Genomic DNA, 56,502 nt, shown 5'->3' on the forward strand with positions numbered 1-56,502 from the left:
CGAGGCGGCGATCACGCCGAAGACCAAATGGGTGTTCCTGAATTCGCCCTCGAACCCGACGGGTGCGGCCTATTCCTACGACGACCTGAAGCCGCTGTGCGACGTGCTGATGAAGCATCCGCACGTCTGGATCATGACCGACGACATGTACGAACACATCGTCTACGACGATTTCAAGTTCGTGACCCCGGCGGAGATCGAGCCCGGGCTCTATGCGCGCACGCTGACCGTGAACGGCGTTTCCAAGGCCTATTCGATGACCGGCTGGCGTATCGGCTATGCCGCGGGTGACGTCGCCCTGATCAAGGCCATGGCCAAGATCCAGAGCCAGTCGACCTCGAACCCCTGTTCGATCAGCCAAGCCGCCGCGGTCGAGGCGCTCACCGGCACGCAGGACTTCATCGCGCCCCGAGCCGAGCGCTTCAAGGAACGCCGCGACCTCGTGGTCGCCATGCTGAACCAGGCCAAGGGGCTGAACTGCCCGCGGCCGGAAGGGGCCTTCTATGTCTATCCGTCCTGTGCGGGCGTGATCGGCAAGAAGACGCCGGACGGCAAGGTGATCGAGACCGACGGCGACTTCGTGACCTACCTCCTGGAGAGCGAAGGGGTCGCAGTGGTGCAGGGGGCGGCCTTCGGCCTGTCGCCCTATTTCCGCATTTCCTACGCCACCTCGGACGAGGCCCTGAAAGAAGCCTGCACCCGCATCCAGCGGGCCTGCGCTGCGCTCTCCTGACGATCGGCAAGGTATTTTAGAATATTTCTAAAATACCTTGCCCAGGCCTTTGTCCCTGCCTACATTGTGGAAATCGAAGGAGGTAAGTGACCATGGCGAAATCGAGCAAGGCCAAAGCGGCCGGGCAGAACGAAGCGGGCATCGACATCGGCCTGAACGAGGCTGCGCGCAAGAAGGCGGCCGGCATTATGACCGCGGTGCTGGCCGACACTTTCGCGACCTACCTGAAGACCCACAATTACCACTGGAACGTGACCGGGCCGTTCTTCCAGAGCCTGCACAGCCTGTTCGACGGCCAGTACAACGAGCTGCATGACGCGATCGACGGCATCGCCGAGCGCATCCGTGCCCTGGGCGAGAAGGCGCCCGGCTCGCTGGCCGCCTTCGCCAAGCTGACCTCGGTCTCGGAGCCGATCGCCGGCGCCACGGCGGACGAGATGGTGCGCGACCTTGCCGCCGCCAACGAGGCCCTGGTGCGCAGCCTGCGCAAGGCCGAGGCGGAACTGGGCGAACTCGGCGACGTGGCCTCGGCCGACCTCCTGGTCGGCCGCATCGAGGCGTCCGAGAAGCACGCCTGGATGCTGCGTTCCTCGATCGGCTGAATGTCGATTTCTCACCCGCCGGCGTAACCCGCCGGCGGGATCGGGCGAACTACTCCTCAGTCAGTCCCTGCCGTCGAGGAGAGCCATGTCGATCCGCATCCGCAAACCGTGGGACATGCTCCGCGAGTCCGAGGCGACGCCGGAACATCTGTTCTTCAACCGCCGCGGCCTGATCAAGGCGGCGGCCGCCGGGGCGGCCTTCGTGCTGGCGGGCTGCGACGGCGAGGACAGTGCGGCCGACACGGGCCGCAAGCCGACCGCGCAGAGCGGGGCGACCGAAGCCCCCCCCGATCCCTCCGCCGGCCGCTATCCGGCCAAGCGGAACGACGGCTTCGCCATCGACCGGCCGCTGACCGACGAGCAATGGGCCTCGACCTACAACAATTTCTACGAATTCGGCACCCACAAGCAGATCTGGGCGACCGCCGACCGGCTGAAGACCCGGCCCTGGACGGTGACGATCGACGGCATGGTGGCCAAGCCCGCGACCTATGCGATCGACGATCTCTTCGCCAAGATGGACTTCGAGGAACGGCTCTATCGCCACCGCTGCGTCGAAGCCTGGTCGATGGCCGTGCCCTGGACCGGCTTCCCGCTGAGCCGCCTGCTCGCCCTGGTCGAGCCCTTGTCCTCCGCCAAATACGTGCGGATGGAAACCTTCAACGATCCTGAGATGGCACCGGGCCAGCGCCAGAGCCTCTATCCCTGGCCCTATGTCGAGGGCCTGACGATCGAGGAGGCGGCGAACGATCTCGCCTTCATGGTGACCGGCGTCTATGGCAAGCCGGCGGCACCCCAGTTCGGCGCGCCGCTGCGCTTGGCGCTGCCCTGGAAATACGGCTTCAAGTCGATCAAGTCGATCGTCCGCATCACCCTGACCGACCAGCGGCCGGTGACCTTCTGGCAGGACCTGGGGCCCGACGAATACGGCTTCTGGGCCAATGTGAACCCGCAGGTCCCGCACCCCCGCTGGTCCCAGGCCTTCGAGCGGGTGCTGGGCAGTGACGAGCGCCGCCCGACCCTGCTCTTCAACGGTTACGGCGAGATGGTCGCCGGACTTTACAAGGGGCTCGAGCGCGAACCCCTCTACATGTGACGGTTCAGCTCCAGAGGCTGGCGATCTTCTGCAGCGCGCGCGGCGTGAGCGAGAGCTGGTCGTAGCCCGACTGGGTTTCGATCAAGCCCCGCTGGCGTGCGGTGCGGAGCAGCACGTCCATCTCGAGTTCGCTGAGGCCGAGTTCGATACGCGCGGTGTCGCGCTGCAGGAAGCCGTAGCGGTCCCGGTTGGCGGGCCGGTTCAGCGCCAGCAGCAGGTCGACGAGCTGGCGTTCGCGGTAGGTCGGGGCGACGGCGGCACCTTCGCGGTAGATGCCGGGGCGGTGGTGGGCGGCATAGCTCATCGTGCGTGCACCCTCTCGTTGACGGCGACGGGACCCGCCTTGGCACTGGTCTTCAGGTGATCCGCCACCTCGGCGGCAAAGCTGAGGCCGGCCTTCAGCTCCCGCGCGATTTCATTCACCAAGGCCAATTCTTCGTGGCGCAGCTGATGCTCCAGGAACTCCTCATTCACCCGCATCATGGTTTCCAGGACACTGGCCTGGACCTCACGCTGCATGATGTCGATGCGTCTCAGAGTCAATGCGACTGCGGACTGCGGGTCTCCATCCATGGTCGGCGATCCCTCGAAACAAAGCGACTGTAACGACAGATTGCCCCAAAAAACCGCCCGTTATCGACGGCAACAGAAACCAAAACGGTTGCAGATTCCGAGCCGATTTGGGCTGAATGAGTGAAGACCGCCGGAAAGGCGGTAAGCGCCCTGGCGCCGCCTCAGTAAATAAAACCGTTTTGGAGATAATGCCGGTCCGGGGGGAGCCGGCCGCTGCCGGTCAGAGCAAATGCCACAGCGACCAAGCGGCGAGACCGATGGTCGCCCAGGGCAGGGACAGGCGAAGCAGGTGGCGGATCCGGTGGCCCCAGGGGGCCGGATTGTCGTTGGCGGGGCGGTCCAGCCGGATCCAGCCGGCCGCCGTGCCAGGAGGGACCAGGCCGGCCCCGGGCGAGCGGCCACGGGCGCCGTCGCGCCGTGGCCTGCCGCCGGGGGCCGGGAACTCCATGATCCGGCTCAGCCGCGATTTTCGACCGGCACGAACGGGCGCCGGGGCGAACCGGTGTAGAGCTGACGCGGACGGCCGATCTTCTGATGGGGATCGGCGATCATTTCCGACCACTGGGCGATCCAGCCCACGGTGCGCGCCAGGGCGAACAGCGGGGTGAACATGGTGGTGGGGAAGCCCATCGCCTTCAGGATGATGCCCGAATAGAAGTCGACGTTCGGGTAGAGCTTCTTCTCGATGAAGTAGGGGTCGTGCAGCGCGATCTTCTCGAGTTCCATGGCGACCTGGAACAGCGGATCGTCATGCACGCCGAGCTCGTCGAGCACGGCGCGGGCGGTCGCCTGCATCACCTTGGCGCGCGGGTCGTAATTCTTGTAGACCCGGTGGCCGAAGCCCATCAGGCGGAACGGATCGTTCTTGTCCTTGGCCTTGGCGATGTATTCGGGGATGCGGTCGGGCGTGCCGATCTGCTGCAGCATGTTCAGCGCCGCTTCGTTGGCGCCGCCATGGGCGGGGCCCCACAGGCAGGCGATGCCGGCGGCGATACAGGCGAAGGGATTGGCGCCCGACGAACCGGCCAGGCGGACGGTCGAGGTCGAGGCGTTCTGTTCGTGGTCGGCGTGCAGGATGAAGATCTTGTCCAGCGCCGAGGCGAGCGTGGGCGAGACCTTGTAGGGTTCGCAGGGAACGCCGAAGGTCATGTAGAGGAAGTTCTCGCAGTAACTGAGATCGTTACGCGGATACATGAACGGCTGGCCGATCGAATATTTGTAGGCCATCGCCGTGATGGTCGGCAGCTTGGCGATCAGGCGGTGGCTGGCGATCAGGCGCTGGCGCGGGTCGTTGATGTCGGTCGAGTCGTGATAGAAGGCCGAGAGCGCGCCGACGACGCCGCAGATCACCGCCATCGGGTGGGCGTCACGGCGGAAGCCGCGATAGAACATCGCGAGCTGCTCGTGCACCATGGTGTGATAGGTCAGCGCCTTGACGAACTTGTCCTTCTGGGCGCCCGTCGGCAGTTCGCCGTTCAGCAGCAGGTAGCAGACTTCGGGAAAATCGCTCTGATCCGCGAGCTCGTCGATCGAATAACCACGATAGAGCAGGACGCCTTCGTCGCCGTCGATATAGGTGATCTTCGATTCGCAGCTTGCCGTCGAAGTGAAGCCGGGATCAAAGGTGAAATAGCCGGTTTCCGCATAGAGCTTGCGGATGTCGATCACCTTCGGCCCTACAGACCCTTCCAAGACGGGATACGATGTTTTCTTGCCACCATCCTCGAGAACGACAGAGGTCCGTTCGGCCATCTCGCTTTACTCCGTTAAGGGTCGTTTGTGACGAATTCGACGCGACGCCTGGCCTGAGGGGAGGGGGCCCTGCGCGTTTCGGATGAAGCTCGCCCTATTATACTGCTAAGCATTTCGGCACGAATAGGGCCCTCGTGGCCGAACTGCACCTTTTCAAGGCTATCCTTTAGTGGTGACCTCCGGCATGGCGAAGGGCGTCGGCGATGCGTGCCAACGTCTCGTCGCGGCCCAGGATTTCCGCCACTTCGAAGATCGGCGGCGAGACTGTCGAGCCGGTGACGGCGGCGCGGAGCGGCTGCGCGATGTCGCCGAGCTTGGCCCCCGTCGCCTCCGCCAGGGCGCGCGCGGCACCCTCGATTTGCGCGGCCGAAAAGCTGTCGATCGCGGCCAGTTCGTCGGCCAGGGCGCTCAGCCGGTCGTGGCCGGGGGTGCCCTTGGCGATCAGCTTTTCAGCCTTGGCGTCGAACGGCAGGGGCCGCGGCGTGACCAGGAAGCGGGCCGACTCCGTGAGCTGGACCAGGGTTTTGGCCCGGGCCTTCAGGCCCTCCATGGCGCGGGTGACGAGGCTGGTTTCGGCTTCGGTCAGGGCATGACCCGCGGTCTCGGCCAGTTTGGGCGCGATCAGGCCGGCCAGGCGGGCATCGTCGGCCTGGCGGAGGTAGTGGCCGTTCAGATTGTCGAGCTTGGCGTAGTCGAAGCGGGCGGGCGAGCGGCCGACGTTTTCGAGCCCGAACCATTCGATCGCCTGCTCGGTCGAGATGATTTCCTCGTCACCGTGGCCCCAGCCGAGACGGAGCAGATAATTGCGCATCGCCTCCGGCAGGTAGCCGAGGTCGCGGTAGGCGTCGACGCCCAGCGCCCCGTGGCGCTTCGACAGTTTGGCACCGTCCGGCCCGTGGATCAGCGGGATATGGGCGAAGGCCGGCACGTCCCAGCCGAGCGCCAGATAGAGCTGGGTCTGGCGCGCCGTATTGGTCAGATGGTCGTCGCCGCGGATGACATGGGTGATGCCCATGTCGTGATCGTCGACCACGACCGAGAGCATATAGGTCGGCGTGCCGTCGGAGCGGAGCAGGATCATGTCGTCCAGCTCCGTATTGGGGAAGCGCACGTCGCCCTGGACCAGGTCCTGCACCAGGGTCTCGCCCTCGCGCGGCGCCTTCAGGCGCACGGCCGGGGCGACGCCGGCCGGCGCCTCCGCCGGATCGCGGTCGCGCCAATAGCCGTTGTAGCGGGGCGGCAGGCCCTGGGCCCGCGCCTCTTCGCGCATCCGGGTCAGCTCGTCCGGCGTGCAGTAGCAGTAATAGGCCTTGCCCTCGGCGACCAGGCGGCGCGCCTCGGCGGCATGGCGTTCGGCCCGGGCGAATTGGAAGACCACCTCGCCGTCCCAGTCGAGCCCGAGCCATTGCAGGCCCTCGAAGATCTTCTGGATGGCATCTTCGGTCGACCGCTGGCGGTCGGTGTCTTCGATGCGAAGGCGGAAGATGCCGCCGAAATGGCGGGCGAAAAGCCAGTTGAACAGGGCCGTCCGCGCGCCGCCGATATGCAGGTAACCGGTGGGCGAGGGGGCGAAGCGGGTGACGATGGCGGACATGAGCAGCGCGGGCAGTTTGTGACGGCCCCCTGTTTAGCATGGCGAATTGGCTGATCACACCCCTGTCTCGGCTTGCTACCATTCGGCGATGGTCGCAACCGGATCGCCCTGAACCTTGGCCGTATCGAGCGTCGCCCGGCTGCTGCTCGCGGAGCGCGAGCGGTGGTTCCTCTGGCTGCCTTTCCTGGTGGGGGCGGGCGACGCCGCCTATCTGGCCCTGGCCTGGGAACCAAGCCTGGCCGCGGCACTGGCGCCGGCGGTGCTCCTGCTCTGCCTCCTGGTGGCGACACGGGCCGGGGGGGCCCTGGGCATCGGCCTGATCGCGGCCCTCGCCCTGACCGGCGGTTTCGCGGCGGCCAAGCTGCGCGCGGTGGCCGTCGGAACGCCGGTGATCGCCGAACGCAACGGGCCGGTCGAGCTGCAGGGCACGGTGGTGGAGCGCGAAGCGCGGCCCGACCAGCGGCCCCGAGCGGTGCTGGAAGATCTCGCCATCGGCGGCCTCGCGGGGCCGCCGCCGCGGCGGATCCGTCTCTCCTTCGATCCGTCGGTGGCGCTCGAGGCGATCGCGCCCGGCGCGCGGATCTCGGTCTCCGCCGTGCTCCTGCCGCCGCCGGGGCCGGCCCTGCCCGGGGCGCCGGACCACGGCAGGGCGATGTGGTTCGACGGCATCGGTGCGGTCGGCTATGCCGATGCGGCCCCTGTCCGCCTGGAGGGCGGGGCGCCGGACAGTCTCGCTGCCTGGCGACAGCGGGTAGCGGACGGTCTGGTCGCCGCCATGCCGGCCCCGGAAGGGGCGATCGCCGCGGCCTTGACCGTGGGGCTCCGCGGGGCGGTGCCGGCCGCGGTCGAGGACCGCTGGCGGGCGGCCGGGATTTCCCACATCCTCTCGATCTCGGGCCTGCACATCGGGCTCGCCGCCGGGATCGTGATTTTCTCCCTGCGTTTCCTGCTGGCCGCCGTGCCGGGCATCTCGCTCCGCCATCCGGTGAAGAAATGGGCGGCGGCGGTGGCCCTGCTCTCGGCCGCCGCCTATACGGTGGTGGCCGGCCTGGACGTGCCGGCCCAGCGTTCCTTCATCATGACGGCGATCGTCCTGCTCGCCGTCCTGGTGGACCGGCTGGCGGTCACGCTCCGCCTGGTCGCCATCGCCGCCCTGGCGATCCTGCTGATCGAGCCGGAGAGCATTCTGTCGCCCGGTTTCGGCATGTCCTTCGCTTCAGTCGCGGTGCTGGTCGCCGGCTATGAGCGCGTGCGGCCGCGTCTCGCCGGTTGGCGCGCCGGGGGCGGCTGGCTGCGCCGGGTCTTGCTGGCGCTCGGCGGCATCTTCGCATCGAGCCTGCTCGCCACGCTGGCGACGGCGCCTTTCGCCATTGCCCACTTCGGGCGGCTGTCGCTTTACGGGCTGGCGGCCAACCTGGTGGCGGTGCCGATCACCGGCTTCGTCATCATGCCGGCCGCGGTCGCCGCGGCTGTGCTGGCCCCCCTCGGCGCCGAAGGGCCGGCGCTCGCCGCGCTCGGCCTCGGCATCGGCTGGGTCGATGACCTGGCGGCGGCGATCGCGGCTTGGCCGGGGGCGGCGCTGGCGGTGCCGGCGATGGGGCAGGGGGCGCTCGCCCTCTTTGTGCTGGCCGGTGCCTCGCTTCTGCTGTGGCGCCATTGGCTCCGGCTGACGGCACTGCCCTTCGCCCTGGCAGCGATACTCGCCTGGTGGTACCGGGCGGAGGCACCGCCGCTCTTCCTCGTCCATGAGGACGGTAAGGCGGTGGCGGCGCCCGTGGGGGAGCGGCTGGTCGTGCTGCCGCCGGGCACGCCCCGTTTCATGGTCGAGCAATGGGGCGAATTCCTGGGCCTGCCGGAGACCGAGGCCTTGGACCGCCGTCAGGCCTGCCGCGCGAAGGCCTGCCGCCTCACGCTGGCGGATGGCCGGGAACTGGTGGTCGCCGGGGGCAGTGCGGTGCCGCCCTGCGCCGATTTCGTCGTGCTGCCCGCCGCCGCGCGGCCGCCCGATTTCGCCTGTTCCGGCTTGGTGCTCGACCGGCCACGGCTCGCCGGGGCGGGCACGCTGTCGGTCGGGGTCGACGGCAGCGTCACCTCGACCACGGCAGGGCGCGGACAGAGGCCCTGGACAGCCGCTTATGAGTGAAGGCAAAGGCCTTTCACCGCCTTGTCGACCGCCTTGCGCGGCCCGCGCAGGGCGAGGCCCACCAAGTCCGGCGCCAGGGCGTCCTCGGCCGCGAAGATCATCATGGGCTGGCCCAGCGTCCGGCCGTAAATCCGCCCCGCGGCATCGACATAGGGCAGGCCGAGTGTTTCCGGCGCCGCGGCGGCGATCCCAGTGGCCAGGAAGGCGGCGATATTGAGCTTCTGCCAGGCCAGCAGGTCGTCGCGCAGCACGAGGGCCACCTTGGTGTCGAACACGGGGGCGGCGTCGGGATCGGTCGGCAGGGTCTCGGTCATGGCATCCTCCTGCCCCGATCTTGGCCGTCCGGTTTCTCTCAGTCTGGAACGCCCGTGCAGAGACGGCGGTAGGTGGCTGGCGTGGCGCCATAGGCGCGGCGGAACCAGCGGCCCAGGTCGCTTTGATCGGCAAAGCCGACCTCGGCCGCCACGCCGGCCGGCGCCGGTCCCTCGGCCAGTTCCGGGCTGTCGCCGTCATGCGCCTCGCCCGGCTCGATCAGGATGGCGCGGCCGGGCGTGTTGCTGGTCCGCGGCGCGCCGCGGCAGCGGAATTTCTGCACGCCCTGCTCGGTCACGCCGATCAGGACTTCGTCATGGGAATGGAGATCGAAGGCATGGCCGGGGAAGAAGCCCCGCACCCATTCGATGCCGCCCGCCGGATCGCGCCGGCAGTCGAGCCAGGATGTCCCCGCCGCGGCCGAATTCAGTGATAGCGGCGCAGGATGCCGACCAGCTTGCCCTGCACCTTCACCCGGTCGGGCCCGAAGATGCGCGTCTCATAGGCGGCATTGGCGGGTTCGAGGGCGACCGTGTTGCCCTTGCGGCGCAGGCGCTTCAGCGTCGCTTCCGCATCGTCGACCAGGGCCACCACGATGGTGCCGTTCTCCGCCGTATCGGCCCGGCGGATGATGGCGATGTCGCCGTCCAGGATGCCGGCCTCGATCATGGAATCGCCCTGCACCTCGAGGCAGTAGTGCTCCCCCTTGCCGAGCAGGCTGGCCGGCACGGCAAGGCTGCGCGAATTGTCCGACAGCGCCTCGATCGGGGTACCGGCGGCGATCCGCCCATGCAGCGGCAAGGTGACCGAACCCGCCGCCTCGTCCGTCCTGGCGGCGGGCAGGGGGGTGGTGAAAGTGCCGGTGATGACCTTGCCTTCGGAGGTGGCGATGCGCGGGCTTCGCGTCGTCTTGATCGGGTCGGGCAGGCGCAGCACCTCGAGGGCGCGGGCGCGGTGGGCCAGGCGGCGGATGAAGCCCCGTTCCTCGAGCGCCGTAATCAGGCGGTGGATGCCCGACTTGGATTTCAGGTTGAGGGCGTCCTTCATCTCGTCGAAGGAAGGCGAGACCCCCTTTTCCCGCAGGCGGGCGTCGATGAAGACGAGCAACTCATATTGCTTCTTGGTCAGCACGCCGCGCCCTCCGCAGAATCAGCCGGGGAACATAAAAAGAACACCGGAAACTGTTCTATTTTGGTTCCTGTGCGGCGTCAAGCCGCTCACGCGCCGAGCTTCTTGAACTTTTCGCAGGCGCCGACCAGGGCGGCGCGGATCCCCGGCTCGAAGGCATTGTGGCCGGCGTCCGGAATGATCTGATAGGCGGCCTCGGGCCAGGCGCCGTGCAGGTCGTCGGCCGAACGGATCGGGCAGACCATGTCATAGCGCCCCTGCACGATGACCGCCGGAATATGGCGGATCCGGCCGACATCCTCGATCAGCTGGTTCGGGCGGAGAAAACTGTCGTTCACGAAATAATGGGCCTCGATCCGGGCGAGGCCCAGCGCCGTCACCTCGTCGGCGAAGCCCAGCACGGTTTCCGGGCTCGGCAGCAGGGTGGAGCACGAGCCTTCGTAGGTGCTCCAACTCTGTGCCGCCGGCATATGCACGGCGGGATCGGGATCGATCAGGCGGCGGTGGTAATTGTGCAGGAGGTCGCCGCGTTCGGCTTCCGGCAGGAATTCGGCGAAGCGCCGCCAATTCTCCGGGAAGATCTCCCGCATGCCATAGAGGAACCACTGAATCTCGCTCGGCCGGCACAGGAAGATGCCGCGCAGCACGAGGGCCAGCACTCGCTCGGGATGGGTTTCGGCATAGGCGAGCCCGAGGGTCGAGCCCCAGCTTCCGCCGAACACCATCCAGCGGTCGATGCGCAGGTGCTCGCGCAGGCGCTCCATGTCGGCGACCAGGTTCTGGGTCGTATTGCCGTCGGTCGCACCGAGCGGGCGGGAGCGGCCGGCGCCGCGCTGGTCGAAGACGACGATGCAGTAGACTTCGGGATCGAAGAAGCGGCGATGCACCGGCTTTGCGCCGGCGCCGGGCCCGCCATGCACGAAGACCACCGGCAGCCCGCGGACATTGCCCGACACTTCCCAATAGAGGCTATGGCCGTCGCCCGTGTCGAGTTGGCCGGACAGGACGGGTTCGATTTCCGGATAGAGCTCGGTGCGCATGGTCGGATGGTCCTTCAGAACCAGTCGAGGGGGATCGCCGGCACCAGGGCGCCCGCGGCCAGCGCCGGGGCGCCGGGCGGGCGGACGATCAGCACGTCGGCCTCGGCGAGGATGCGGAGCTGGGACGAATCCTGCTGGGGGGCGGGTGTCGCCACCGGCACGCCGTCGGTCCCAGGGGCCAGGCGGGCGCGCAGATAATCTTCGCGCCGGTCGTTGGCCGCGACATCGGCGCCCAGCCGGACGTCGATCGGGGCGAGTGGCCGCGGCTCCAGGCCCGAAAGCCGGTCGAGCGCCGGCCCCAGGAAGAGCAGGGCGCAGACCAGCGCCGAAACCGGATTGCCGGGCAGGCCCAGCAGCGGCACGCCGCAGTGCCGCCCGAACATCAGCGGTTTGCCCGGGCGCATGGCGATCTTCCAGAAATCCAGGCCGCCGCCGCCATCCGCCAGCACGCGCGCGATCAGGTCGCGGTCGCTGACCGAGGCGCCGCCGAGCGTGACCAGCAGGTCTTCCTCGATGCCGCAGGCGGCCTTTTCGGCGATCTCGTCCGGGTTGTCGCGCGCGATGCCGAGATCGACCGGAATACCCCCGGCGCGCTCGATGAAGGCGAGCAGGGCGGGCCGCGCCGCATCGACGATCTGGGCCGGGCCGCGTTCGCTGCCGGGGGCGGTCAGTTCGTCACCCGTCGCCAGCACGGCGATCCGCGGCTTGCGGCGGACTTCGACCATGGCGACGTCCGCGGCGGCGAGCAGGGCGACATCGCGGACGGAGAGGCGGCGCGGTGCTTCCATGACGATCTCGTCGCGCCGGAAATCCAGACCGGCCAGCCGGATGTAGCGGCCCGGGGCGGCGCTTTCGAGTACCGTCACCCGGTCGTGGTCGTGGCTGGTGTTTTCCTGGATCGCGATGGCGTCGGCACCGTCCGGCACCGGCGCCCCGGTGAAGATGCGGACTGCCTGACCGCGGCCGAGAAGGCCGGAGAAGCCTTTGCCGGGCACGGATTCGCCCACGATGTCGAGGGCGACGGGCACGATCGAGAGATCGGCCGCGCGCACGGCCCAGCCGTCCATGGCGGAAAGGTCGAGCGGCGGCTGGGTGCGCCGGGCCGCCACCGGCGCCGCGAGAACCCGGCCGAGCGCTTCGGCGAGCGGCACCACTTCGGTGCCGACGGGCTCCAGGGCGGCCACGATCCGGGCACGCGCGTCCTCGACCGGGATCATCGCGCGACCCAGTCGCCCGATTTGCCGCCGGATTTGGCGAGCAGGCATATTTCGCCGATGACGATGCCCTTGTCCGCCGCCTTGGCCATGTCGTAGACGGTCAGCGCCGCGACCGAGACGGCGGTCAGTGCCTCCATCTCGACCCCGGTGCGGGCGCTGGTACGCGCCGTCGCGGTGATTGTGATGGTACCGGCCGAATGGTCGAGGGCGAAGTCGATGCCGACGAAATCGAGCGGCAGGCTGTGGCACAGCGGGATCAACTGGTCGGTCCGCTTGGCCGCCATGATGCCGGCCAGGCGGGCGGCGGTCAGCACGTCGCCCTTGGGCATGGTGCCGGCCGCGATCTCACCCAATATGTCGGGCCGTAGGCGGACGATGCCGCGGGCGACGGCGGTGCGTGCCGTCTCGTTCTTGGCCGAAACGTCCACCATGGTGGCGCGGCCCTGCTCGTCGAGATGGGAGAGCGCGCTCACGCCGCCGCCTCGAGGCCGAGCAGGCGGCGCGTCGCCGCCGTCACGTCGGCCTGGCGCATCAGGGATTCGCCGACCAGGAAGCTGCGCACCCCGACCGCGGCGAGACGCATCAGGTCGGCGTGGCTCTCGAGCCCGCTCTCACCGACGCAGATGCGACCCGCCGGCACGCGCGGTGCCAACGTTTCCGCCGTGGCGAGGTCGACCTTCAGGGTCTTCAGGTTGCGGTTGTTGATGCCGATCAGGGGCGAGGGCAGGGCGAGTGCCCGCTCCAGCTCGGCGCCGTCGTGCACCTCGATCAGGGCGTCCATGCCGAAGTCCTGCGCCGCCTGCACGAGGTCGAGGGCGAGGGCATCGTCGACCGCCGCCATGATCACCAGGATACAGTCGGCGCCCCAGGCGCGCGCTTCCGCCACCTGATAGGTGTCGACCATGAAATCCTTGCGCAGCGCGGGCAACGAACAGGCCGCCCGGGCCGCGGTCAGATAGAGGGGATCGCCCTGGAACGATGGCCCGTCGGTCAGCACCGAAAGGCAGGTGGCGCCGCCCGCCTCATAGGCGCGGGCAAGGGCCGGCGGATCGAAATCCGCCCGGATCAGGCCCTTGGACGGGCTCGCCTTCTTGACCTCGGCGATCAGGGCGAAGCCGCCCCGGGCGTGGCGGTCGGCGAGCGCCCGGGCGAAGCCGCGCGGCGCCGAAGCCGTGCGTGCCGCCGCCTCGACCGTGGCCGGGGGGCGGGCAGCCTTGGCGGCCGCCACCTCGTCGCGCTTGTAGGCGCAGATCCGGGCCAGCGTGTCGCTCATGGCTTGTTCGAAACCTTGACCAGGGCGTCGAGCGCCTTGCGCGCCCTTCCGTCGTCGATGCAGGCCTGCGCCAGGGCGACACCTTCCTTCAACGTCTCGGTCTTGCCGGCGACGATCAGGGCGGCGGCGGCATTCAGGCAGACGACGTCGCGATAGGCGTTCTTCACGCCGTCGAACAGCGCCCGCATGGCAAAGGTATTGGCTTGCGGATCGCCGCCCTTCAGTTCCGCCGCATCGACCACGGGCAGGCCCGCGTCCTCGGGCGAAATGTCGAATTCACGGATGGTGCCGTCGGGCAGCAGTTCGGCGACATGGGTCGGCCCGGTGGTGGTGATCTCGTCGAGACCGTCGGAACCATGAACGACCCAGGCCTTCTCGGTGCCGACCGCCTTCAGCACTTCGGCGATCGGGCGCACCCAGGCCTTGGAGAAGACGCCGAGCAACTGGCGCTTCACGCCGGCCGGGTTGGACAGCGGGCCGAGCAGGTTGAACAGGGTCCGGGTGCCCATCTCGGTGCGCACCTGGCCGACGAAGCGCATGGCGCTGTGGTGGTTCGGCGCGAACATGAAGCCGATGCCGGTCTTCTCGATACAGCGCGAAATGGTCGCCGGGTCGAGGTCCAGCTTGACGCCCAGCGCCGCCAGCACCTCGGCCGAGCCGGAGCGCGACGACAGCGCCCGGTTGCCGTGCTTGGCGACATGGACGCCGAGGCCGGCGAGCACGAAGCCCGTGGCACTCGAAATATTCCAGGTGCCGGCACCATCGCCGCCCGTGCCGCAGACGTCGATGGCATCGGCCGGGGCTTCGACCTTGCGCATCTTGGCGCGCATGATGTCGACGCCGGCGGCCAGTTCCTCGACCGTCTCGCCGCGGATCCGGAGCGCCATCAGGAAGGCGCCGATCTGAGCGTTCGACGCATCGCCCGACATCATCAGGTCGAAGGCGTGGCGGGCCGAGGTGCGCGACAGCGGTTCGCCCGTGGCGACCTCGGCCAGGATCGTCTTGAAGGCGTTGGTGGTCGGCGCCCGGGTCTTTCGCTGGTTGCCGGGCAGGGCCCCGGCGAGCGAGAGGAAATTCTCCAGCAGCACCATGCCGTGTTCGCTGGCGATGCTCTCGGGGTGGAACTGCACGCCGTGCACCGGATGAACCCGGTGGGCGATGCCCATGGCGAGGCCGTCCTCGGTCTCGGCCGTGACGTCCAGGTCTTCCGGCAGGTTCTCGCGCGAGACGATCAGGCTGTGGTAGCGGGTCGCCTTGAAGGGCGTCGGCAGGCTGTGGAAGACCGATTTGTCGCGGTGATGGATCGGGCTCACCTTGCCATGCAGCGGGATGGGCGCGCGGATCACGCGGCCGCCGTAAGCCTGGCCGATCGCCTGATGGCCGAGGCAGACGCCGAGGATCGGGATCTTGTGGCCGAGCCGGCGCACGGTTTCGAGGCAGATGCCGGCCTGATCGGGCGTGCAGGGGCCGGGCGAGAGCACGATCGCGTCGGGCTTCTGGGCCTCCAGCTCGTCGACCGTGATCGCGTCGTTGCGCCAGACTTCGACCTTGGCCCCCAGTTCCCCCAGGAAGTGGTAGAGGTTGTAGGTGAAGCTGTCGTAATTGTCGATCAGCGCGATCATCGTCCTGGTCCAAAGCTCCTCTGCCACGGCAACCGTCGCCGCGGCGAAACGCGATCCAACCCCCTGGCGCCGTCCCCGTCAAGGGGCGCAGGTCCCGCCGGCATTGCCGCAGGGGGGCAAACGTGGCGCTATTGCAGAAAGGACTGGTGATTCGAGGTCATGGCCAGCAGCGACAGCCCCAGCAGGCGCCCGGGTACCCGCCGCCGCACCACCAAGGCCCGCCCCCGGCGCGGCCGTCGTGGGGGTATGATCGGCAGGCCCGGCGTTCGGCGCGGTATTGTGGCCGCCTGGGCCACGGTGGTCGCGGTCGCGGTCGGCTTCCTCCTCATGCGCGCGGTCGACGACGGGCCGTGGCGGCATCCCGCTGTTGAACAGCGCGCGGTCGCCGCCGCCGAGCCGGCGCCCGCCGCGGCCCCGGCGCCGCGCACCACGGTGAAGCCGGTCGACAGCCCCCGCGAAGTCGCCATGGTGGCGCCGCCGCCGCCCGTGACCGCGGGCGAGGCGCCCTATGACATGCGTCCGGCCTGGCAGCGCTTCGCCGTGCCGCCGCTCCCCGGCCTCGGCAAGAAACCGGTGATCGCCATCGTGATCGACGATGTCGGCCTGGCGAAGCACGAGATGGAAGACCTGCTCGAGCTCGACGCCCCGGTCACCATCTCGATCATGGGCTATGCCGACGGGACCGAGGAATTCGCCAAGCGCGCCCGGGCCAAGGGCGACGAGTTGCTGGTCCATATCCCGATGGAACCGCAGGGCAATGCCGATCCCGGACCGAAGGCGCTGACCGTCGGCCTGTCACCCACCGAAATCCTGAACCGCCTGCGCTGGCAGCTCGACCGCCACGAAGGCTTCGTCGGCATCAACAACCACATGGGCAGCCGTTTCACCTCGGATGCCGCCGGCATGAAGATCGTGGCCGACGAGTTGAAGGCGCGCGGCCTGCTGTTCCTGGATTCCCGCACGGCGGCGACCAGCATCGGCGAAGACGTGGCCAAGGCGGCCGGCATTCCGACTGCCTCGCGCGACGTCTTCCTGGACAACGAGATCGGCGCCAATGCGATCGACGCCCAATTGGCCCTGGCCGAGCGGCACGCCCGCGACAAGGGGTCGGCCATCGCGATCGGCCATCCCCATGCCATGACGATCGAGGCCCTGGCCCGCTTCATTCCCCAGGCCAAGGCCCGGGGTATCGCCTTCGTGCCGGTCTCGGTGGTGATCGCCAGGCGCGACGGCCTGACGATCGACTACGAACCGCGGTATGACGCGGTCAGTGCCGCTGGTTCCGGGAAGCGAAGCGGATCGCTTCCTCCGCCGCGCGGATGACGGCGCGGGCCTTGTTGCAGCTCTCCTGATATTCGGCTTCCGGGTCGCTGTCGAGCACGACGCCGCCGCCAGCCTGGACGACCAGGGTACCGTCCTTCACCACCGCGGTGCGGAGCGCGATGCAAGTGTCCATCGAGCCGTTGGCGGAGAAATAGCCGACCCCGCCGGCATAGAGGTTGCGTCGTTCCGGCTCCAGCTCGTCGATGATCTCCATCGCCCGGACCTTGGGTGCCCCGGAGACGGTGCCGGCCGGGAAGCCGGCCAGCAGGGCGTCGACCGCGTCGAACTTCTCGCCCACTTCGCCTTCGACGTTGGAGACGATGTGCATGACGTGGCTGTAGCGCTCGATCACGTTGCGCTGGGTCACCTTCACCGTGCCGATCTTGGCAACCCGGCCGACGTCGTTGCGGCCGAGGTCGAGCAGCATCAGGTGTTCCGCCAATTCCTTGGGATCGGACAGCAGGTCCTTCTCCAGCGCCTGGTCGGCTTCCTCGTTGATGCCGCGGGGCCGCGTGCCGGCGATCGGGCGGATCGTCACCTTGCCGTCGCGGAGGCGAACCAGGATCTCAGGGCTGGAGCCGACGACCGAGAAGCCGTCCAGGTCCAGGTAGAACATGAAGGGCGACGGATTGAGCCGGCGCAGCGAGCGGTAGAGCGCGAAGGGCGGCAGTGCGAAGGGCAGGCGGAAGCGCTGGCTCGGCACCACCTGGAAGATGTCGCCCGCGGCGATATAGTCCTTCGCCTTGGCCACCATCGCGTGATAGTCGCCGCGCGACATGTTCGACTGCGGCTGGGTGATGGCGCCGACGGGCGAATTGTCGCCCCGCGTCACCGGCAGGTCGCGTTCGAAATCGGCCACCGTGTCGGCGATCCGCTCGGCCGCGCGGGCATAGGCGGCGCGGGCGTCCACCCCGGGCTCGACCCAGGCGGGCGAAACCACGGTGACCACGTCCTTCACGGAATCGAAGATCGCCATGATCGACGGCCGAACGAACAGCGAATCCGGAATGTCGAGCTGGTCCGGCTTCTGGTTCGGCAGTCTTTCGACCAGGCGCACCATCTCGTAGCCGAAATAGCCATAGAGGCCGGAGGCCATGGGCGGCAGCTCGGGGGGCAGGTCGATCCGGCTCTCGGCGATCAGCGCACGCAGCGACGCGAGGGCACCGGCGGAACAGGGGCTGAAGCGGTGGCGGTCGGCCCGGGCGATCCGGTTGATCTCGGCCTTGTCGCCGCGGGTGCGCCAGATCAGGTCGGGCTTCAGGCCGATGATCGAATAGCGCGCACGGGCGGCCCCGCCCTCGACCGATTCGAACAGGAAGCGATAGGGCTCCCCGTCGGTCAGTTTCAGCATGGCCGAGACGGGTGTCTCCAGGTCGGCCGCCAGGGCGGTCCAGACGACCTGCGCCTTGCCCTCGTTATAGGCGGCGGCGAAAGTCTCGAAGTCGGGCTGGATGGTCATGGCGCGGATCGTGAGGTCAGAGCGGCAAACACGGTTTCGTTGATATGCAGGCCGAAGCGTTCCCGCAGATCGGACTCGAAGATGGCGGCGAGGTCGCCGGCATAATCGCCCCGCATCTTCTCGGCCACCGCCTTGACGCCGGCCGCGTCGGCGGCCGGATCGGCGATTTCGATCGACTTGACGGCGGCCACCACCATGTCGTCGCCGTCGGCCGCGGGGGCGGCAGTGGCCTTGCCCTTGTCCAGGCCGAACAGGGCCTTGACCAGGGCGGGCGGCAGGGCGGCGAAGATCGGATCGTTGCTGCGCGTGCCGGGGCCGACGGTGCCGGGCACGGCGCCGATCGACTTGGCCGCGTCCTCGATCGCCTTGCCGCCGTTCACCGCGGCGACCAGGTCGTCGGCCAGCTTCTTCTGCCGGGTCTTGCGTTCCTGGGTCTGCCAGCCGGCGATCACCTTGTCTTTCACGGCATCGAGCGGGCGCAGCGCCGAGGGCGTCACGCTGTCGACCCGGCCGACGACATAGCCGCCGCCTTCGGTATCCAGCATCTCGCCGTCGCGGCCGCTCTCGGCCTGGAACAGGGAGGAGAGCAGGGTCTCCGCCTTGGGCAGGCCTTCGACCGGCTTGCCGTCCGGATCGAGTCCGCTGCTGTCGATCGCGGCGATCTTCAGGACCGGCAGGCTCAGGCGCTGACCGGCTTCGTCCAGCGTGGCGCCACCGGCCAGTTCGTCCTGCAGCGATTTGCCGATCTCGGCGACCTTGCCGGTCGCCTCTTCGAGGGCGAGGGTGTCGCGCAACTGGTCGTGCACCTCGGCGAGCGGCTTGGTCGAACCGGGCACGATCTTCAGGACCTTGAAGACATGGAAGCCGAGCGGCGATTCGACCGGCCCGCCGACCGAGTCTTCCGCTGCCGCGAAGACGGCATCGGCGAGTTCCGGCGGCAAGCCGCCCTTGGTCACCAGGCCGAGCTTGGTATCGGCCTCCGCGACCCCGGCCGTCTCCTTGGCGACGGCGGCGAAATCGGCACCGGCCTTCAGCTTGGCCAGGGCGGCGTCGCCATCTTCCTTGCTCTTCAGCACCATCTGCTGGATGTCGCGCTGTTCCTCGGCGACATAATCCGCCTTGTGCTCCTCATAGGCGGCGGCGATGTCGTCTTCGCTCGGCGTCACGGTCTTGGCCACCGCGGCCGGATCGACCACGAGCAGGGTGACGGCGCGATATTCGGGCGCGGTGAAGGCCTGGGGATTGGCCTTGTAATAGTCGTCGATGGCGGCCTGCTCAGGCGCCGGTAGCTTGCCGACGGCGGCAGGCGCCACGGTGAAATAGTCGATCACCCGGCGCTCGTTCTGATGGCGATAGAGCGTGGCGGCGACCACCTCCGGCGTGCGTGCACCGCTCGCGGCCGGGCCATAGAGCTGGGCGCGCAGCAACTCGCGCCGGATCTGGTCGGTCAGCATCGCCTCGCTCATGCCGGCCTGACGCAGCACCTGGGCGAAGCGGGCAGCATCGAATTTGCCGGTGAAATCCTGGAAGGCGGGCAGGGCGGCGATCTCGCGGGCGACCAGGTCGTCCGGCACGCGCATCCCGAAGGTGCGTGCCGCCTCGGTCACCGTGGCATCGGAAATGAGTTCGCTCAGGACGGCGCCTTGGACGTTGAAGGTGAGCGCCTGCTCGCGGGTGAAGGCACCGCCGAGCTGGGTCTGCAGGCGGCGCAATTCGCGATCGAAGGCGATCTGGAAACTGCGGGTCGCCACGTCGGTTCCGCCGACCGAGGCCACGGTGTCGTCCTTGCTGTTCCGGAACAGGCTGTTGCCCTGCCAGATGCCGATGCCGAAGCTGACCATCAGGATGCCGAGGAAGAGGCGGACGACCCAGGTCGAGGCGCCCTTGCGAAGGGTCTGAAGCATGGTGAAGCGAAATCCTTGAGGCCGCCCGTCGGCAACGCAGGCGGCGCATGATAGGGGGAGGCCCCGGCTGCCGCAAGTTCCGGCGGCTGGCCGCCTGCGGCATGGCGCCTTCGGACCGCCAACGGCCTTTTCCAAAGCACTGCACTTTGCTAGACGACCTCCGACACGAAACGATCACACAATAAAAGGAACGTCCGCCATGGCTCGCCGTCCTCTCGTCGCCGGCAACTGGAAGATGAACGGGCTGCTCGCCGCGCTGGGCGAGTTGGACGGCATCGCCGCCAAGGCGGCCGAAGCGGCCGGGGTCGATGTCGCGATCTGCCCGCCGGCGACGCTGGTCGGGGCGGCCGCGCTGAAGCTCGCGGGCAAGCCGGTCGCGATCGGCGGCCAGGACTGCCACGCCAAGGCGAGCGGGGCGCACACGGGCGACATCGCCGCCGAAGCCCTGAAGGACCTGGGGGCTGCCTGCGTCATCGTCGGCCACAGCGAGCGCCGCACCGACCATGCGGAGACCGACGCCGTGGTGAAGGCCAAGGCTGAAGCCGCCTGGCGCGCCGGCCTCGTCGCGATCGTCTGCATCGGCGAGACCGAGGCGGAACGGGATTCGGGCAAGACCCTCGAGGTGATCGGCCGCCAGCTCGCCGGCTCGATTCCGGACGGTGCCACCGCGGCCAACACGGTCGTCGCCTACGAGCCGGTCTGGGCCATCGGCACCGGCCGGACCCCGACCAACGACGAAATCGTCGACGTGCACAGCTTCATGCGCGCCCGCCTGACCGAGCGTTTCGGGGCCGGCGTGGCGGGGGGCGTCCGCCTGCTCTACGGCGGTTCGGTGAAACCCTCCAACGCGGCCGTGATCCTGAAGCTCGCCGATGTCGACGGCGCCCTGGTCGGCGGCGCCAGCCTGAAAGCGGCGGATTTCGGCCCGATCATCGACGCGGCGCGCTGAGCCTGCCAGGCCATGAGGGCGGCGCGGGGGAACCCTGCGCCGCGAAACTGGCAAAGCGGTCGACAAACGTGTATGTACCCGGGCCTACGAGGGCGTTCGGCGCCCGGCCCCATCAATCGGATCAGCTATGGCTTTCCTGCTCGTCATTCACCTGCTGTTGGCGGTCGCCCTGATCGGCGTCGTTCTGATCCAGAAGTCCGAGGGTGGCGCTCTCGGCATCGGCGGGGGTGGCGGCGGATTCATGTCGGCCCGCGGGGCGGCCAATTTCCTGACCCGGACGACCGGCATCCTGGCCGGTTTATTCATGCTCACGTCGCTGGCGCTGACCTTCTTCGCCCATCACGGCGACAGTGGTTCGATCGTCGACCGGATCGAGCAGCAGCAGGCCCCGACCATCGTGCCGAGCGAGCCCGCGGCACCCGCCGTTCCGAACGGCTCGACCGCGGCGCCGGCGCCCGCTTCGACCGCGCCGGCGGCACCCGTCCCGGCGACCGATTCGGCCCCCGCACCGGCAGCAGCCCCCAGCGCGCCCGCACCGGCGCCGGCAAACTGACGGAAACCCTTGGTTCAACGCGCCGTCGTTGAGTAACGACGGCGCCTTTTGGTATGTTGTTCGCCCATGGCGCGGTTCATCTTCATCACCGGCGGCGTGGTCTCCTCGCTCGGCAAAGGTCTGGCCTCGGCGGCACTGGGTGCCCTGCTGCAGGCCCGCGGCTTTTCCGTCCGTTTGAGGAAGCTCGACCCCTATCTCAACGTCGATCCGGGGACCATGAGCCCCTATCAGCACGGTGAGGTCTATGTCACCGACGACGGGGCGGAAACCGACCTCGACCTCGGCCATTACGAACGCTTCACAGGCGTGCCGTCGCGGAAGTCGGACAATGTCACGACCGGCCGCATCTATCAGACGATCCTGACCAAGGAGCGCCGGGGCGACTATCTGGGCGGCACCGTGCAGGTGATTCCCCATGTCACCGACGCGATCAAGGAATTCGTCCTGGCCGATACGGACGATACGGACTTCGTCCTGGTCGAGATCGGCGGCACCGTGGGCGACATCGAGAGCCTGCCGTTCCTCGAAGCGATCCGCCAGCTCGGCAACGACCTGCCGCCGCAGCACGCGGTCTATGTCCACCTGACCCTGGTGCCCTATATCCCCTCGGCCGGCGAACTGAAGACCAAGCCGACCCAGCATTCGGTCAAGGAACTGCGCTCGATCGGCATTCAGCCGAACATCATTCTCTGCCGCTGCGACCGCGAAGTGCCGGAGGGCGAGCGGAAGAAGATCGCGCTGTTCTGCAACGTCCGGCCGGAAAACGTGATCCAGGCGCTCGACGTCGGCTCGATCTACGAAGTGCCGATCTCCTATCACGCCGAGAAATTCGACGACCGCATCCTCGAAGCCTTCGGCCTGAGCGCGCCGGCCCCGAGCCTGGAGCGCTGGCACGAGATTCATCGCCGTTGGACCAAGCCGCAGGGCGAAGTCACGATCGCCATCGTCGGCAAATACACGGGGCTGAAGGACGCCTACAAGTCGCTGGCCGAAGCCCTCTATCACGGCGGCATCGCCAACAATGTGAAGGTCAACCTCGAGTGGATCGAGTCGGAGACCTTCGAGAAGGAAGACGCGGTCGCCCATCTCGAAGAGGTGGACGGCATCCTGGTGCCCGGCGGCTTCGGCTACCGCGGCGTCGAGGGCAAGATCGCGGCGGCCAATTTCGCCCGCAATCACAAGGTGCCCTATTTCGGCATCTGCTTCGGCATGCAGATCGCGGTGATCGAGGCGGCGCGCAACCTGGCCGGCTACAGGCACGCTTCCTCGACCGAATTCGGCCCCTGCGACGAGGCGGTGGTCGGCCTGATGACCGAGTGGGTGCGCGGCAACGACCGTGAAACCCGGGCGGCCGGTGGCGATCTCGGCGGCACTATGCGCCTCGGCGCCTATGACGCGGCCTTGAAGCCCGGCTCCAAGGTCGCCGCGATCTATGGCACCACGGCGATCAGCGAACGTCACCGCCACCGCTACGAAGTGAACATCAACTATGTTCCGGCGCTGGAGAAATGTGGCCTGCTATTCTCCGGCATGTCGCCGGACGGCCAACTGCCCGAGATCGTCGAAATTCCGGATCATCCGTGGTTCGTCGGCGTACAGTTCCATCCTGAGCTGAAGTCGAAACCCTTCGATCCGCATCCCCTGTTCGCCAGTTTCATCAAGGCTGCCGTTGACCAGTCCCGCCTGGTCTGAGCCAAAAAGGAGAAGGCAGATGACCGAGCCGCGCCACGTTTCCGTCGGCAAGCTGACCATCGGCAACGACCTGCCCTTCACGCTGATCGCCGGCCCCTGCGCCATGGAGGGGCGGGATCACGCCCTCGCCATGGCCTCGCGCCTCAAGGAGATCTGCGGAAGGCTTGGTATCGGGCTCATCTACAAGTCGAGCTTCGACAAAGCGAACCGGACCTCGGTCAAGTCGAACCGCGGCATCGGTCTCGAAACGGCGATGGAGATCTTCGCCGAGATCAAGGCGACGCTGGACCTCCCGGTGATCACGGACGTGCACACCGCCGAACAGTGCAAGCCCGTCGCCGAAGTGGTCGACGTCCTGCAGATCCCGGCCTTCCTGTGCCGGCAGACGGACCTGTTGCTCGCCGCCGGCGAGACCGGCAAGGCGATCAACGTGAAGAAGGGCCAGTTCCTCGCCCCCTGGGACATGAAGAACGTGGTCGCCAAGATCGAATCGACCGGCAACAAGAGCGTGATGGTCTGCGAGCGTGGCGCCTCCTTCGGCTACAACACGCTGGTCTCGGACATGCGCTCGCTGCCGATCATGGCCGAGACGGGCTGCCCCGTGGTGTTCGACGCCACCCATTCGGTGCAGCAGCCGGGCGGCCAGGGCACCACCTCGGGTGGCGACCGTCGCTTCGTCGAGCCGCTGGCCCGGGCTGCCCTCGCGGTCGGCGTCGGCGCCGTCTTCATGGAGACGCACGAGAAGCCGGACACGGCCCCTTCCGATGGGCCGAACATGGTCCCGGTCGACAAGATCGAGGGCATCCTGGCCGGCCTCGTCGATATCGACCGCCTCACCAAGGCCTATTACGCCAAGCAGCAGAACTGACTTCGAGGAATTGATAATGACCGGCATCGTCGACATCCACGCCCGCGAGATCCTGGACAGCCGCGGCAATCCGACCGTCGAAGTGGACGTGGTCCTCGAATCCGGCGCCTTCGGCCGCGCCGCCGTGCCCTCGGGCGCCTCGACCGGCGCCCATGAGGCGAATGAAAAGCGCGACGGCGGTACCCGCTACGGCGGCAAGGGCGTGCAACAGGCGGTCGAAGCTGTGAACACCGAGATCTTCGACGCCCTGGTCGGCCAGGACGCGGAAGACCAGCTCGCCCTCGACGCCCAGATGATCGAGCTGGACGGCACCCCGAACAAGGCCCGCCTCGGCGCCAATGCCATCCTCGGCGTCTCCATGGCGGTGGCCAAGGCGGCGGCGGAAGAGCAGGGCGTGCCGCTCTATCGCTATATCGGCGGCCCGACCGCGCGCGTGCTGCCCGTGCCGATGATGAACATCGTCAACGGCGGCGCCCATGCCGACAATCCGATCGACATCCAGGAATTCATGATCCAGCCGGTGGCCGCGGAAACCGTGGCCGACGCCGTGCGCATGGGCTCCGAGATCTTCCACCGCCTGAAGGCCGAGCTGAAGGCCGCCGGCCACTCGACCAACGTGGGCGACGAGGGCGGCTTCGCGCCCAACCTGAACGGCACCCGTGCCGCCCTGGACTTCATCATGAAGGCGGTCGAGAAGGCCGGCTACAAGCCGGGTGTGGACGTCACCCTGGCGCTCGACGCCGCTTCGACCGAATTCTTCAAGGACGGCAAGTACCACCTGGCGGGCGAGGGCAAGGTCCTCGAATCGGCCGGTCTGGTCGACTACTGGAAGGGCCTGGTCGAGGCCTATCCGATCGTCTCGATCGAAGACGGCATGGCCGAGGACGATTGGGCCGGCTGGAAGCTGCTGACCGATGCGATCGGCAAGAAGGTGCAGCTCGTCGGCGACGATCTCTTCGTCACCAACCCGAAGCGCCTGGCCGACGGCATCAAGGGCGGTTACGCCAATGCGATCCTGGTCAAGGTCAACCAGATCGGCACGCTCTCCGAGACGCTGGAAGCCGTCGATATGGCCCATCGCGCCGGCTACAAGGCGGTGATGTCGCATCGCTCGGGCGAGACCGAGGATTCGACCATCGCCGACCTCGCCGTGGCCACCAACTGCGGCCAGATCAAGACCGGCTCGCTGGCCCGTTCCGACCGCACGGCCAAGTACAACCAGCTCATCCGCATCGAGGAAGAGCTCGGCTCGATCGCCCGCTACGCCGGCCGTTCGATCCTGAAGGCGTAAGCCGCCTTCGTCGCGTCATGCCTGGCGCCCCGTGCCCGGCATGACGCGCATGGCGTCCGGATCGGGCTCGGACGAGCTCGGGACGCATTTGCCGTCGCGCCAGCGGCGGCAAGGGGCTCTGCTGCAACCCCCGCGCGGCATTCAATACGGATTATTGGTTTGAGCTCCGCCACGGCGGAATCACCGCCGTGCGGCCTTGCCCGCCGGTCAGGGGATTCTCGCCTCGGCCGCACCATTGGTGCGGCCTTCCGGTCGCCAAGTCTTCGAACACCCGGCGACCGTGCCCGCGGCCGTCAGCGGAAAGAGACTTTGAGGATTTCGTAGGACTTATGGCCGCCGGGCGTGGTCACTTCGATCTCGTCGCCCACGGTCTTGCCGATCAGGGCGCGGGCCACGGGCGAAGAGACGGAGAGGCGGCCGGCCTTCACGTCGGCCTCGTCGACGCCGACGATCTGGAACACCTGTTCCTCTTCGGTGTCGGTATCGACCAGGGTGATGGTCGCGCCGAATTTGATCACGGTGCCGGAGAGCTTCGAGACATCGATCACCTGGGCGCGGGAGATCTTGTCCTCGAGCTCGATCACACGGGTTTCGATGAAACTCTGCCGTTCCTTGGCAGCGTGATATTCGGCGTTTTCCGACAGGTCGCCATGCTCGCGCGCGGCCGAAATGGCCTGGATCACCGAAGGGCGATCCACCGTCTTCAACCGCTTCAATTCGGCTTCCAGGGCTTCGTAACCCCCCGCCGTCATGGGCACTTTTTCCATCGCCCCTCGTTCCACCAATAGGCTGCCCAAACATCTCCGGTCACCGGCGTCTTCGGCCGGGCCAGAGTTGCCTGTGCCCGACCGGCGGTTCGGCCGGTCGGGCACAGGTGAACTTCAAGTGTAGGATTGCAGCGGGGCGACTTCAAGCTGCCCGAGGCGAAGTGCCGCGATCGCCTTGACCGCCGCCTCGGCGCCCGCCGTGGTCGTGTAGTAGGGAATCTTCAAAGTCAGCGCCGAACGCCGGATCTCGAAGGAATCGGCGATCGACTTCGAACCCTCGGTCGTGTTGAACATGAGGGCGATCTCGCCGTTCTTCATGGCGTCGACGATATGCGGCCGGCCTTCGAGGACCTTGTTCACGCGTTTCGCCGGCACGCCGTTCTCTTCGAGGAAGCCGGCGGTGCCGCGCGTCGCGACGATCTCGAAGCCGAGAGCGACCAGTTCCCGCGCCGGCTCCAGCAGGGCGTCCTTGTCGGCATTGCGGACCGAGATGAAGACCTGGCCCGCCTGCGGCAGCCGCGTGCCCGAGGCGAGCTGCGACTTGGCGAAGGCCAGTTCGAAGGTGCGATCGAGGCCCATCACCTCGCCGGTCGATTTCATCTCGGGGCCGAGCAGGATGTCGACGCCGGGGAAACGGGCGAAGGGGAAGACCGATTCCTTCACCGCGACATGGTCGAGCTTCTTCCATTTGAGGCCGAAGCTCGCCAGCTTCTCGCCCGCCATGACGCGGGCGGCGATCTTGGCCACGGCCACGCCGACCGCCTTGGCGACGAAGGGCACGGTGCGCGAGGCGCGGGGGTTCACCTCGAGGACATAGATGTCCTCGCCCTGGATGGCGAACTGTACGTTCATCAGGCCGACGACGCCGAGCGCCTTGGCCATCACCTCGGTCTGGCGGCGGAGCTCGGCGATGGTGGCTTCCGAGAGCGAGTAGGGCGGCAGGGAGCAGGCGCTGTCGCCCGAATGGATACCGGCCTCTTCGATATGCTCCATGATGCCGGCGACATAGACGGTCTCGCCGTCTGCCAGGGCGTCGACGTCGACCTCGGTCGCCTTGTTCAGGTAGCCGTCGATCAGCACCGGATTGTCGCCCGAGACCACCACGGCCTCGGTCATGTAGCGGTTGAGACCCGGGATGTCCCGCACGATCTCCATCGCCCGGCCGCCCAGCACATAGGACGGACGGATGACGACGGGGAAGCCGATCCGCTCGACCACGGCACGGGCTTCCTCGATCGAGGTGGCGATGCCGTTGTTCGGCTGGCGCAGGCCCAGATCCTGGAGCAGGACCTGGAAACGCTCGCGGTCCTCGGCCATGTCGATCGCATCGGGCGAAGTGCCGAGGATCGGCACGCCGGCCTCTTCCAGCGCCTTGGAGAGCTTCAGCGGCGTCTGGCCGCCGAACTGCACGATGACGCCGTGCAGGGTGCCGTTCTGCTTTTCCGTCTCGATCAGTTCGAGCACGTCTTCGGCGGTCAGCGGCTCGAAATAGAGGCGGTCCGACGTGTCGTAGTCGGTCGACACGGTCTCCGGGTTGCAGTTGACCATGATGGTCTCATAGCCCGCCTCGGTCAGCGCGTAGCAGGCATGGACGCAGCAATAGTCGAACTCGATGCCCTGGCCGATGCGGTTCGGCCCGCCGCCCAGGATGACGACCTTCTTGGCGTCTGTCGGCTGCGCCTCGCATTCGGGGGCGCCGAATTCGGCCGATTCATAGGTCGAATACATATAGGGCGTGCGGCTGTCGAATTCGGCCGCACAGGTGTCGATCCGCTTGAACACCGGGCGCACGCCGGCGGCCTGGCGCGCGGCGCGCACCGCCTTTTCGGTCGTGCTGCCGAGGGCGGCCAGGCGTTTGTCGGAAAAGCCCATGGCCTTCAGGCGGCGCCAGCCGGCCGCGGTCTTCGGCAGGCCGCCGTCCGTGACGCGCCGTTCCTCGATCACGATCTCTTCGACCTGGCGCAGGAACCAGGGGTCCATCTTGGTGATCTCGGCGATTTCCTCGACCGTGAGGCCGGCGCGGAAGCCGTCGGCCACCACGACCAGGCGGTCGGGCACCGGCTTGCCCAGTTCGACCTCGATCAGGTCGCGGTCGCCGTGCAGGCGGGCCACCGGATCGAAGCCCGACAGCCCGGTCTCCATCGAGCGGAGCGCCTTCTGCACCGATTCCTGGAAGGTCCGGCCGATCGCCATCACTTCGCCGACCGACTTCATCGCGGTCGTGAGCAGCGCCTCGGCGCCCTTGAACTTCTCGAAGGTGAAGCGGGGGATCTTGGTGACGACGTAGTCGATGGTCGGCTCGAACGATGCCGGGGTAACCCCGGTGATATCGTTCATCAGCTCGTCCAGCGTGTAACCGATGGCGAGCTTAGCGGCGACCTTGGCGATCGGGAAACCGGTCGCCTTCGATGCCAGGGCGGAAGAACGCGAGACGCGCGGATTCATCTCGATCACGACCATGCGGCCGTTTTCGGGGCTGATCGCGAACTGCACGTTGGAGCCGCCGGTCTCCACCCCGATTTCGCGCAGCACCGCGATCGAGGCGTTGCGCATGATCTGATATTCTTTGTCGGTCAGCGTCAGCGCAGGCGCGACCGTGATCGAATCGCCCGTATGGATGCCCATCGGGTCGATGTTCTCGATCGAGCAGATGATGATGGCATTGTCCGCCTTGTCGCGGACGACCTCCATCTCATATTCCTTCCAGCCGGCGACCGATTCTTCGATCAGCACTTCGGTGGTGGGCGATGCGTCGAGACCGGAGGTCACGATCCGCTCGAATTCCTCGCGCGTATAGGCGATGCCGCCGCCGGTGCCGCCCAGCGTGAAGCTCGGCCGGATCACGGCCGGCAGGCCGATCTCGGCGAAGGCTTCCATCGCCTCCGGCATCGAATGGGCGACGCGGGACTTCGGGCTCTCGAGGCCCAGCTTGTCCATGGCCTCGCGGAAGCGCAGGCGGTCCTCGGCCTTTTCGATCGCTTCGCGGTTGGCGCCGATCAGCTCGACGCCATATTTCGCCAGGGTGCCGTCGTCGGCCAGGGCCATCGCGGTATTCAGCGCGGTCTGCCCGCCCATGGTGGGCAGCAGGGCGTCGGGCCGTTCCTTCTCGATGATCTTGGCGACGATCTCGGGCGTGATCGGCTCGACATAGGTGGCGTCGGCGAGCCCGGGGTCGGTCATGATGGTGGCCGGGTTCGAGTTCACCAGGACGACCCGGTAACCCTCGTCCTTCAGCGCCTTGCAGGCCTGGGTGCCCGAATAGTCGAACTCGCAGGCCTGGCCGATCACGATCGGGCCGGCGCCGATGATCATGATCGAGGAAATGTCGGTGCGCTTAGGCATGGGACTTCACCAGGTCGATGAACCGGTCGAACAGATAGTGGCTGTCCTCCGGCCCGGGCGAGGCCTCGGGGTGGTACTGGACGGAGAACACCGGGCGATCGAGCATTCGCAGGCCTTCGTTGGTGCCGTCGAAGAGCGAGACATGGGTCTGTTCCGCGTTGTTCGGCAGGGTTTCGGGCAGCACGACGAAGCCGTGGTTCTGGCTGGTGATTTCGACCTTGCCGGTGGTCAGGTCCTTCACCGGGTGATTGGCACCGCGGTGGCCCTGCTTCATCTTGGTGGTCTTGGCGCCCAGCGCCAGGGCCAGCATCTGGTGACCCAGGCAGATGCCGAACACCGGCTTGCCGGTATCGATCAGCTTGCGGATCACGGGAACGGCATATTCGCCGGTCGCCGCCGGATCGCCCGGGCCGTTCGACAGGAAGACGCCGTCGGGGGCGAGCTTCAGGATCGCCTCGGCCGAGGTGTCGCCGGGGACCACGGTGACGCGGGCACCGGTCGCGGCGAGGCAGCGCAGGATGTTCCGTTTCACGCCGTAGTCGATCGCCACGATGTGGAATTGCGGCGCCACTTGCCGGCCATAGCCCTTGCCGAGGCTCCACAGCGTCTCGTCCCACTCGTAGGACTGGCGGCAGAACACGTCCTTGGCGAGGTCGAGCCCTTCGAGGCCGGGGAAGCCTTTCGCCTTGGCCTTCAGGGCGTCGAGGTCGAACTTGCCGTCGGGGGCATGGGCGATCACGCCGTTCGGCACGCCGGCCCGGATCAGCCGGGTCAGGCGGCGGGTGTCGACCCCGGCGAGGCCCATGAGGCCGCGGCGCAGCAGCCAGCCGTCGAGGTGGCTCGCGGCACGCCAGTTGCTCGGCTCGGTGATGTCGGCACGGAGCACGAGGCCGCGGGCGGCATTGCCGACCGACTCGATATCCTCGAAATTGGTGCCCACATTGCCGATATGGGGGAAGGTGAAGGTGATGATCTGTCCGGCATAGGAAGGATCGGTCAGGATCTCCTGGTAGCCGGTCATCGATGTGTTGAAGCATACCTCGCCGACAGCGTCACCGGTGGCACCCAGGCCTCGGCCCCAGAGGACCGAACCATCGGCCAGCACGAGAACGCCGGTCGGTTTGGCGCCGGCGACCTGGTCGGTCGTCAGGCGCGCGTCGTCAGGAATGCCGCCCCGCTCTGGCTGCGGGGGCATGGTGTCTGGCGTCGTCGACATCGGGAAACTCCGCGGCGGGGGGTGCCCGCCGGTCAAATTTGGCGGACCTTAATGGCGCGGCCCGGCGCCGTCAAGTCATGCGCGGTTTTTGAATTCGCTATTTTCGTCAACGGCTTATGGTCACTGCATGACAGACACGCTAATGTGCCGGGCCTTGGGAACTGGAGGACGTAAGGATGTTGCGCGATCGCCTGAACGAAGCGCTGAAAGAAGCCATGCGGGCCAAGGACATGCCGCGGGTCACCACGATCCGCATGATCCTGGCCGCCATCAAGGACCGTGACATCGCCGCCCGTACCGACGGGCCGGATGCCGGCGTCGGCGAGGCCGATATCGTCAACGTACTGCAGAAACTGATCAAGCAGCGACGCGATTCGATCGAAGCCTATGAAAAGGGCGGGCGGCCGGAACTGGCGGCCAAGGAACAGGCCGAGATCGGCGTGATCGAAGCCTTCCTGCCGAAGCAGATGGACGAGGCCGAGACCAAGGCCGCGATCGCCGCCGTGGTGGCCGAGATCGGCGCCGCCGGCATGAAGGACATGGGCAAGGTCATGGCGGCGCTGCGCGAGCGCCACGGCGGCGTGATGGATTTCGCCAAGGCGAGCCCCCTGGTGAAGGCCGCCCTCGGCTGACGATTCCGCCGGGCGGCATTTCCACTGGCCGCCCGGCAATTACGCCAAGATTTAGACACATTGATGTGTTCCATCGGCGATTGTTCACGTCGGCGAAACGAACCCTTCACCATCTCGCGGTTTTTCCGGGAGGGAGCCGGGCGCAGCCTCGGGTGAACCGTGCTTCGAGGGGATCGCCGATGAAACCTGCCGTCATTCTGGCCGCCGTCCTGGCCGCAGCGCCCCTGGGCGCCACCGCCTTCGCCCAGGCCACGACGCCGGCCGCGGCAATGCCGGCCGGGACCTATGTCCTGGACCTCAGCCACGGCAGCCTGACCTTCAAGGTCAATCACTTCGGCCTGTCGAACTATACGGCCCGTTTCGAACGGTTCGATGCCAAGATCGAGTTCGATCCCAAGAACATCGAGAAGAGCAAGGTGACCGCGAGCGTCGATCCGACCTCGATCCACACCGCCTTCCCGAATCCCGACAAGATCGATTTCGACAAGGAACTCTCGACCGGCGAGAAATGGTTCAATGCCGGCAAATTTCCGGCCGTCACCTTCGTCTCGACCAAAATCGAGGTGACGGGCGAGAACCAGGGACGCATGACCGGCGACCTCACCATGCTGGGCGTGACCAAGCCCGTGGTGCTCGACGTCACCTTCAACGGCGCCTATGCCAAGCACCCGATGGCGGGCTTCCCCGAGATGGGCTTTTCCGCGATCGGTACCTTGAAGCGCTCCGATTGGGGCCTGAGCACCTTCGTGCCGGCGATCGGCGACGACGTACAGGTCTTCATCGAAGGCGAATTCCCTAAGGCGCCCTGAGATGGGGCGCCCTGAGATGGCCGTGCCGGCCGGGCGCTATCACAGCCCCGCCATCGTCCTGCATTGGGTGATGGCGGCGGCCTTCCTGCTGATGCTGGCGTCCGGCACCGCCATGGTCTTCGGCGATCTGGCGCCCGCGCTGAAATTCAAGATGTACCAGTGGCACAAGTCGCTGGGCGTCCTCCTGCTGCTCGCGGCCTTGCTGCGCCTCGGGCTTCGCCTGCTGGTGCGGCCGCCGGCCTTGCCGGCTTCGATCGCCGGGCTGGAGGCGGTGGCGGCCAGGGCGGGGCATCTCGCCCTCTATTTCTTCATGCTGGCGGTGCCGCTCAGCGGCTGGGTCATGGTCTCGGCCAATGTGATCGGCATCCCGACCATCGTCTTCGGTTGGTTCCAATGGCCCCATCTGCCGGGCCTCGGCCCCGATGCCGGAGTCGAGGGGGCGGCGAAGTCGGTGCATTTCTGGCTGACGCTGGGTTTTGCCGGCCTGATCGCGGTCCATGTCGCCGCGGTCGCGAAGCACCTGGTCGTCGACCGGGAGAATATTCTCGCCCGCATGTGGTGGGGCAGGGGACAGGAAAGATGATGATCCGATTCGCCGCCGGCTTCGGCCTTCTGCTCGGCCTCGCCGCGCCGGCCGCTGCCGCCACCTATGCGGTCGACTACGGCAAGAGCACGGTCGGCTTTTCCGGCACCCATGCGGGGGAAGTCTTCACCGGCAAATTCGGCGCCTGGCAGGCGGAAATCGTCTTCGATCCCGCCGATCTCGGGGCGAGCCATCTCGCCGTCAGCTTCGACACGGGTTCCGCCGCCACCGGCGACGCCCTTCGCGACGGCACGCTGCCGCAGCCCGACTGGTTCGACGTGAAGGATTTCCCGAGCGCCAGCTTCACCTCGAGCAAGATCGCGGCGGGTGAGGGCGGTGGCTACGTCGCGACCGGCACGCTGACGATTCGGGGCCAGAGCCGCGAGGTGAGCCTTCCCTTCACCCTGACCGACTTCGCCAAGCCCCCGGTCACCGCCAAGGCGAGCCTGCATCTCGATCGCCTGGCGTTCGGCATGGGGGCGCAGTCCGACCCCAAGGCGGAATGGGTGGGCCGACAGATCGACGTCACTGTCGAGGTCGTGGCCAGTCCGACGCACTGAGCTTGTCCCGGGTCGAGCGCCGGGGTTAGATCGTCGGCCTATCACCAGCCGAGTACCGATGGCCGACGACGTCACAGACGAGATCAAGTCCCGCCTTCTCCTGTCCACCATCGTGGGCCGGCGCACCAAGATCATGCGCAAGGGGCGGGGCGATTTCATGGCCCTCTGCCCCTTCCACGGTGAGAAGACGCCGTCCTTCCACGTGATGGACGATCGCGGGGCCTATTACTGCTTCGGCTGCGGCGAGAAGGGCGACATTTTCACCTTCGTCCAGAAGACGGAGAATCTGGGCTTCCGCGAAGCACTGGAAAAGCTGGCGGCGGAAGCCGGCGTCGCCCTGCCGGCGCCCAATCCCGAAGCCAAGCAGCAGGCGGAGAAGCGCCAGGGCCTGCACGAGGCATTGGAAACCGCCTGCGCCTGGTACGAGGCCCAGCTCAAGACCGCCGCCGGGGCGGGGGGGCGCGCCTATTTCGAACGCCGCGGCCTGAGTGCCGCAACGATTGCCCGCCACCGCCTGGGCTATGCCCCCGGCGGCCACACCCAGATGATGGATGCGCTGGTCGCCCGCGGCTTTCCGCCGGACCTGCTGGTCGAGGCGGGCCTGATCCGCCGGCCGGATGACGGGCGGAGCCCTTACGACTATTTCCGCGACCGGGTGACCTTTCCGATTCGCGACCCGCGCGGCAAGGTCATCGCCTTCGGCGCCCGCACCATGGGCGACGGCGAGCCGAAATATCTGAACTCGCCGGACACGCCGCTCTTCCACAAGGGCGAGACCCTGTTCAACCTGAGCCTGGCGCGCGAGGCGGCGCACAAGGCGGGCCGCGTCGTCGTCTGCGAAGGCTATATGGACGTGATCGCCCTCGATCAGGCGGGCATCGCGGAAGCCGTCGCCCCCCTGGGCACCGCCCTGACCGAAGCGCAGATCGAAGCCCTGTGGCGCCTGGCGCCGGAGCCGGTCCTCTGTTTCGACGGCGACAATGCGGGCCAGCGGGCGGCCAGCCGGGCGCTCGACCGGGCGCTGCCGATGCTGAAACCCGGCCATTCGCTCCGCTTCCTCACCCTGCCCGACAAGCTCGACCCCGACGAGTTGATCCGCCGCGACGGCCCGGCCGCGATGAAGGCACAGCTCGACAAGGCGATCCCCTTGGTTGAGTTCCTCTGGGCGCGGGAAGTGGCGGCCGCAGACCTCGCCACGCCCGAACGCCGCGCTGCCTTCGAAGCCCGCGTCGGCCAGGTCGTGCGCGAGATCGGCGACGCCCGCATCCAGGCCCATTACCGCGAAGAATTGCGCGGCCGGGTGCGCAACCTGATGGACAGCCTCCGGCCCCAGCGGCCGGCCGCACCGCCACGGGGGCCGAGGGCGCCCTGGCGGCCCGGCTTCGGCGGCCCGCCGGTGAAGGCCGGGGCGGGGCGGACGCTCCGCTCCAGCCGGCTGGCGCAAGGCCAGAACGCCGGGGCGGCCCGTTCCGAGGGGTTGCTGCTGCTGACCGTCGTCCAGCATCCGAGCCTCCTGCCCAAGGTGGCCGAGGAGCTGGGGCAGCTCCATTTCCTGTCCGAGTCGCTTGACAGGCTGCGATCCGCCCTTTTAAGCATGTCTTTTGATGTGCCGGGCCTTGACAGTGAGCAGGTCAAAGGCCACTTAGCGGATGCGGGATTGGCCGAGACGATTGCCCACCTCGAAGATGATCCCTTCCTGCGGCTGCACGGCATGGCCCGCGAAGGGGAGGCCATCGACCAGGTCGAAGAGGGTTGGCGGCACGTTTTGGCCCTGCACCGCAGGCAGACGGATTTGACGGCGGAGCTGAACGAAGCACAGGCGAGTTACGAAGCTTCGCCGACGGAAGCCGGCCTGCGGCGCATCCAGGCGATTGGACGAGAATTGACCCGCATCGTGTCCCAGGTCGGTGAGACCGGGCAGGATGGCGGGTTTTCGGCATGACATGACGTTGCGGGACTGCCCGCGGGTGGCGGCGCGTATCCCAAGGGGCTGAGCATGGCAAGCAAGAACGCTGAGGCTTCTAACAACGAGGAAGCCCGCGAGGAAACCGCGGACGGCCCGCTGCTCGATACCACGGGCCAAGCCGTTAAGCGGATGATCGCCCGCGCCAAGGAGCGCGGTTACGTCACCTATGACGAGATCAACGCCGTCCTGCCGCAGGAGCAGGTGTCGTCTGAACAGATCGAAGACATCATGGCGATGCTCTCCGAGATGGGCATCAACGTCATCGACGGCGAAGAGAACGAGGACGCCGAGCGCGCCGGCGCCAAGGAAGACGAGGAGGAAGGCCCCGGCTTCCAGACCTCGGGCGCCGAGGAGCTGGACCGCACCGACGACCCCGTGCGCATGTATCTGCGCGAGATGGGCTCGGTCGAACTGCTCTCGCGCGAAGGCGAAATCGCCATCGCCAAGCGGATCGAGGCCGGCCGCGAGACCATGATCGACGGGCTGTGCGAAAGCCCGCTGACCTTCCAGGCCATGATCGGCTGGCGCGACGAGCTGCTGGCCGGCAAGGTCCTGCTGCGCGACGTGATCGACCTCGACGCCACTTACGGCGCCGGCCCGGGCGAGGGCAATGGCGGTGCTGACGAACTCGGCGCCGTCGAAGGCACCGAGCCGGCCGTGGCCGAAGAGGCCGAAGCCGAGGTCCTGGGCGCCGTCGAGGACGAGGACGAGGACGACGGCGGCATCTCCCTCGCCGCCATGGAACAGGCGCTGCAGCCCGTGGTGCTGGAGATCTTCGACAAGATCGCCACCGCCCACAAGAAATACGCCAAGCTGCAGGAAAGCCGCCTGGTCGCGGCCATGCGCGACGGCGAAGAACCCCAGGCCACCGCCGAGAAGCGCTTCCAGAAGCTGAAGGCCGAACTGGTCGAGCTGATGAAGTCGGTCCACCTGAACAACGGGCGGATCGAGGCGCTGGTCGACCAACTCTACGGCATGAACCGCCGTCTGATCGGCCTCGAAGGCCGGCTGCTGCGCCTCGCCGAGAAGCACAAGGTCAGCCGCGAGAGCTTCCTCGAACATTACATCACCCACGAGCTGGCACCCAACTGGCTCGAAAAGGTCGGCAGTCTGCCGGGCCGGGGCTGGAAGGACTTTGCCCGCGAGCAGGCGGAAGAGATCGACAAGCTGCGCGGCCAGATCGCCGGCACGGCGACCGAAGCCGGCCTGACCATCCCCGAGTTCCGCCGCATCGTGACGACGGTCCAGAAGGGCGAGCGTGAGGCCCGCCAGGCCAAGAAGGAAATGGTCGAGGCCAACCTCCGCCTGGTGATCTCGATCGCCAAGAAATATACGAACCGCGGCCTGCAGTTCCTGGACCTGATCCAGGAGGGCAACATCGGCCTGATGAAGGCGGTCGATAAGTTCGAATACCGTCGCGGCTACAAGTTCTCGACCTATGCCACCTGGTGGATCCGCCAGGCGATCACCCGCTCGATCGCCGACCAGGCCCGCACCATCCGCATTCCCGTGCACATGATCGAGACGATCAACAAGCTGGTGCGCACGTCGCGCCAGATGCTGCATGAGATCGGGCGCGAGCCGACGCCGGAGGAACTGGCGGAAAAGCTCGGCATGCCGCTCGAGAAGGTGCGCAAGGTCCTGAAGATCGCCAAGGAGCCGATCTCCCTCGAAACCCCGATCGGCGACGAGGAAGACAGCCATCTCGGCGATTTCATCGAGGACAAGAACGCGGTCCTGCCGCTCGACGCCGCGATCCAGTCGAACCTGCGGGAAACCACCACGCGGGTTCTCGCCAGCCTGACCCCCCGCGAGGAGCGCGTGCTGCGTATGCGCTTCGGCATCGGCATGAACACCGACCACACGCTCGAAGAAGTCGGCCAACAGTTCTCTGTCACGCGCGAGCGCATCCGCCAGATCGAAGCCAAGGCGCTGCGCAAGCTGAAGCACCCGAGCCGCAGCCGCAAGCTGCGCAGCTTCCTCGACAACTGATCCTTGCAACCTGGACGGTTGCCCCTCAAGGGGCGACCGTCCGGTTCATCTTCGATCAAACGACAGTAGACAGGCGTGCTGCATCGCGGCATCGTCCCGGCGGGAATAGCCGGGGGATCCGGCAAGGAGGCGCAGTGCGGCAGTTGATCGACGGCTACAGGCGGTTTCGTGCCGGCCACTGGCCGGAATATCGGGACATCTACCGCGAATTGTCGCGCCACGGGCAGAAGCCGCCCACCCTGGTGATCGCCTGTTCGGACAGCCGGGTGGACCCGGCGGTGATCTTCGACGCCCAGCCGGGCGAGATCTTCGTCGTGCGCAACGTCGCCAACCTGGTGCCGCCGCGCGAGCAGGGCGAGGGCCAGCACGGTACCTCGGCGGCGCTCGAATTCGCCGTCCGGGTGCTCAAGGTCGACATGATCCTGGTGCTCGGCCACGGTGATTGCGGGGGCATCAAGGCGTCGCTGATCGGCGACCCGCTGGGCGATTCCGAATATCTCGGCAAATGGATCGGGTTGATCGAGCCGGCCAAGGCGCGGCTGGAACATCTCGATCCTGAAGACCCGGTGTCCCGCGATCGCCTCGAATTCGAATCGATCCGCCTCTCCCTCGACCGCCTGATGACCTTCCCCTTCGTGGCCCAGGCCGTGGCGGCCGGCCATCTCACGCTGGAAGGCGCCCGCTTCCGCGTCTTCGACGGCCGGCTCGAATGGCTGGACAAGACGAGTGGCGAATTCTCCCGCGTCGAATAGTTGGCACAGGCGGCCTCGCCTGTTAATTGTGACGCCCCGCACCGCGGGGTGTCTTCCGGTGGGGCCTGTAGCTCAATGGTTAGAGCCGGCCGCTCATAACGGTCTGGTTGCAGGTTCGAGTCCTGCCGGGCCCACCAAATCGCTCAAAGGATAAGGGGCCAGCCGTCCCTGGCGCGGACGCCGTCCGCCGTTCAGGCGGCCGGCGGGTTCAGTTCGGGGGCCATCAGGCCGCCTTCGGGCAGGATCTGGCCGCCGTCGACCACGATCGACTGGGCGGTGATATAGGCGGCTTCGTCGGAGGCCAGGAAGAGGGCGGCATTGGCGATGTCGAGGACGCTGCCCAACCGGCGGAGCGGCACCGAAGCCTCCATCTGTTTCACGTGCTCGGGGCCGAGGCCGGCCAGTCCTTCGGTGGCGATATTACCGGGCAGGACGGCGTTCACCGTGATCCGCCAGGGCGCCAGTTCGAGGGCGGCGGCACGCATGAAGCCGAGCTGGGCCGCCTTGGAGGCGGCGTAAGCGGTCATGAAGGGAACACCGGTGATCGGCCCGGTGATCGACGAGGTCAGCACGATGCGCCCGTTCCGGCTGGCCTTCATGACCGGCAGGGAGGCGGTGACGGCCAGGAAGGTCCCCTTCACATTGGTGTCCATCACCCGCGCGTAGTCGCCCACGGTCATGTCCGCCAGGGAGACGGTCGGGAAGATGCCTGCATTGGCGCAGAGAATGTCGATCCCGCCATGGGCGGTGACCGCCGCTTCGGCCATCGCCTGCATGTCCGGGGCGGAGGAGACGTCGGCGGCGAAACCCTTGGCGGTGCCGCCGGCCGCAGCGATTTCCGCGGCGACGGCTTCCGCCTCGTCGATCTTGCGGGAGACGACGAGGACCTTGGCCCCGACCGCGCCGAAACGAAGCGCGATGCCCCGGCCGATCCCCTTGCTCGCCCCGGTGACGACGACGCTCCGCCCGGTCAATGGTGCCAGCATCTCACTGTTCCTCGATCATAGGGGCCGCTCAGGCGGGCAGGGATTCGTAGACGCCGAGGGTGGCGAGCGTGCCGCCGTCGACCGGAATGTCGATCCCCGTGATGCCGGAGGCGGCGTCCGAGGCCAGGAAGGCGACCGCGGCCGCGACTTCCGGCACTTCGATCAGGCGGCGCAGGGGCACGCGCTCGAAGCGGTGGAGCATGTAATCGAGCTGTTCCGGGCTCAGGAAGTCCTCGATCATCTTGGTCCGCACCCAGCCGGGGCTGACCGTGTTCACCCTGATGCCGAAGCAGGCGAGGGACTTGGCCGCGTCCTTGGTCAGGCCGACGATGCCCGCCTTGGAGGCGACATAGGAGGCCTGCGGCCCGTCGTAACCATGGGCGTCGATCGAGGCGATGTTGACGATGGAGCCGCCGCCCTGGTCCTTCATGCGCCTTGCCGCGCGTTGCGTCATCAGGAAGGTGCCGGTCAGATTGGTGCCGATCACCCGCTGCCAGCTCTCCACCGTGATGTCGAGGAATTCGGCCTCCTCGACGATGCCGGCGTTGTTGACCAGGATGTCGAGCCGGCCGAAGGCGGCATGGGCCGCCTCGACCACGGCTTCGACCGAGGCGGGGTCGGAGACGCTGCCGGTCACGCAGCGGACGCTGCCGCCCGCGGCCTCGATCTCGGCCGCCAGGGTCTCGAGTTCGCGGAGGCTCCGGCTCACCAGCACCAGCCTGGCGCCGAGGCTCGCCAGATGTTTGGCGATGCCCCGGCCGATGCCGCGTCCCGCCCCGGTGACCAGGGCGGTCTTGTCCTTCAGCATCTCAGCCCTCCGCCTTACCCTTGCGGAGATGCTGGCGGATGGCGGTGATCGCCTCCTCGATCTCGTGGCCGCCCATGAAGCCGTCCGGACGGAAGCACATGACGGTGACGATGATGACGCCGAGCATGAGACCGGAGAGGCCCAGCATCTCGGGGAAGGCGACGCCGAACACCGTGATCCCGCCCTCGACCACGCGGACGAGTTCGAGCAGCACGGTGATGAGGGCGACGCCGACCATGGAGCCGGTCACCGAGCGCATGCCGCCGACGATGGACATCGCCAGGGTCAGGAAGGCGGTGTGGAAATAGAAGGCCCGGGCATTGATGGTGCCGGCATAGAGCGCATAGAGGGCGCCCGCGCAGCCCACCACGGCGGAGCCCAGCACCCAGGCGACCAGGCGCAGGCGCTTCACGTCGACGCCCATGGCTTCCGCCGCCAGGGGATCGGTGGCGCTGGCGCGCAATTGGACGCCGGCGCGCGATCCCTTGAACAGGCGGGCGACGACCAGGGCGATCACGGCCGCCAGGATGATCAGCCCGGGGCCCACCGCCTTGGGGATGCCGAAGAAGGCCTGGGCACCCCGGAACAGGTCGGTCCAGGTGACCAACACACCCTGCACGATGACCAGGATCGAGATGGTCAGGATGGTCGCCGCGATACCCGCCAGGCGAACCAGGACGAGGCCGCTGATCAGCCCGATCACCGTGGTCATGCAGACCGAGATGATGAAGGCATAGAGCGCGTCGACCTCGACCCCGGACATGCCGAAGGGCGCATTCGGGATCAGCGTCGCCTTGATCATCACGGGCGTCGCGAAGATCGCGGTGAAATAGGCGCCGAGCGCCATGAAGCCGGCATGACCGATGTTCACGACATTGGCATTGCCCATGAAGATCTGCAGGCCGACGACGACGATCAGGTTGATATAGGCCGTCGCCATCAGGCGGACGATGAAGGGGCTGCCGGTCGCCATGATCAGCAGGCCGACGGCGGCGGCGATCGCCGCCAGGTAGAAGGCACCCCGCAGGTTGGCGGCGAGACGGGGATCGACGGCGATGGCGCGGCCGCGCCGGCCCTCGGCATAGGCGAGCGTATTCATGCGGTCTTGTCTCCCAGTTCGATGCTGCGGCCGAGGATGCCCTGGGGCCGGAATACGAGGATGGCGCCGACGATCAGGAACACGGAGGCGTCGCGGAGGCCGCCCAGCCGGTCCGGCAGCAGGACGATGAGCAGCACTTCGATGAAGCCGAGCAGCAGGCCGCCGACCACGGCCCCGGGCAGGCTGCCGAAGCCGCCGAGCACGCAGGCGACGAAGGCCTTGAGGACAGGCAGCAGGCCCATGAAGGGGTCGATCGCGCCCCGCCGGGCGATGAAGAAGATCGCCGCGATCGAGGCGAGCAGGCCGGAAATCGCGAAGGCCGTGGCGATCACCCGATTGGCCCGCATGCCCATGAGGCGGACCGTGGTGAAGTCGAGTGCCGCCGCCCGCATGGCGAGGCCGACGCGCGTACCCTTCAGGAACCAGACCAGGGCGGCGATGGCGACCGAGGTCACGCCGACCTCGAGGCACTGGAGAATGGTGAAATTATAGCCGCCGACCTCGAAGGTGCTGTTCAGGACGGAGAGGGCAGGGACCGCCTTCGGCCTGGGCGAGACCATGAGCAGGAAGAGATTCTGCAGCACGATGCCGACGCCGAAGGCGGTGAGGAGTCCGGTCGTCGATGGCGCATTCCGTACCGGCCGGAATGCGACCCGTTCCAGGACGAGGGCGACGACGACCACGGTCACCACGGCGAAGAGGACGAGAAGCCAGGGATTGTCGATGCCCATGGCCGCCATGGCGAACATGGCGTAACCGGCGACGCCGATGAATTCGCCATGGGCGAAGTTGACCAGGCCCATCACCGAAAAGACGATGGCGAGGCCGAGGGCCAGCAGGGAATATTGGGCGCCGATGCTGAAGCCGTTCAGCGCCTGTTCGAGCAGATAGTCCATTGCGGTCCTCCGGACGTCAGGCGACGAGTTCGCCGATATAGGCCTGCATCAGCGCGCCCTTGTCGTGGAGGCGCTCGGCAGGTCCGGCATAGCGGCATTCGCCGGTCGACAGGACATAGGCGCGGTCGGCGAAGCGCAGCACTTCGTGGGCGTTCTGCTCGACCAGCAGGATGGTGAGGCCGCGGTCCCGCAGGTCCCGGATCAGGCGGAAGATCTGGCCGACGATGCGGGGCGCGAGACCAAGCGACGGCTCGTCCAGCATGAGAAGCGAAGGCCGGCTCATGAGCGCGCGGGCGATCGCCAGCATCTGCTGCTCGCCGCCCGAAAGGCTGCCGCCCGTCTGATGCCGCCGTTCCGCGAGGATCGGAAAGAGCTCGAAGCACATCTCCATGTCCTCGTGGATCTCGGCCCCCTTCTTCCGCGTGGCGGCGCCGAGTTCGAGGTTTTCGAGCACGGTCAGGTTGGAGAAGACCTTGCGGCCTTCCGGGGTCAGGGTCAGGCCCTTGCGCACGCGGCTCTCGGTGTCGAGCTTGCGCAGGTCTTCGCCCTTGAAGCGGACGGCACCGGCCGCGAGCGGGCGCAACCCCATCGCCGCCGAGAGCAGGGACGTCTTGCCGGCGCCGTTCGGGCCGAGCAGGGCGACGATCTCGCCCTGCTCGACTTTGACCGAGACGTTGCGGACGGCGCTGACCGGACCGTAGTTGATGCAGGCGCCTTCGATTTCCAGCATCGGCTCCCTCACTTCTTGAAGTGGGGGACGTCGGTCGGCACGGTCGCGGAGATCAGCACCGGCTTGCCGTCCTTGAAGCCCATGACCGGCACTTCCTTGATCGGGTAATGCCAGGGGTTGTCGTAGGAAACCGTCGGCGCGGTGACGATTTCGAAGGGGCCCTTGGTATAGATCGCCTCGAGCATCGCCTTGGGATCGGTCGAGCCGGCGGCCTTGGCGGCGCCGACCAGGAGCTTCACGACGTCGCCGCCGAGGCCGAAGAAGGCGCCGTTGATCTCATAGCCGCGCTTGGCGCATTCGGCCTGGAAATTGGCGAGCGCGCCGCCGGGGGTCGGGTAGCCATGGGCGGCGAAGAAAACCGTGCCGTCGACATTGGCGGCACCGCCCGCGACGCTCGCCAGGGTGACGTCGTCGAAACCGTCCGAACCGAACACCATGGTCTTCAGGCCGGCGGCACGAAGCTGGCGGATGAGGACGCCGACATCGGGATTGACCGAGGAGATGTGGATGGCGTCCGGCGCCGGGTTCATGGCCTTCAGCTTGGAGATGAAGGGCGACCAGTCGGTGATGCCGAAACCCGGATATTCGATCGTGCCGATGACCTTGCCGCCCAGCTTCTCGAAGACTTCGCCGAACCAGCCGGGCAGGGCGCGCGTCCAGGTCCCGGCGGCGTCGGAGACGAAGAGCACGACGCTGCGCGCGCCCTTGTCGTAGGCGACCTTCGCGGTGGCGGCGGCGTTGAACGGGTCCGGAACGGCCGTGGTTACGAAATTTTCGAGCCCGGTCGCAAACATCTCGACCTGCGTATTCATGGCCGAGAAGGTGATGGCGCCGTAACCGGCGGCGAGCTGCGCGATCGGGATCAGGCTGTCGGAGGCCGGCGTACCGGAGACCGCGACGACCTTTTCGTCCAGCATCTGCTGGGCCAGTGCGATGGCGAGCTGGGGCTCGGACTTGCTGTCCTTCACGTCGAGTTCGATCTTGTATTCGCCCTGTTCGTTCACCAGTTCGGCCATGCAGCGCAGGCCATGGGCGGCGGTATAGGGCGCCCAGTCACCGGAGATCGATTCCGGCGCACCGATCTTGATCGTCTCGGCCGCCAGGGCGGCGCTGGCGGGCAGCAGGGCACCGAGACCGAGGCCGAGCAGAATCTTGCTGTCGTTACGCATGTCTTACGCTCCTGAAGGGGGTCGGATGGGGATCAGGCCGGCTCGTCTTCGCCGCCGCCGATGTAGACTTCGATGACGCGGGGGTCGTTCAGCACTTCCTCCGGCCCGCCGATGGTCAGGATCTCGCCCATGTGCAGGACGGCGACCCGCTCGCACACCCGGCGGATGAAGCGAAGATCGTGTTCGATGACGAGGACGCCGCAGCCGAAGTCGTCGCGGATCTGTTGGATCAGATCGACGAGGTGCTCGGACTCGCTGTCGTTCATGCCGGCCGCCGGCTCGTCCAGCAGCAGGTAGGAAGGCGCCAGCGCGAGGGCGCGGGCGATTTCCAGCCGGCGCTGCAGGCCATAGGGCAGGGTGGTCGCCATGCGGTCGGCCAGGGCACCGAGACCCATGCGGGCGAGAAGATCGTCGATCGAATGAAGCTCCGGCCCGCCGACCCGGTGACGGCTCGCCGTGGTATGGGCGACCTCGACGTTCTGGCGCACGGTCAGATGGGCGAACAGGCGGATGTTCTGGAAGGTCCGCCCGACGCCGGCGCGGGCGCATTGCGGCACCGTCAGCCCGACCAGGGAGCGGCCGTCCATGGTAACGTCACCCGTGTCGGGCCGGAGCGTTCCGGTGATCAGGTTGATCAGCGTGCTCTTGCCCGCGCCGTTCGGTCCGATGAGGCCGAGGATTTCGCCGGCATCGCACCGTAGCGTGACCCCGCGGACCGCGTAGACGCCGCCGAAACGCTTGGAAAGGTTGCGGATGTCGAGGCAGCGGGCAGGGGCTGGCGCAATGGCCGCGTCAGGCCCTGGATCCGCTTCAAGTGGCATGGCCGTCATCCGGCAGGCTCCCGTTCCCGTTTACTTTCGGATGGAAGCGTGATGCCCGGGGGAGGTCCCCCGCAATCCACCTTAGGGTGGAACGCAGCGCCGGCGTCGCCGGTATTTTGTAACTGAGTTGATTACACAAAAAGACATGCTCCTGCTCTGTTTTTGACCACCCGGCCGGTCAGGGCAATTGGATCCGCGCGAGGAAGGCGATGATCGCCGCGCGATTTTCCACGCCGAGCTTGTTCAGGATGTTGATGACGTAGGTTTTCACCGTGGCCAGGCCGATGCCCATTATCTGGGCAATCGCCATATTCGATGCCCCGTTCTTGAGCAGCTCGACCACCTGGATTTCCCGCGGGGTCAATCCGAAGCGGAGTGTCAGCATCTGGTCCTGGCGTGCCTGCCGGACCCTCGGGTGCATCTTCAAATTGAATTCCAGGTAGTTTCTCATCGCGTTCCAGTTGACGAGACGCGAAGAGAAGCAGTCGCCACAGGGGCCGTTCAGGATCGCGAGCAGGGCGAAGGGCTTGCCGTGGTCGCGAAAGATGAAGTCCACCTCGTCATGGACGCCGTAGCGCTGGAGGAAGGCATCGTGGCGGCGGTTATGTTCCTCGGGGTGGTTATGGCGCTCCCGGCCGAGGAAGAGGATGTCGTTCGCGCCGGCGAAGATCTGGTGGACGTTGAGGGGATCGTGGACATATCGCCCCTCCATATATTCGTCCATCAGGCGCTGGCTGACCCCGGTGGTGCTGTAGTCGTCGATGCGGCTGTCGGGGTCGATCCAGCAGAAGATGGATGCCGGGCAGTCGAGCGAGGACACCGCGAAACGCACGCTCTCATCGACAATCGCGGCGGACAGGTAGTCATCGGCCATCTGCATGGGACAAGCTCCTTTCAGCTCACAGGCGTTGCCACGACCACGGGCCGAGCCCGTTTCCCCCCCCTGATGTTTTCCCTACAAATTGGATTAGTTTGAAAAAGCAATATCCGTGCCAGCCGATCGGGCGGGCCGATCGCCGGCGGGCAAAAAGAAAGCCCCGGCCGGGGCCGGGGCTTTCAGAAGCCGGAAACAGAAGGGCGTGCGCTCAGGTCAAGGAGGCGCTGTCGTCCAGGGCCATTTCGAATTCCGGCAGGGTCATGCCGCCGTCCACTGCCAGGGCATGGCCGGTGACATAGGATGCCTCGTCGCTGGCGAGGAAGAGCACGCCGTTGGCGACTTCCTCCACCCCCCCGAAGCGCTTCAAGGGGACGGCGCACTTGATCCGGTCGAGGAAGGATTGCGGCAGCTCGGCCAGGCCGTCGGTCATGATCGGGCCGGGGATCACCGCATTCACGGTGATGCCATAGCGCGCCAGCTCGATCGCGGCGGTCCGCATGAAGCCGAGCTGGCCGGCCTTCGACGCCCCGTAATGGGCCCAGCCCGGATAGCCGGTGATGGGGCCGGTGGTCGACGACGTGATGATGATCCGGCCCTTGCCGCGCAGCTTCATGGCCTTGACCGCGGCCGCGGTCGAGAGGAAGGAACTGCGCAGGTTGGTGTTGATCACCGTGTCGAAGTCCTCGACCGTCATGTCCTCGATCATGGCCGCCGGATAGATGCCGGCATTGGCGCAGAGAACGTCGAGCCCGCCGTAGAGTTGGACCGTGCGGTCGACCATGGCCCGGTTGCCGTCCAGGGTCGAGACATCGGCGGCGAAGCCGGCCGCCGTGCCGCCGGCCGCCACGATCTGTTCGGCGACCGCGCCCGCCTCATCGAGCTTGCGCGAGACGACGAGGACCTTGGCCCCGGCGGCAGCGAAGCGCTGGGCGATCGCCTTGCCGATGCCCTTGCTGCCGCCGGTGACGATGACGCTCTTGCCCCGCAGGGATGCGATCATGGTGGCCTCCCGGCTCAAGCGTCGACGGCGGTCGCCGTGACCTCGACCAACTGGTCGGGATGCACGAAGGCACGGACCTCGACGGTCGTGGAGCATGGCCGGTGATCGCCGACCCAGGGACCGAGGATGCCCGGCATGACCTCGATGAAGGTCTTGATGTCGGTCGTGTAGAAGGTCCAGGTGACCAGCTTGCTGCGGTCGAGCCCGTCTGCCTTCAGGCAGGCGTCGATGACGCCGAGGACATAGTCGAACTGGGCCGCCATGTCGCCCGCGCCGACCAGTTCGAGGGTCTCCAGCGTGCCTTTCAGGGGGGCCACGCCGGCATAATAGACGGTGTCGCCGGCCCGCACCGACTGGCAGAAGGCGAGGCCGTCGAAGACGTCGGCGCCGAGATAGTCGACGGCTGGATTGGTCCTGGTGATCATGGGCTCCCTCCTTCAGGCGGCGGTGCTGTCGGTGAAGAGCTTCTTGGCGTCCATCGCCTCGTCGGCCTTCTTCTTGATGATGTCGGTGTTCAGCACCTTGCGTTCCTGCGGCGGGTGCAGGACGGTCATCGGATCCTCGAAGTCGCCGACATAGCCCATGGCGAAGCAGCCCATCTGGTAGCCCATGACCTTCAACAGGTCTTCCGGCAGGGTCTTGGCGATCTCGATGGGCGTGGTCAGATACTGGTTTTCCTCCTGGCGCACCCAGCCGACGGCATAGGTGATGTTGATCGCCTGACGGATCTTGTCGGACTTGTTCTCGCCGGCGCCGTGATAGACCTTGCCGGTATAGAACAGGGCGGAGCCCCGGGTCATTTCGGCCGGGATCGATTCCTCGATGGTATATTCGCGGTCGTCCAGCAGGTGGCTGCCCGGTACCACGCGGGTCGCGCCCATCTCCTCGGTGTAATCGGTCATGGCCCAGAGGATGTTGCACTGGACCTCGTAGTCCTTCGGGAAGGGGAAGAAGTCCCAGGCGACCTGGTCGCGGTGGATCGGCTGGGCCTTGGAGCCCGGGAAGACGCTGATGATCTGCGTCAGGTGGAGCTGGAAGGTGGTCGCCTTTTCCAGGAACTTGCCGGCGGTGCCGATCGCCGTCGGATTCATGATGAGTTCCCGGGCCGCCGGGGAACGGGCGATCATGGCGCCGGTCCGCTTGGTCAGCTTGCCGACGAAGCCGTCGTCGCCGTAGAGGGAACTCCGGACATAGGGGCCCATTTCGGCGTCGATCCGGTCCATCAGGGCTTCGGGGACCAGATTGTCGACGATGCAGTAGCCGTGCTCGCGAAGGGCGGCGGCGACTTCCTCCGGGGTGGCCGTCGAGGGCAGGTGAACAGCTTTCATCGTCACATCCTCATGTAAGGCGGGCCAGATGCGGCCGGCGTTGACGAGGAAAGCGTCGAAGATCGGGTCGAATGCGACAATCCACCTTCCGGTGGAAAGGTGCCGCCGACACCTGTGGCATTACGGGAATGCCGAGCCGCAGAGGGCCGGCGATCGTGTGGCCACAGCGCGACAGGCGGCCCTTACGTTTTCGTGCATATGCACTTGAAAATCACCACCGTTAGTGTCTGATGGTGATCGATGCAATTTTTGAGAAGCATAGGCGGCGAATGCGCCCTCTCCCTGTGCAAGAGAAGAGAATCGGCTCGTTTCACACCCCTCGCGGTGAAGACAAGCTGGTTCTCGTCAAATTCGAGTGCCACGAAGGCCTGGGCGAGCTGTTCGACTGCCGGATAGAGGCTCTCGGCACCGAAAAAGGGCTGGATGCGACCGACCTGTTGGGCAAGCCCTGCCATGTCTCCTTCCAGACGGTCGGCGGGGGCAAGCGCCATTTCGCGGGCATCGTGACGGAAGTCCGCTGGCTCGGCATTCGGGACGAGTGGCCGCTGTTCGGTTTCGTGCTGCGCCCCTGGCTCTGGCTGCTCGGCCGAACCTCCGGTTCGCGCATCTTCCAGCAGAAGAGTGTCGAAGAGATCGTCAGGGACGTGGTTTCGGCGGCGAAATTCGCCGACTTCGAATTCAACCTGGCCGGGCACTACGACAAACTGGAATATTGCGTCCAGTACCAGGAGACCTCCCTCAACTTCGTTCTGCGATTGATGGAGGAATTCGGCATCTATTTCTATTTCGAGCACGGCGCCGGGCGCCACAAGCTCGTGCTGGTGGACGGCATCTCGGCCCACAAGCCGGTGCCGGGCGCGAACAGCCTGCGCATCGTGCCGCGGCGGACGCGGGAATGGCAGGACAAGGAGCATCTTCATTCCTGGACCGTCGAGGCGAGCCTCCGCAGCGACCGTGTCGTCCTGAACGATTACGACGATGCCCAGCCCAACGCCAAGCTCCTGGTCGATGCGTCGGCCGCCGACGGCAGCTACGAGATCTACCACCATCCCGGGCGCTACAGCGAAGCGGACGCGGGTCGGCAGTTGGCACAGGTCCGGCTCGAATCCGAACAGGCCCAGGCCCAGCGGCGAACCGGCTACGGCAGCGCCATCAGTTGTTTTCCCGGCGGTCTGGTGAAGGTCGAAGGGCACGGAACGGCGGCCGAGAACCGCGACTATCTGGTCGTCCGCACGTGGCATACGGCAGCGGTCGAAAGCTACGGCTCGGTCGGCGGGGCGGACGATGCCGGCGACGTCTATGACAGCGTGCTGGAACTCCAGGCCAAGGACAGGCCGTTCCGCTCGCCCCAGAGCGCCTTCCGACCGGCGGTCCGTGGTCCCCAGACCGCCCGTGTGGTGGGCAAGAAGGGGGAGGAAATCGACGTCGATTCCCGCGGGCGGATCCTGGTGCAATTCCACTGGGATCGAGAGCGCGTCGATTCCCGGCGGGTTCGCGTCGCCCAGTCGCTCGCCGGCAAGGGGTGGGGGATGCAGGCGATTCCGCGCATCGGCCAGGAGGTCGTGGTCGAATTCCTGGAGGGCGATCCGGACCGGCCGCTGGTCACCGGCGTCGTCTACAACGGCACCAATCCACTGCCTTACAGCCTGCCGGAAAACAAGACGACCACCGGCCTCAAAAGCAATTCGTCGCTGGGCGGCGGCGGTTTCAATCAATTGGCCTTCGGCGACAAGGCAGGGGCGGAGACAGTGGACTTTCGGGCGGAACGCGATTTCGTCGCGACCGTCCGCCGCCGGGAGACGCGGGACGTCGGTGCCGCCTTCGCGACAGCGAGGGGGGCGGCGTCGCGCAGCATCACGGTGAAGAAGGGCGACGACAAATTGTCGGTCGAGAGCGGCAATCAGGATGTCGAGATCGGTGGCAGCCAGACCGTCGAGGTCGGCGACGCCGTCGAAATCAGCGCGGGCACGAGAATCGTCCTCAAGGTCGGCGCCAGCAAGGTGGTGATCGACGCGTCCAGCGTCACGATCTCGTCGCCCAAGATCAAGGTCGACGGCATGGAAACCGCCGTGAACGGATCGGCGGAACTGACCGCGACCGGCGCGCTGGTCAAGATCAACTGATCCGGCGATGAGGAAACGGATCCGCTTCACCACGGCGCTCGACGTCTTCGAGGCGTTCGAGACCCTGCGCGGCGACATTGGTGCGGAACCGGCGGACGAGCCTTCGATCGCCTATTTGAAGGCGCTCGCCGTGTCGGCGACGCCGGAGGATGCGATTGGGTTCTGCGCCCATCTCCTGTCGCGCCGCGATGCCGTCCTTTGGGGCGCGCGCTGCGTTACACGATTGTGCGCCCGTCTGTCGGCCGAAGAGGCGAAGTTGATCGAGGCGGCGGAAGATTGGCTCCGGCATCAGGACGAGACCAGCCGGCGCGCTGCCCTGGCCCTGGCCGGCGGGGCCGACCGGCGGCTGGCGGCGACTTGGGCCGCCCTGGCCGCCGCCTGGTCGGGCGGCAGCATGACGAACGACGGCTTCGGGCCGGTTCCCTGTCCGCCCTATCTGACGCACAAGGCGGCCAATGCGGCGGTCCTGCTGGCCATCGCCACGCGCGGGGTGAAGGCGCGCCGCAACCTGGTGGGCGACTGTGTCGACTGGGGCATCGAGATCGCGACCGGCGAGGCCCCGGAGGTCGCGCGGCCAATCGACGAACCGTCGGGGAGGTGAGGCGTGAGCCGAGCGCCGGATTATTCGACCCCGATCTCCGCCGAGGCGCCCTGCGGTCGCGACCTCGATGCCGATCACGACTACACCATGTTGATGATGGCGATCGAGACCTACCTGCCGGAGCGATATGCGGGCTTCCAGCGGAACGGGACGAAAGAAGCGGACCTGATCGCCAGAATCACGGATCGTCTGGAGGACAGCCGGGATCTCGGCCTGCTCACCGGCTTGGCCCGTCTGCAGATCTTGCGTGGTGACGTCCATGCTTTCGAGCGCACGATCGCCCAGATCGCGGGCCTGCTGAAGGAACATTGGGACGATGTCTATCCCCGCTGTCCGAACGGCGACCCGACCCGGCGCCTGAACACGCTGACGACGCTGGTCAACAACCGGGCGCATGTCGCCATTCCGCTCGAAAACCTGCCACTCGTCCAGACCGATCGCGGAACCGCCGTGACCTGGAAGGCCTGGGTGGCCGAGAGAGGGGCGACGGCGCAGATCGAGGGCGGCCAGCCGTCCGCCCTGGCCGCCGCCTTCGCCAAGGCGAATCCCGAGGAGCTTCAGCGGTTGGCCGAATGTCTGCAGCGGTTGGCGGCGGCATCGGCGGAGATCGAGAACACCGTGTCGGTCCGTTCGGGCGGGAAGGGCAGGGTCGATTTGGCCAAGCTTCGCGAACCCGTGGCCGCCATCGTCAAACTCATTCAGGAACAGGCAGGGTTACACATGCCGCCTCCGCCACCGGCCGAAGCATCTCTTGCGGCAGCGGCCGGGGAAGCGACCGAGCCGGTTTCCGACGGGCCGGCGATCGGTTCTTGGCTTGATGCGCGCCGCAGGCTGGGAGCCGTCATCGACTATTATTGCGAATTCGAGCCCGCCAACCCTGCCTTGATCCTGGCGCGCCAGGCCCAGGCACTATTCGGTCTGGACCTGACCGAACTGCTGTCGCTTCTCGTGCCGGACAAATTGGCCAAGGCACGCTTCGCCTTGGCGTCCCGCCCGGCCCCGGCGAGCGAGAGGAAGACCTCGGTGCCGACGTAATCCGATGCGGTGCCAAGCTCGCGCTCCTCGGCAGAGCGGATCCTGGCATCCCGACGAAGCGTGTAGGAGAGTTGCCCGGCTTCCGGCGGGGCGGCATAGAGCGGTGGAAGCTTCACCTTCCGCCCGCTCCCGCCCAGGAAACCGAAGACGTCTTCGACCGTGTGGATCTCGTTGTCCGCGGGGTGGCTGCGGTCCGCCACGATCGGATATTCGTGGCGCCCGTGATCGAGGGCGATGCGGTCGGTCGGCCGGCGGAAGAGATTGATCGCCGGGACCGCGTGGAGGGCGAAGGCGCCGGCATGGACGGCACCGGCCAGCCGGGACACCGAGCGGTCGAAGGTCAGCAGCAGTTTCACCGCGGGCGCCTCTACCCTGGGCAGGACCTCGTCCAGACCTTCCAGCGCGAAGCCCAGGAACTTCCGGGGAAAATGGAAATACTCCCTGATCAGGTCGAAGCCCCGGAATACCCGTTTGCCGTTCGGCAGCATCATCTCGGCCTCGTCGAAGCCGATTTGGGCCAGGCTGGAAAGGGGCAGATCCAGGACCACGCTGTGGCCACCGGGATCGGTGAACTGCAGATGGATGCCGTTGCAGTTCGCGAACACCTGCTCGTAGAGCCCGTCGGCGTCCGCCTCCGCCCCCAGCAGGTGGAAGGCGAGGCGATCGGCGCGGCTGGCGGCGAACCAGCCGTCTCTGGCCTTTGGCGAGCCCGGCTCGGGCTCATCCTCGCGCCGTACGGTGGTTCGGCGGACGAGGGTCAGGCAGAGCCCGGCGGCGACCTCGGGTCCCGCCGCGATCCCCGATGCGGCGATCTGCCCGGCCGCGACGAAATATTGCGCTTCCACCAGTTCGAAGGGCCAGAGAGTCAACGCGTTGCACAGGCGGAAACGGCAGGTGGTGCCGCGCTGCCGTTCGCGGTAGGCGGCATCGACGGATGCGTGCCGCGGCAACGTCCTGCCTTCATCCAGGCCCGGATCGCCGTAAGGCGGCGTGAAGCCGAGAAGGACGGCCGACGGCACCGGAGCGAGATAGCCCGGCACCAGTTGTTCCAGCAGGTTGGCCGTGAATTCCGGAAATTCCTGCTTCAGTGTCAGTTGCACGCGGGCCGCCAGGAAGGCCGCCCCTTCCAGAAGGCCGCCGATCATCGGATCGGCCCGGTCCGCCGTGATCTCGCCGAGGCGCCGGGCGATGTTCGGATGTTCCTTCGAAAATTCGGCGCCCTGTTCGAAGAGGACCTTCAATTCCCTTTCGTAGAGGTCCAGGAATTCACGGTTCATGGCGCGGTCCATCCCGCCTTGCCGTCGCGGTCGACGGCCACCCTGCCGGTATCGCGCTGCATGTCGGCGATGAATTCGACCGGCACGGCGAAGGGTTCGGCCCGCATCTCCGCCGCCACCAGGAAGCGGACCTGGAGGGCCGCCCTCTTCTCCTCCTGGTCCTCGCCCTCCTCCCGCCGCACTTCGATGCTGCCCGCCGACAGGCGCGGCTCGTAACGTGCCAGGGCCGCACCCAGGGCGCCTTCGATTTCCGAAAACCGGGCTTCGTCGATCGTGTGCCGGGCGAGATCCGGCAGCCCGAAATTGAGGATGGAGTCGCGGACCCTGGGGAAATCCGCGAGATCGACTGTCGCCTCGAGACTGACCGTGTTCAGGAGATCCTCGAGATCGCGACCGATCGCCTCGCGCAAGGCCTGTTCGCCGATCGCGCCGCCGCCACCGCGACCGCCCGCCGGCAGCCCCGCATCCCTCGTCGCATGGGCGTCCCGGAAGGCCACCATGAGCGGGCAACGAACGCGCCCATTGGCCGGTCGCCCCCCCATGCCGTCACCTCACCGACCGTAACCTACGACGATGCATTCTTGGCGATGTCCCAGGGCGCCTCGATCGCACCGGCGCCGGAACCGTCCTTGTTCTGCGGCGTGTAGATGTAGTTGAACTTGCTGAAATTGAGGCCGACGTGCTCGACCAGCAGATCCTCGCGGCCGGTCGCACCGGAACTGATGCTGGAGATGATGATGTTCTCCAGCTCGATGACGACATAGTCGAGCGGGTTCTGCCCGGCCTTGCGGACGATGATCTTGCCCTTCGGAATGTGCTTGCCGTTGCAGCAGAACTTGATGAGGTTCATCCAGGAATAGTTCTTGCCCGTGTGGCCGTCGGTGTCTTCTTCGAAGGCGAATTCCGACACCGGCTCCGAGCGTTGGCCATAGGGCCGGCGGGCCAGAACCGGTTCGGCCGGAGCCGTTGCCGCGGCGCGCTTAGGAAGTCGCTCGGCAATCGCGACGATCGGCAGTTCGAAAACGTCGCCGTTGGCGTCCGGGAAGGCGGGCGGGCCGGGTGAAGTGGGGGTCACCGCTCTCTGCACCAATCGTCATCTGGCCGGGCAGTTGCCGGTCGGCAGTGGCGGCGTCGATTTCAGGTTCGTCGACGACATGGATCTGGCGGTGAGCTGCCTGGTCGGACCGACCGCGCCGCGCGAGCCGATCCTGGCTCGTTTCCGGAGCGGCCGTGAGGCACCCTATTCGGGCGTCCTGGCCTGGCGTCTGATCAATCTCCTGGCGCTCAACCACCTCGGCCTGACCGAACGCGCAGGAAGGCGGGGCGGAGATGCGCTCCGCGAAGTGATGTCGGTTTTCGCCGATATCGCCGACGACGCGACGCAGCGGCGGATCGCCGGCATTCGCAGCGTCGAGACGCGGCCGGTCGTGCGCCGGATCCGCTGCAACGGCGGGGCGGCGGTGGCTCGCGGCCTCGAAATTACGGTGACGCTCGACGAGAGGGGCTTTTCGGGCAGCGGAATCTTTCTGCTGGGCGCCGTATTGGACCAGTTCTTCGCCGACTATGTCTCGATCAACACCTTCACCGAGACCGTCATCCGTTCGACCGAACGCGGGCTGGTCAGGCGCTGGCCGGCCCGGGCCGGGACGAGGAGGCTCCTGTGAGCGGCTTCGTCGCCGAATTGGAACGGGAACCGTGGCGTTTCGACTTCCACGAAGTCATGCGCTTCCTCGAACGGGCCTTTCCCGACCGGCCGAAGATCGGCGATAGCAGCACCCGGCGGGAGGACTTCCTGACCCTCGGCCAAGATCCCTTCCTGGCATTTCCCCCGTCCGCCCTGGCCCGGGCGGATCGGGACGGGCAGGGGCGGCATCGTATCATCGTGCGTTTCATGGGCCTGTTCGGCCCGCAGGGGGCGCTGCCCCTGGCGGTGACGGAAGAGGCGCTGCGCTGGCTGAACGACGGCGACGATTCCTTCGCCCGTTTCGCCGACATCATCCAGAACCGATTTCTCCAATTGTTCTATCGCGCCTGGGCGGATGCCCGGCCGGCGGCCCAGGCCGACCGCCCGGCGAGCGACCGCTTCGCCGCCTTCGTCGGCGCCCAGATCGGCATCGCGGCCGATCCCTGGCGCGACGACGATGCCCTGTCCGACGGCAGCAAGCTACATTTCGCGGGGCTGCTCGCCGCCCGGAGCCGCTCGGCCGCGCGGCTCACCGCCTTCCTCGAAGGGCTCTTCGGTCTGCCGGTCGAAATCGACCAGTTCGTCGGCGACCGCTTGGTTCTCGACCCGTCCGACCGCTCACTGCTCGGCCGACCGTTTCGCTCCAGCGTCGCTGGCGCAGCAGGGTGGTGATCTGCGCCCGCTGGCCTTGGCCGAAAGCGGCTTCGCGCTGACCGATCGCACCGAGGGCGCGCAAGGTTCGCCGGGCGCCCAGCGACTCCGTCATCAGGGCTGCGAGATCGCCCCTGGTGCCACGTACCGCTTCGGCGAGTGCCTGGCTCCGCCGGCGGGCTCGGGCGAGGAAGGCCAGTTCGACCGGCGCCGCCACCAGGGGCAGCAGGGCGAGGCGCCAGTCCAGCGCCACCATGAGGCCGAGCCCGCCGGCCAAGCGGAAGATCGCCCCGATGGCGACGATCAAAGTGTCGAAGGCGAAGCTCTGGATCTCCGCGCAGTCGCCGTCGAGCCGGGCCATGGCTTCGCCCAGCAGCAATTCGGGCCGGGCCGGATCGCGCGCCAGGGCGGCGGCGAAGAGGCCGGCCCGCAGTTCGGCCAACATGTGCGACGAGGCCCTGAGGTGGAGCAGCGAATTGGCGGCCCCCAGGCCGACCGCGCCGAGCCCCAGCACGAAACTGGCACCGGACCAGAGGAACAGCGCCTGCATGTCGCGCGCCATGATGCCGGCGTCGATCACTTGCTTGGTCAGCAGCGGCAGGGCGAGGCCGAGGGCGGCGGCGGTCAACGAACTGGCCAGGACGAGGGCCGACGCCGGCAGCATTCGCGCCATCAGGGGCGCGATCCAGCCGGCATCGGAGCCGAAGATCAGGGCGGCGAGGCGGCGCCCCAGGCGGTCGCGATAGCTTTCAGTCGCCATGGGCTCCTCGCCGCTCGGGTCCGCTGTGGCGGACCAGGGGGGTGAGCGCCGCGACGGCCTCGCCGAGGCCGCGCAGGCGTCCCTGCGCGCTGCTGATCGCGGCCAGATGGCCCGCCAGGCGGGCGGCACCGATGCTGGCCCCGCCCATGCCCGGCACGCCGTCCTCGGGCGAATTGCACCAGGCGCCGAAAAGCGCGGGGCCGAGGCGGGAAACGTCGTCCCACGCGCAGCGGGCATCGCCGGTCGCCGCCAGGATGCCCGGATAGGCGGCCGGGTAGCAGGGCGCGCCCCGGGCCGGATGGGCGGCGACCAGGACCATGCCGCGTGCGATCAGCGGGGCACAGGCGGCCTTGAGCGGCCCCCGGTCGACGGCAAGGCCGAGGCTCATGCACAGGAGATCGGGCCGCGCCGCCTCCGGCAGGGCGGCGAACCAGTGCAGGGCGGCGGCGACCCTGAGCGCCGAGGTCACCGGCCTGTCGTCGAACACCTGGGCGTGCAGGACGGAGACGCCCGGGCAGGCACGGCGGATGATCGCGGCGACGGCGCTGCCGTGGCCCAGCCGGTCGGGCAGGGCGGGCGCGATGGCGCCGTCCGCCGAGAAGGACCGCGCCGTGGCGCGGTCCTCCGGCGGGTCGTCGGCCGGACCGCCGCTGTCGATCACGCCGACCCGGACCATGGCTAGCGCCGGGTGAAGATGCGCACGCTGGCGAGCGACATCACGGCGCCGTCCGGCATGTCGACCTGGCCCTTCTTTTCGAGGGTTTCGGCGTCATAGGCCGCGAGGTCGCCGAGCGCGCCGCCGAGCCAGACCGTGCGCCCGTCGGACGAGACGTTGACCGAATAATAGGAGTGCGGCAGCGACACCCGCTTGATCGGCGCATTGGCCACGAGGTCGAAGCTCTCCAGCACGTTGT

At 67.3% G+C, this 56,502-nt stretch carries 55 protein-coding genes, 1 tRNA gene and 2 pseudogenes (1 of these 58 only partly in view); 23 read left to right on the forward strand and 35 right to left on the reverse strand.

Annotated elements, in window-relative coordinates; all coding sequences use genetic code 11:
- From WC493_RS01820 to msrP, 3 genes are all read left to right on the forward strand, one after another.
- Positions 1-733, forward strand: a 733-nt coding sequence (locus WC493_RS01820; RefSeq protein WP_373061909.1) for a pyridoxal phosphate-dependent aminotransferase, incomplete at its 5' end; no start/stop codon positions are given.
- Positions 734-825: 92 nt separating this feature from the next.
- Positions 826-1,335: a Dps family protein gene (locus WC493_RS01825; RefSeq protein ID WP_373061911.1), complete on the forward strand. Its 510-nt coding sequence runs from the start codon at positions 826-828 to the stop codon at positions 1,333-1,335.
- Positions 1,336-1,420: 85 nt separating this feature from the next.
- The gene (msrP, locus tag WC493_RS01830; RefSeq protein WP_373061913.1) at positions 1,421-2,431 is read left to right on the forward strand and encodes a protein-methionine-sulfoxide reductase catalytic subunit MsrP; all 1,011 of its coding nucleotides are present in this window, start codon (positions 1,421-1,423) and stop codon (positions 2,429-2,431) included.
- 4 nt (positions 2,432-2,435) lie between these two features.
- Here msrP and WC493_RS01835 read toward each other — a convergent pair whose 3' ends face one another.
- From WC493_RS01835 to gltX, 5 genes are all read right to left on the reverse strand, one after another.
- Complete coding sequence (locus WC493_RS01835) at positions 2,436-2,735, reverse strand: hypothetical protein (RefSeq protein WP_373061915.1); 300 nt, start codon at positions 2,733-2,735, stop codon at positions 2,436-2,438.
- The gene (locus tag WC493_RS01840; protein WP_373061917.1) at positions 2,732-3,004 is read right to left on the reverse strand and encodes a hypothetical protein; all 273 of its coding nucleotides are present in this window, start codon (positions 3,002-3,004) and stop codon (positions 2,732-2,734) included. Before WC493_RS01840 ends, WC493_RS01835 begins: the two co-directional genes overlap by 4 nt.
- Before the next feature lie 220 nt (positions 3,005-3,224).
- The gene (locus WC493_RS01845) at positions 3,225-3,452 is read right to left on the reverse strand and encodes a hypothetical protein (RefSeq protein ID WP_373061919.1); all 228 of its coding nucleotides are present in this window, start codon (positions 3,450-3,452) and stop codon (positions 3,225-3,227) included.
- A gap of 8 nt (positions 3,453-3,460) precedes the next feature.
- Positions 3,461-4,756, reverse strand: a complete 1,296-nt coding sequence (gltA, locus tag WC493_RS01850; protein WP_373061921.1) for a citrate synthase — start codon at positions 4,754-4,756, stop codon at positions 3,461-3,463.
- A gap of 166 nt (positions 4,757-4,922) precedes the next feature.
- Positions 4,923-6,350 carry a glutamate--tRNA ligase gene (gene gltX, locus WC493_RS01855; protein ID WP_373061923.1) on the reverse strand — a complete coding sequence of 476 codons (1,428 nt, stop codon included), beginning with the start codon at positions 6,348-6,350 and terminating at the stop codon, positions 4,923-4,925.
- 115 nt (positions 6,351-6,465) lie between these two features.
- Between gltX and WC493_RS01860 the strand changes: the two genes are divergently transcribed.
- A complete protein-coding gene (locus tag WC493_RS01860) occupies positions 6,466-8,493 on the forward strand; it encodes a ComEC/Rec2 family competence protein (protein ID WP_373061925.1) in 2,028 nt (675 codons plus the stop codon).
- On the opposite strand, the gene WC493_RS01865 is transcribed toward WC493_RS01860, so the two are convergent.
- From WC493_RS01865 to WC493_RS01900, 8 genes are all read right to left on the reverse strand, one after another.
- Positions 8,484-8,807 carry a DUF2000 family protein gene (locus WC493_RS01865; protein ID WP_373061927.1) on the reverse strand — a complete coding sequence of 108 codons (324 nt, stop codon included), beginning with the start codon at positions 8,805-8,807 and terminating at the stop codon, positions 8,484-8,486. The genes WC493_RS01860 and WC493_RS01865 overlap by 10 nt on opposite strands.
- Positions 8,808-8,845: 38 nt before the next feature.
- A complete protein-coding gene (locus tag WC493_RS01870) occupies positions 8,846-9,166 on the reverse strand; it encodes a helix-turn-helix transcriptional regulator (RefSeq protein ID WP_373061929.1) in 321 nt (106 codons plus the stop codon).
- A gap of 65 nt (positions 9,167-9,231) precedes the next feature.
- On the reverse strand, positions 9,232-9,936 hold the full coding sequence (lexA, locus tag WC493_RS01875; protein WP_373061931.1) for a transcriptional repressor LexA: 705 nt from the start codon (positions 9,934-9,936) through the stop codon (positions 9,232-9,234).
- Positions 9,937-10,022: 86 nt separating this feature from the next.
- Complete coding sequence (gene pip / locus WC493_RS01880; protein WP_373061933.1) at positions 10,023-10,973, reverse strand: prolyl aminopeptidase; 951 nt, start codon at positions 10,971-10,973, stop codon at positions 10,023-10,025.
- A gap of 14 nt (positions 10,974-10,987) precedes the next feature.
- A complete protein-coding gene (gene glp / locus WC493_RS01885) occupies positions 10,988-12,190 on the reverse strand; it encodes a gephyrin-like molybdotransferase Glp (RefSeq protein ID WP_373061935.1) in 1,203 nt (400 codons plus the stop codon).
- A complete protein-coding gene (moaC, locus tag WC493_RS01890) occupies positions 12,187-12,663 on the reverse strand; it encodes a cyclic pyranopterin monophosphate synthase MoaC (protein WP_373061937.1) in 477 nt (158 codons plus the stop codon). Before moaC ends, glp begins: the two co-directional genes overlap by 4 nt.
- Positions 12,660-13,463: an indole-3-glycerol phosphate synthase TrpC gene (gene trpC, locus WC493_RS01895; RefSeq protein ID WP_373061939.1), complete on the reverse strand. Its 804-nt coding sequence runs from the start codon at positions 13,461-13,463 to the stop codon at positions 12,660-12,662. The genes moaC and trpC overlap by 4 nt, the downstream gene beginning before the upstream one ends.
- Positions 13,460-15,085, reverse strand: coding sequence for a bifunctional anthranilate synthase component II/anthranilate phosphoribosyltransferase (locus tag WC493_RS01900; RefSeq protein WP_373062036.1), 1,626 nt, complete (start codon positions 15,083-15,085; stop codon positions 13,460-13,462). Before WC493_RS01900 ends, trpC begins: the two co-directional genes overlap by 4 nt.
- A 279-nt stretch (positions 15,086-15,364) precedes the next feature.
- Between WC493_RS01900 and WC493_RS01905 the strand changes: the two genes are divergently transcribed.
- Positions 15,365-16,408 (forward strand): divergent polysaccharide deacetylase family protein, encoded by a 1,044-nt coding sequence (locus WC493_RS01905; protein WP_373061941.1) that lies wholly within the window; start codon positions 15,365-15,367, stop codon positions 16,406-16,408.
- Here WC493_RS01905 and trpE read toward each other — a convergent pair.
- Positions 16,353-17,867, reverse strand: coding sequence for an anthranilate synthase component I (gene trpE / locus WC493_RS01910; RefSeq protein ID WP_373061943.1), 1,515 nt, complete (start codon positions 17,865-17,867; stop codon positions 16,353-16,355). The two genes, WC493_RS01905 and trpE, sit on opposite strands and share 56 nt — an antisense overlap.
- Positions 17,864-19,771 carry a SurA N-terminal domain-containing protein gene (locus tag WC493_RS01915; RefSeq protein ID WP_373061945.1) on the reverse strand — a complete coding sequence of 636 codons (1,908 nt, stop codon included), beginning with the start codon at positions 19,769-19,771 and terminating at the stop codon, positions 17,864-17,866. The genes trpE and WC493_RS01915 overlap by 4 nt, the downstream gene beginning before the upstream one ends.
- Before the next feature lie 199 nt (positions 19,772-19,970).
- On the opposite strand from WC493_RS01915, the gene tpiA reads away from it, so the two are divergent.
- The 5 genes from tpiA (at position 19,971) to eno (ending at position 25,124) form a co-directional block, all read left to right on the forward strand.
- Positions 19,971-20,720 (forward strand): triose-phosphate isomerase, encoded by a 750-nt coding sequence (tpiA, locus tag WC493_RS01920; RefSeq protein WP_373061947.1) that lies wholly within the window; start codon positions 19,971-19,973, stop codon positions 20,718-20,720.
- A 127-nt stretch (positions 20,721-20,847) separates the two neighbouring features.
- Positions 20,848-21,273 carry a preprotein translocase subunit SecG gene (gene secG / locus WC493_RS01925; protein ID WP_373061949.1) on the forward strand — a complete coding sequence of 142 codons (426 nt, stop codon included), beginning with the start codon at positions 20,848-20,850 and terminating at the stop codon, positions 21,271-21,273.
- A gap of 66 nt (positions 21,274-21,339) precedes the next feature.
- Entirely contained in the window at positions 21,340-22,965 is a 1,626-nt protein-coding gene (locus WC493_RS01930; protein ID WP_373061951.1) for a CTP synthase, read from the forward strand.
- A gap of 19 nt (positions 22,966-22,984) precedes the next feature.
- On the forward strand, positions 22,985-23,833 hold the full coding sequence (gene kdsA / locus WC493_RS01935) for a 3-deoxy-8-phosphooctulonate synthase (protein WP_373061953.1): 849 nt from the start codon (positions 22,985-22,987) through the stop codon (positions 23,831-23,833).
- A 16-nt stretch (positions 23,834-23,849) separates the two neighbouring features.
- Positions 23,850-25,124 carry a phosphopyruvate hydratase gene (gene eno, locus WC493_RS01940; RefSeq protein ID WP_373061955.1) on the forward strand — a complete coding sequence of 425 codons (1,275 nt, stop codon included), beginning with the start codon at positions 23,850-23,852 and terminating at the stop codon, positions 25,122-25,124.
- A 293-nt stretch (positions 25,125-25,417) separates the two neighbouring features.
- Here eno and greA read toward each other — a convergent pair whose 3' ends face one another.
- From greA to carA, 3 genes are all read right to left on the reverse strand, one after another.
- Positions 25,418-25,891, reverse strand: coding sequence for a transcription elongation factor GreA (gene greA, locus WC493_RS01945; protein ID WP_373061957.1), 474 nt, complete (start codon positions 25,889-25,891; stop codon positions 25,418-25,420).
- Positions 25,892-26,005: 114 nt separating this feature from the next.
- Complete coding sequence (gene carB / locus WC493_RS01950) at positions 26,006-29,233, reverse strand: carbamoyl-phosphate synthase large subunit (RefSeq protein ID WP_373061959.1); 3,228 nt, start codon at positions 29,231-29,233, stop codon at positions 26,006-26,008.
- The gene (carA, locus tag WC493_RS01955) at positions 29,226-30,449 is read right to left on the reverse strand and encodes a glutamine-hydrolyzing carbamoyl-phosphate synthase small subunit (protein WP_373061961.1); all 1,224 of its coding nucleotides are present in this window, start codon (positions 30,447-30,449) and stop codon (positions 29,226-29,228) included. The genes carB and carA overlap by 8 nt, the downstream gene beginning before the upstream one ends.
- Positions 30,450-30,625: 176 nt before the next feature.
- On the opposite strand from carA, the gene WC493_RS01960 reads away from it, so the two are divergent.
- The 8 genes from WC493_RS01960 to WC493_RS01995 all read left to right on the forward strand — a co-directional run bounded on the left by WC493_RS01960 (position 30,626) and on the right by WC493_RS01995 (position 37,880).
- Complete coding sequence (locus WC493_RS01960) at positions 30,626-31,081, forward strand: GatB/YqeY domain-containing protein (protein ID WP_373061963.1); 456 nt, start codon at positions 30,626-30,628, stop codon at positions 31,079-31,081.
- Between the two features lie 179 nt (positions 31,082-31,260).
- The gene (locus WC493_RS01965) at positions 31,261-31,890 is read left to right on the forward strand and encodes a YceI family protein (RefSeq protein WP_373061965.1); all 630 of its coding nucleotides are present in this window, start codon (positions 31,261-31,263) and stop codon (positions 31,888-31,890) included.
- 1 nt (position 31,891) lies between these two features.
- Positions 31,892-32,473: a cytochrome b gene (locus WC493_RS01970; RefSeq protein WP_373061967.1), complete on the forward strand. Its 582-nt coding sequence runs from the start codon at positions 31,892-31,894 to the stop codon at positions 32,471-32,473.
- Positions 32,470-33,033, forward strand: coding sequence for a YceI family protein (locus tag WC493_RS01975; RefSeq protein WP_373061969.1), 564 nt, complete (start codon positions 32,470-32,472; stop codon positions 33,031-33,033). Before WC493_RS01970 ends, WC493_RS01975 begins: the two co-directional genes overlap by 4 nt.
- A gap of 58 nt (positions 33,034-33,091) precedes the next feature.
- Positions 33,092-34,975, forward strand: coding sequence for a DNA primase (dnaG, locus tag WC493_RS01980; RefSeq protein ID WP_373061971.1), 1,884 nt, complete (start codon positions 33,092-33,094; stop codon positions 34,973-34,975).
- A gap of 54 nt (positions 34,976-35,029) precedes the next feature.
- Positions 35,030-36,991, forward strand: a complete 1,962-nt coding sequence (gene rpoD, locus WC493_RS01985) for an RNA polymerase sigma factor RpoD (protein ID WP_373061973.1) — start codon at positions 35,030-35,032, stop codon at positions 36,989-36,991.
- Positions 36,992-37,125: 134 nt separating this feature from the next.
- Entirely contained in the window at positions 37,126-37,743 is a 618-nt protein-coding gene (locus WC493_RS01990) for a carbonic anhydrase (RefSeq protein WP_373061975.1), read from the forward strand.
- Between the two features lie 61 nt (positions 37,744-37,804).
- Positions 37,805-37,880: transfer RNA gene (locus WC493_RS01995), tRNA-Ile, on the forward strand.
- A gap of 54 nt (positions 37,881-37,934) precedes the next feature.
- Here WC493_RS01995 and fabG (WC493_RS02000) read toward each other — a convergent pair.
- From fabG (WC493_RS02000) to WC493_RS02050, 11 genes are all read right to left on the reverse strand, one after another.
- On the reverse strand, positions 37,935-38,729 hold the full coding sequence (gene fabG, locus WC493_RS02000; protein WP_373061977.1) for a 3-oxoacyl-ACP reductase FabG: 795 nt from the start codon (positions 38,727-38,729) through the stop codon (positions 37,935-37,937).
- 28 nt (positions 38,730-38,757) lie between these two features.
- Positions 38,758-39,537 (reverse strand): SDR family NAD(P)-dependent oxidoreductase, encoded by a 780-nt coding sequence (locus tag WC493_RS02005; protein ID WP_373061979.1) that lies wholly within the window; start codon positions 39,535-39,537, stop codon positions 38,758-38,760.
- Position 39,538: 1 nt separating this feature from the next.
- Complete coding sequence (locus WC493_RS02010; protein ID WP_373061981.1) at positions 39,539-40,636, reverse strand: branched-chain amino acid ABC transporter permease; 1,098 nt, start codon at positions 40,634-40,636, stop codon at positions 39,539-39,541.
- Entirely contained in the window at positions 40,633-41,532 is a 900-nt protein-coding gene (locus tag WC493_RS02015; RefSeq protein WP_373061984.1) for a branched-chain amino acid ABC transporter permease, read from the reverse strand. Before WC493_RS02015 ends, WC493_RS02010 begins: the two co-directional genes overlap by 4 nt.
- 16 nt (positions 41,533-41,548) lie before the next feature.
- On the reverse strand, positions 41,549-42,262 hold the full coding sequence (locus WC493_RS02020) for an ABC transporter ATP-binding protein (RefSeq protein ID WP_373061986.1): 714 nt from the start codon (positions 42,260-42,262) through the stop codon (positions 41,549-41,551).
- An 8-nt stretch (positions 42,263-42,270) separates the two neighbouring features.
- Complete coding sequence (locus tag WC493_RS02025) at positions 42,271-43,431, reverse strand: ABC transporter substrate-binding protein (RefSeq protein ID WP_373061988.1); 1,161 nt, start codon at positions 43,429-43,431, stop codon at positions 42,271-42,273.
- Positions 43,432-43,463: 32 nt separating this feature from the next.
- A complete protein-coding gene (locus WC493_RS02030) occupies positions 43,464-44,252 on the reverse strand; it encodes an ABC transporter ATP-binding protein (protein WP_373061990.1) in 789 nt (262 codons plus the stop codon).
- Positions 44,253-44,430: 178 nt separating this feature from the next.
- On the reverse strand, positions 44,431-45,132 hold the full coding sequence (locus tag WC493_RS02035) for a response regulator transcription factor (protein ID WP_373061992.1): 702 nt from the start codon (positions 45,130-45,132) through the stop codon (positions 44,431-44,433).
- Between the two features lie 205 nt (positions 45,133-45,337).
- A complete protein-coding gene (gene fabG / locus WC493_RS02040) occupies positions 45,338-46,129 on the reverse strand; it encodes a 3-oxoacyl-ACP reductase FabG (protein WP_373061994.1) in 792 nt (263 codons plus the stop codon).
- A 14-nt stretch (positions 46,130-46,143) separates the two neighbouring features.
- Positions 46,144-46,554 (reverse strand): RidA family protein, encoded by a 411-nt coding sequence (locus tag WC493_RS02045; RefSeq protein ID WP_373061996.1) that lies wholly within the window; start codon positions 46,552-46,554, stop codon positions 46,144-46,146.
- A gap of 12 nt (positions 46,555-46,566) precedes the next feature.
- Positions 46,567-47,457, reverse strand: coding sequence for a phytanoyl-CoA dioxygenase family protein (locus tag WC493_RS02050; RefSeq protein ID WP_373061998.1), 891 nt, complete (start codon positions 47,455-47,457; stop codon positions 46,567-46,569).
- A gap of 284 nt (positions 47,458-47,741) precedes the next feature.
- On the opposite strand from WC493_RS02050, the gene WC493_RS02055 reads away from it, so the two are divergent.
- From WC493_RS02055 to WC493_RS02065, 3 genes are read left to right on the forward strand one after another with little or no spacing between them, the layout of a single operon-like run.
- A complete protein-coding gene (locus WC493_RS02055; protein WP_373062000.1) occupies positions 47,742-49,580 on the forward strand; it encodes a type VI secretion system Vgr family protein in 1,839 nt (612 codons plus the stop codon).
- Positions 49,581-49,587: 7 nt separating this feature from the next.
- Positions 49,588-50,181 (forward strand): hypothetical protein, encoded by a 594-nt coding sequence (locus WC493_RS02060; protein ID WP_373062002.1) that lies wholly within the window; start codon positions 49,588-49,590, stop codon positions 50,179-50,181.
- 3 nt (positions 50,182-50,184) lie between these two features.
- Entirely contained in the window at positions 50,185-51,216 is a 1,032-nt protein-coding gene (locus WC493_RS02065) for an ImpA family type VI secretion system protein (protein ID WP_373062004.1), read from the forward strand.
- Here the strand turns inward: WC493_RS02065 and tssF are convergent.
- The 3 genes and pseudogenes from tssF to WC493_RS02080 form a co-directional block, all read right to left on the reverse strand.
- A pseudogene (tssF, locus tag WC493_RS02070) lies at positions 51,216-52,505 on the reverse strand (type VI secretion system baseplate subunit TssF); the annotation flags it as partial. The gene WC493_RS02065 and the pseudogene tssF overlap by 1 nt on opposite strands.
- Positions 52,490-52,993, reverse strand: coding sequence for a type VI secretion system baseplate subunit TssE (tssE, locus tag WC493_RS02075; RefSeq protein ID WP_373062006.1), 504 nt, complete (start codon positions 52,991-52,993; stop codon positions 52,490-52,492). The gene tssE and the pseudogene tssF, both read right to left, overlap by 16 nt.
- A gap of 65 nt (positions 52,994-53,058) precedes the next feature.
- Complete coding sequence (locus WC493_RS02080; RefSeq protein WP_373062008.1) at positions 53,059-53,568, reverse strand: type VI secretion system tube protein Hcp; 510 nt, start codon at positions 53,566-53,568, stop codon at positions 53,059-53,061.
- Here WC493_RS02080 and WC493_RS02085 point away from each other — a divergent pair.
- Together WC493_RS02085 and tssG are read left to right on the forward strand one after the other, a co-directional pair.
- Positions 53,558-54,157 carry a type VI secretion system baseplate subunit TssF gene (locus tag WC493_RS02085; RefSeq protein ID WP_373062010.1) on the forward strand — a complete coding sequence of 200 codons (600 nt, stop codon included), beginning with the start codon at positions 53,558-53,560 and terminating at the stop codon, positions 54,155-54,157. The genes WC493_RS02080 and WC493_RS02085 overlap by 11 nt on opposite strands.
- Entirely contained in the window at positions 54,154-54,849 is a 696-nt protein-coding gene (gene tssG, locus WC493_RS02090; protein ID WP_373062012.1) for a type VI secretion system baseplate subunit TssG, read from the forward strand. Before WC493_RS02085 ends, tssG begins: the two co-directional genes overlap by 4 nt.
- A 34-nt stretch (positions 54,850-54,883) precedes the next feature.
- Here the strand turns inward: tssG and WC493_RS02095 are convergent.
- The 3 genes and pseudogenes from WC493_RS02095 to peaD all read right to left on the reverse strand — a co-directional run.
- Positions 54,884-55,588: pseudogene (locus tag WC493_RS02095) on the reverse strand (ABC transporter ATP-binding protein); the annotation flags it as partial.
- Positions 55,578-56,264: a hypothetical protein gene (locus WC493_RS02100; protein WP_373062014.1), complete on the reverse strand. Its 687-nt coding sequence runs from the start codon at positions 56,262-56,264 to the stop codon at positions 55,578-55,580. The gene WC493_RS02100 and the pseudogene WC493_RS02095, both read right to left, overlap by 11 nt.
- Before the next feature lie 2 nt (positions 56,265-56,266).
- Positions 56,267-56,502 carry the end of a quinohemoprotein amine dehydrogenase subunit beta gene (peaD, locus tag WC493_RS02105; protein WP_373062016.1) on the reverse strand. It continues 847 nt past the right edge of the window, so only the last 236 of its 1,083 coding nucleotides appear in the window; the start codon falls outside the window, past its right edge — the gene reads right to left on this strand; its stop codon occupies positions 56,267-56,269.

The organism is Zavarzinia sp. (assembly GCF_041650655.1).
GTDB lineage: Bacteria > Pseudomonadota > Alphaproteobacteria > Zavarziniales > Zavarziniaceae > Zavarzinia.

Coding starts and splice junctions, on each gene's coding strand:
- WC493_RS02100 (WP_373062014.1), bottom strand. CDS start 56,264: ATGGTCCGGGTCGGCGTGATCGACAGCGGCGGTCCGGCCGACGACCCG.
- WC493_RS01915 (WP_373061945.1), bottom strand. CDS start 19,771: ATGCTTCAGACCCTTCGCAAGGGCGCCTCGACCTGGGTCGTCCGCCTC.
- WC493_RS01930 (WP_373061951.1), top strand. CDS start 21,340: ATGGCGCGGTTCATCTTCATCACCGGCGGCGTGGTCTCCTCGCTCGGC.
- WC493_RS01975 (WP_373061969.1), top strand. CDS start 32,470: ATGATGATCCGATTCGCCGCCGGCTTCGGCCTTCTGCTCGGCCTCGCC.
- WC493_RS02060 (WP_373062002.1), top strand. CDS start 49,588: ATGAGGAAACGGATCCGCTTCACCACGGCGCTCGACGTCTTCGAGGCG.
- carB (WP_373061959.1), bottom strand. CDS start 29,233: ATGCCTAAGCGCACCGACATTTCCTCGATCATGATCATCGGCGCCGGC.
- WC493_RS01900 (WP_373062036.1), bottom strand. CDS start 15,085: ATGATCGCGCTGATCGACAATTACGACAGCTTCACCTACAACCTCTAC.
- kdsA (WP_373061953.1), top strand. CDS start 22,985: ATGACCGAGCCGCGCCACGTTTCCGTCGGCAAGCTGACCATCGGCAAC.
- greA (WP_373061957.1), bottom strand. CDS start 25,891: ATGGAAAAAGTGCCCATGACGGCGGGGGGTTACGAAGCCCTGGAAGCC.
- WC493_RS01865 (WP_373061927.1), bottom strand. CDS start 8,807: ATGACCGAGACCCTGCCGACCGATCCCGACGCCGCCCCCGTGTTCGAC.
- WC493_RS01845 (WP_373061919.1), bottom strand. CDS start 3,452: ATGGAGTTCCCGGCCCCCGGCGGCAGGCCACGGCGCGACGGCGCCCGT.
- WC493_RS02020 (WP_373061986.1), bottom strand. CDS start 42,262: ATGCTGGAAATCGAAGGCGCCTGCATCAACTACGGTCCGGTCAGCGCC.
- trpE (WP_373061943.1), bottom strand. CDS start 17,867: ATGACCATCCAGCCCGACTTCGAGACTTTCGCCGCCGCCTATAACGAG.
- WC493_RS02030 (WP_373061990.1), bottom strand. CDS start 44,252: ATGCCACTTGAAGCGGATCCAGGGCCTGACGCGGCCATTGCGCCAGCC.
- WC493_RS01965 (WP_373061965.1), top strand. CDS start 31,261: ATGAAACCTGCCGTCATTCTGGCCGCCGTCCTGGCCGCAGCGCCCCTG.
- rpoD (WP_373061973.1), top strand. CDS start 35,030: ATGGCAAGCAAGAACGCTGAGGCTTCTAACAACGAGGAAGCCCGCGAG.
- fabG (WP_373061994.1), bottom strand. CDS start 46,129: ATGATCGCATCCCTGCGGGGCAAGAGCGTCATCGTCACCGGCGGCAGC.
- pip (WP_373061933.1), bottom strand. CDS start 10,973: ATGCGCACCGAGCTCTATCCGGAAATCGAACCCGTCCTGTCCGGCCAA.
- WC493_RS01840 (WP_373061917.1), bottom strand. CDS start 3,004: ATGGATGGAGACCCGCAGTCCGCAGTCGCATTGACTCTGAGACGCATC.
- WC493_RS01970 (WP_373061967.1), top strand. CDS start 31,892: ATGGGGCGCCCTGAGATGGCCGTGCCGGCCGGGCGCTATCACAGCCCC.
- msrP (WP_373061913.1), top strand. CDS start 1,421: ATGTCGATCCGCATCCGCAAACCGTGGGACATGCTCCGCGAGTCCGAG.
- WC493_RS02035 (WP_373061992.1), bottom strand. CDS start 45,132: ATGCAGATGGCCGATGACTACCTGTCCGCCGCGATTGTCGATGAGAGC.
- WC493_RS01960 (WP_373061963.1), top strand. CDS start 30,626: ATGTTGCGCGATCGCCTGAACGAAGCGCTGAAAGAAGCCATGCGGGCC.
- gltA (WP_373061921.1), bottom strand. CDS start 4,756: ATGGCCGAACGGACCTCTGTCGTTCTCGAGGATGGTGGCAAGAAAACA.
- dnaG (WP_373061971.1), top strand. CDS start 33,092: ATGGCCGACGACGTCACAGACGAGATCAAGTCCCGCCTTCTCCTGTCC.
- fabG (WP_373061977.1), bottom strand. CDS start 38,729: ATGCTGGCACCATTGACCGGGCGGAGCGTCGTCGTCACCGGGGCGAGC.
- WC493_RS01825 (WP_373061911.1), top strand. CDS start 826: ATGGCGAAATCGAGCAAGGCCAAAGCGGCCGGGCAGAACGAAGCGGGC.
- glp (WP_373061935.1), bottom strand. CDS start 12,190: ATGATCCCGGTCGAGGACGCGCGTGCCCGGATCGTGGCCGCCCTGGAG.
- tssE (WP_373062006.1), bottom strand. CDS start 52,993: ATGGTGGCCTTCCGGGACGCCCATGCGACGAGGGATGCGGGGCTGCCG.
- WC493_RS02025 (WP_373061988.1), bottom strand. CDS start 43,431: ATGCGTAACGACAGCAAGATTCTGCTCGGCCTCGGTCTCGGTGCCCTG.
- WC493_RS02050 (WP_373061998.1), bottom strand. CDS start 47,457: ATGAAAGCTGTTCACCTGCCCTCGACGGCCACCCCGGAGGAAGTCGCC.
- WC493_RS02015 (WP_373061984.1), bottom strand. CDS start 41,532: ATGGACTATCTGCTCGAACAGGCGCTGAACGGCTTCAGCATCGGCGCC.
- WC493_RS02045 (WP_373061996.1), bottom strand. CDS start 46,554: ATGATCACCAGGACCAATCCAGCCGTCGACTATCTCGGCGCCGACGTC.
- trpC (WP_373061939.1), bottom strand. CDS start 13,463: ATGAGCGACACGCTGGCCCGGATCTGCGCCTACAAGCGCGACGAGGTG.
- WC493_RS01835 (WP_373061915.1), bottom strand. CDS start 2,735: ATGAGCTATGCCGCCCACCACCGCCCCGGCATCTACCGCGAAGGTGCC.
- eno (WP_373061955.1), top strand. CDS start 23,850: ATGACCGGCATCGTCGACATCCACGCCCGCGAGATCCTGGACAGCCGC.
- tpiA (WP_373061947.1), top strand. CDS start 19,971: ATGGCTCGCCGTCCTCTCGTCGCCGGCAACTGGAAGATGAACGGGCTG.
- secG (WP_373061949.1), top strand. CDS start 20,848: ATGGCTTTCCTGCTCGTCATTCACCTGCTGTTGGCGGTCGCCCTGATC.
- WC493_RS02005 (WP_373061979.1), bottom strand. CDS start 39,537: ATGCTGAAGGACAAGACCGCCCTGGTCACCGGGGCGGGACGCGGCATC.
- WC493_RS02010 (WP_373061981.1), bottom strand. CDS start 40,636: ATGAATACGCTCGCCTATGCCGAGGGCCGGCGCGGCCGCGCCATCGCC.
- carA (WP_373061961.1), bottom strand. CDS start 30,449: ATGTCGACGACGCCAGACACCATGCCCCCGCAGCCAGAGCGGGGCGGC.
- gltX (WP_373061923.1), bottom strand. CDS start 6,350: ATGTCCGCCATCGTCACCCGCTTCGCCCCCTCGCCCACCGGTTACCTG.